General features: G+C 47.5%; 50 protein-coding genes and 2 tRNA genes (1 of these 52 running past the window's edge). 17 read left to right on the top strand and 35 right to left on the bottom strand.

Annotated elements, in window-relative coordinates:
* The 5 genes from EHO60_RS14730 to EHO60_RS14710 form a co-directional block, all read right to left on the bottom strand.
* A protein-coding gene (locus EHO60_RS14730; protein WP_246028332.1) for a DMT family transporter crosses the window boundary here: on the bottom strand, positions 1-252 show its 5' end (the start). 693 nt of this gene lie to the left of the window's left edge; the window shows 252 of its 945 coding nt (coding positions 1-252); it begins with the start codon at positions 250-252; the stop codon falls past the left edge of the window.
* A gap of 55 nt (positions 253-307) precedes the next feature.
* Entirely contained in the window at positions 308-1,816 is a 1,509-nt protein-coding gene (locus tag EHO60_RS14725) for a M14 family zinc carboxypeptidase (protein ID WP_425460306.1), read from the bottom strand.
* Between the two features lie 78 nt (positions 1,817-1,894).
* Positions 1,895-2,341, bottom strand: coding sequence for a DUF2147 domain-containing protein (locus EHO60_RS14720; protein ID WP_135768972.1), 447 nt, complete (start codon positions 2,339-2,341; stop codon positions 1,895-1,897).
* Between the two features lie 59 nt (positions 2,342-2,400).
* On the bottom strand, positions 2,401-2,850 hold the full coding sequence (locus tag EHO60_RS14715) for a DUF2147 domain-containing protein (RefSeq protein WP_135768971.1): 450 nt from the start codon (positions 2,848-2,850) through the stop codon (positions 2,401-2,403).
* A gap of 298 nt (positions 2,851-3,148) precedes the next feature.
* Positions 3,149-4,045, bottom strand: a complete 897-nt coding sequence (locus EHO60_RS14710; RefSeq protein WP_135768970.1) for a methyltransferase domain-containing protein — start codon at positions 4,043-4,045, stop codon at positions 3,149-3,151.
* A gap of 333 nt (positions 4,046-4,378) precedes the next feature.
* Between EHO60_RS14710 and EHO60_RS14705 the strand changes: the two genes are divergently transcribed.
* Positions 4,379-5,161: an SDR family NAD(P)-dependent oxidoreductase gene (locus EHO60_RS14705; protein WP_135768969.1), complete on the top strand. Its 783-nt coding sequence runs from the start codon at positions 4,379-4,381 to the stop codon at positions 5,159-5,161.
* Positions 5,162-5,221: 60 nt separating this feature from the next.
* Positions 5,222-5,770 (top strand): DinB family protein, encoded by a 549-nt coding sequence (locus EHO60_RS14700; protein ID WP_135768968.1) that lies wholly within the window; start codon positions 5,222-5,224, stop codon positions 5,768-5,770.
* Here EHO60_RS14700 and EHO60_RS17335 read toward each other — a convergent pair.
* The gene (locus EHO60_RS17335) at positions 5,767-5,892 is read right to left on the bottom strand and encodes a hypothetical protein (protein WP_281283061.1); all 126 of its coding nucleotides are present in this window, start codon (positions 5,890-5,892) and stop codon (positions 5,767-5,769) included. The two genes, EHO60_RS14700 and EHO60_RS17335, sit on opposite strands and share 4 nt — an antisense overlap.
* A gap of 7 nt (positions 5,893-5,899) precedes the next feature.
* On the opposite strand from EHO60_RS17335, the gene EHO60_RS14695 reads away from it, so the two are divergent.
* The 4 genes from EHO60_RS14695 to EHO60_RS14680 all read left to right on the top strand — a co-directional run bounded on the left by EHO60_RS14695 (position 5,900) and on the right by EHO60_RS14680 (position 10,262).
* Complete coding sequence (locus EHO60_RS14695; RefSeq protein WP_135768989.1) at positions 5,900-6,811, top strand: formylglycine-generating enzyme family protein; 912 nt, start codon at positions 5,900-5,902, stop codon at positions 6,809-6,811.
* 303 nt (positions 6,812-7,114) lie between these two features.
* Positions 7,115-8,950, top strand: a complete 1,836-nt coding sequence (locus EHO60_RS14690) for a SpoIIE family protein phosphatase (protein WP_246028331.1) — start codon at positions 7,115-7,117, stop codon at positions 8,948-8,950.
* A 45-nt stretch (positions 8,951-8,995) separates the two neighbouring features.
* Positions 8,996-9,436, top strand: coding sequence for a MarR family winged helix-turn-helix transcriptional regulator (locus tag EHO60_RS14685; RefSeq protein ID WP_342776003.1), 441 nt, complete (start codon positions 8,996-8,998; stop codon positions 9,434-9,436).
* Between the two features lie 73 nt (positions 9,437-9,509).
* Positions 9,510-10,262 carry an SDR family NAD(P)-dependent oxidoreductase gene (locus EHO60_RS14680; protein ID WP_135768966.1) on the top strand — a complete coding sequence of 251 codons (753 nt, stop codon included), beginning with the start codon at positions 9,510-9,512 and terminating at the stop codon, positions 10,260-10,262.
* Here EHO60_RS14680 and EHO60_RS14675 read toward each other — a convergent pair.
* From EHO60_RS14675 to EHO60_RS14640, 8 genes are all read right to left on the bottom strand, one after another.
* Positions 10,259-11,206: a hypothetical protein gene (locus EHO60_RS14675; protein ID WP_135768965.1), complete on the bottom strand. Its 948-nt coding sequence runs from the start codon at positions 11,204-11,206 to the stop codon at positions 10,259-10,261. The genes EHO60_RS14680 and EHO60_RS14675 overlap by 4 nt on opposite strands.
* Before the next feature lie 91 nt (positions 11,207-11,297).
* Entirely contained in the window at positions 11,298-12,062 is a 765-nt protein-coding gene (locus EHO60_RS14670) for a hypothetical protein (RefSeq protein ID WP_135768964.1), read from the bottom strand.
* A gap of 18 nt (positions 12,063-12,080) precedes the next feature.
* Positions 12,081-13,037, bottom strand: a complete 957-nt coding sequence (locus EHO60_RS14665) for a class I SAM-dependent methyltransferase (RefSeq protein ID WP_135768987.1) — start codon at positions 13,035-13,037, stop codon at positions 12,081-12,083.
* 60 nt (positions 13,038-13,097) lie between these two features.
* Positions 13,098-14,060 carry an alpha/beta fold hydrolase gene (locus tag EHO60_RS14660; protein ID WP_135768963.1) on the bottom strand — a complete coding sequence of 321 codons (963 nt, stop codon included), beginning with the start codon at positions 14,058-14,060 and terminating at the stop codon, positions 13,098-13,100.
* 1 nt (position 14,061) lies between these two features.
* Positions 14,062-14,859 carry an SDR family NAD(P)-dependent oxidoreductase gene (locus EHO60_RS14655; RefSeq protein ID WP_135768962.1) on the bottom strand — a complete coding sequence of 266 codons (798 nt, stop codon included), beginning with the start codon at positions 14,857-14,859 and terminating at the stop codon, positions 14,062-14,064.
* A complete protein-coding gene (locus tag EHO60_RS14650; RefSeq protein WP_135768961.1) occupies positions 14,856-15,707 on the bottom strand; it encodes a metal-dependent hydrolase in 852 nt (283 codons plus the stop codon). Before EHO60_RS14650 ends, EHO60_RS14655 begins: the two co-directional genes overlap by 4 nt.
* A 50-nt stretch (positions 15,708-15,757) precedes the next feature.
* The gene (locus tag EHO60_RS14645; protein WP_135768960.1) at positions 15,758-16,723 is read right to left on the bottom strand and encodes a M24 family metallopeptidase; all 966 of its coding nucleotides are present in this window, start codon (positions 16,721-16,723) and stop codon (positions 15,758-15,760) included.
* Positions 16,724-16,792: 69 nt separating this feature from the next.
* Positions 16,793-17,884, bottom strand: a complete 1,092-nt coding sequence (locus EHO60_RS14640) for a helix-turn-helix domain-containing protein (RefSeq protein ID WP_135768959.1) — start codon at positions 17,882-17,884, stop codon at positions 16,793-16,795.
* Positions 17,885-18,011: 127 nt separating this feature from the next.
* On the opposite strand from EHO60_RS14640, the gene EHO60_RS14635 reads away from it, so the two are divergent.
* Positions 18,012-19,292, top strand: a complete 1,281-nt coding sequence (locus EHO60_RS14635) for a citrate/2-methylcitrate synthase (RefSeq protein WP_135768958.1) — start codon at positions 18,012-18,014, stop codon at positions 19,290-19,292.
* A gap of 58 nt (positions 19,293-19,350) precedes the next feature.
* Here the strand turns inward: EHO60_RS14635 and EHO60_RS14630 are convergent, their stop codons facing one another.
* The 5 genes from EHO60_RS14630 to dusA all read right to left on the bottom strand — a co-directional run bounded on the left by EHO60_RS14630 (position 19,351) and on the right by dusA (position 26,483).
* Positions 19,351-20,337 (bottom strand): cytochrome-c peroxidase, encoded by a 987-nt coding sequence (locus EHO60_RS14630; protein ID WP_135768957.1) that lies wholly within the window; start codon positions 20,335-20,337, stop codon positions 19,351-19,353.
* Positions 20,338-20,480: 143 nt separating this feature from the next.
* Positions 20,481-22,232, bottom strand: a complete 1,752-nt coding sequence (locus EHO60_RS14625) for a 7TM-DISM domain-containing protein (protein ID WP_135768956.1) — start codon at positions 22,230-22,232, stop codon at positions 20,481-20,483.
* Between the two features lie 261 nt (positions 22,233-22,493).
* Complete coding sequence (locus EHO60_RS14620; RefSeq protein ID WP_135768955.1) at positions 22,494-23,450, bottom strand: MBL fold metallo-hydrolase; 957 nt, start codon at positions 23,448-23,450, stop codon at positions 22,494-22,496.
* Between the two features lie 33 nt (positions 23,451-23,483).
* Positions 23,484-25,385 carry a PP2C family protein-serine/threonine phosphatase gene (locus EHO60_RS14615; RefSeq protein WP_135768954.1) on the bottom strand — a complete coding sequence of 634 codons (1,902 nt, stop codon included), beginning with the start codon at positions 25,383-25,385 and terminating at the stop codon, positions 23,484-23,486.
* 69 nt (positions 25,386-25,454) lie between these two features.
* On the bottom strand, positions 25,455-26,483 hold the full coding sequence (gene dusA, locus EHO60_RS14610) for a tRNA dihydrouridine(20/20a) synthase DusA (RefSeq protein ID WP_135768953.1): 1,029 nt from the start codon (positions 26,481-26,483) through the stop codon (positions 25,455-25,457).
* A gap of 146 nt (positions 26,484-26,629) precedes the next feature.
* On the opposite strand from dusA, the gene mnmC reads away from it, so the two are divergent.
* Both mnmC and EHO60_RS14600 read left to right on the top strand, forming a co-directional pair.
* Positions 26,630-28,597 carry a bifunctional tRNA (5-methylaminomethyl-2-thiouridine)(34)-methyltransferase MnmC2/FAD-dependent 5-carboxymethylaminomethyl-2-thiouridine(34) oxidoreductase MnmC1 gene (gene mnmC / locus EHO60_RS14605; RefSeq protein ID WP_135768952.1) on the top strand — a complete coding sequence of 656 codons (1,968 nt, stop codon included), beginning with the start codon at positions 26,630-26,632 and terminating at the stop codon, positions 28,595-28,597.
* A 5-nt stretch (positions 28,598-28,602) separates the two neighbouring features.
* Entirely contained in the window at positions 28,603-30,480 is a 1,878-nt protein-coding gene (locus EHO60_RS14600; protein WP_135768951.1) for a RecQ family ATP-dependent DNA helicase, read from the top strand.
* Here EHO60_RS14600 and dinB read toward each other — a convergent pair.
* The 3 genes from dinB to EHO60_RS14585 all read right to left on the bottom strand — a co-directional run bounded on the left by dinB (position 30,477) and on the right by EHO60_RS14585 (position 32,957).
* The gene (dinB, locus tag EHO60_RS14595) at positions 30,477-31,580 is read right to left on the bottom strand and encodes a DNA polymerase IV (protein WP_167880236.1); all 1,104 of its coding nucleotides are present in this window, start codon (positions 31,578-31,580) and stop codon (positions 30,477-30,479) included. The genes EHO60_RS14600 and dinB overlap by 4 nt on opposite strands.
* A gap of 33 nt (positions 31,581-31,613) precedes the next feature.
* Entirely contained in the window at positions 31,614-32,336 is a 723-nt protein-coding gene (locus EHO60_RS14590; RefSeq protein WP_135768949.1) for a ComF family protein, read from the bottom strand.
* 183 nt (positions 32,337-32,519) lie between these two features.
* Positions 32,520-32,957, bottom strand: a complete 438-nt coding sequence (locus EHO60_RS14585) for a hypothetical protein (RefSeq protein WP_135768986.1) — start codon at positions 32,955-32,957, stop codon at positions 32,520-32,522.
* A 206-nt stretch (positions 32,958-33,163) separates the two neighbouring features.
* Between EHO60_RS14585 and EHO60_RS14580 the strand changes: the two genes are divergently transcribed.
* Positions 33,164-33,784 carry a hypothetical protein gene (locus tag EHO60_RS14580; protein ID WP_135768948.1) on the top strand — a complete coding sequence of 207 codons (621 nt, stop codon included), beginning with the start codon at positions 33,164-33,166 and terminating at the stop codon, positions 33,782-33,784.
* Positions 33,785-34,071: 287 nt separating this feature from the next.
* On the opposite strand, the gene EHO60_RS14575 is transcribed toward EHO60_RS14580, so the two are convergent.
* Positions 34,072-35,088: an NAD(P)-dependent oxidoreductase gene (locus EHO60_RS14575; RefSeq protein WP_135768947.1), complete on the bottom strand. Its 1,017-nt coding sequence runs from the start codon at positions 35,086-35,088 to the stop codon at positions 34,072-34,074.
* A 104-nt stretch (positions 35,089-35,192) separates the two neighbouring features.
* Here EHO60_RS14575 and EHO60_RS14570 point away from each other — a divergent pair, with 104 nt between their 5' ends.
* From EHO60_RS14570 to EHO60_RS14560, 3 genes are all read left to right on the top strand, one after another.
* On the top strand, positions 35,193-36,251 hold the full coding sequence (locus tag EHO60_RS14570) for a lipase secretion chaperone (protein ID WP_135768946.1): 1,059 nt from the start codon (positions 35,193-35,195) through the stop codon (positions 36,249-36,251).
* Between the two features lie 71 nt (positions 36,252-36,322).
* On the top strand, positions 36,323-38,047 hold the full coding sequence (locus tag EHO60_RS14565; RefSeq protein WP_246028330.1) for an apolipoprotein N-acyltransferase: 1,725 nt from the start codon (positions 36,323-36,325) through the stop codon (positions 38,045-38,047).
* An 18-nt stretch (positions 38,048-38,065) separates the two neighbouring features.
* Positions 38,066-38,839 (top strand): ribonuclease H-like domain-containing protein, encoded by a 774-nt coding sequence (locus tag EHO60_RS14560; protein ID WP_135768944.1) that lies wholly within the window; start codon positions 38,066-38,068, stop codon positions 38,837-38,839.
* A 21-nt stretch (positions 38,840-38,860) separates the two neighbouring features.
* Here EHO60_RS14560 and EHO60_RS14555 read toward each other — a convergent pair whose 3' ends face one another.
* Positions 38,861-39,889, bottom strand: coding sequence for an MBL fold metallo-hydrolase (locus tag EHO60_RS14555; RefSeq protein ID WP_135768943.1), 1,029 nt, complete (start codon positions 39,887-39,889; stop codon positions 38,861-38,863).
* A 257-nt stretch (positions 39,890-40,146) separates the two neighbouring features.
* Here EHO60_RS14555 and EHO60_RS14550 point away from each other — a divergent pair, with 257 nt between their 5' ends.
* Positions 40,147-40,917: an LIC10920 family plasminogen-binding lipoprotein gene (locus EHO60_RS14550; RefSeq protein WP_246028329.1), complete on the top strand. Its 771-nt coding sequence runs from the start codon at positions 40,147-40,149 to the stop codon at positions 40,915-40,917.
* A gap of 361 nt (positions 40,918-41,278) precedes the next feature.
* Positions 41,279-41,626, top strand: coding sequence for a hypothetical protein (locus EHO60_RS14545; protein WP_135768942.1), 348 nt, complete (start codon positions 41,279-41,281; stop codon positions 41,624-41,626).
* Positions 41,627-41,712: 86 nt separating this feature from the next.
* Here EHO60_RS14545 and EHO60_RS14540 read toward each other — a convergent pair whose 3' ends face one another.
* The 4 genes from EHO60_RS14540 to EHO60_RS14525 all read right to left on the bottom strand — a co-directional run bounded on the left by EHO60_RS14540 (position 41,713) and on the right by EHO60_RS14525 (position 45,188).
* Positions 41,713-42,672 (bottom strand): polyprenyl synthetase family protein, encoded by a 960-nt coding sequence (locus EHO60_RS14540; protein ID WP_135768984.1) that lies wholly within the window; start codon positions 42,670-42,672, stop codon positions 41,713-41,715.
* Between the two features lie 99 nt (positions 42,673-42,771).
* Positions 42,772-43,671 (bottom strand): transglutaminase-like domain-containing protein, encoded by a 900-nt coding sequence (locus EHO60_RS14535; RefSeq protein ID WP_135768941.1) that lies wholly within the window; start codon positions 43,669-43,671, stop codon positions 42,772-42,774.
* Positions 43,672-43,951: 280 nt separating this feature from the next.
* Entirely contained in the window at positions 43,952-44,776 is an 825-nt protein-coding gene (locus tag EHO60_RS14530; RefSeq protein WP_135768940.1) for a transketolase, read from the bottom strand.
* 25 nt (positions 44,777-44,801) lie between these two features.
* A complete protein-coding gene (locus tag EHO60_RS14525; protein WP_135768983.1) occupies positions 44,802-45,188 on the bottom strand; it encodes a hypothetical protein in 387 nt (128 codons plus the stop codon).
* Between the two features lie 94 nt (positions 45,189-45,282).
* Between EHO60_RS14525 and EHO60_RS14520 the strand changes: the two genes are divergently transcribed.
* Positions 45,283-45,355: transfer RNA gene (locus EHO60_RS14520), tRNA-Thr, on the top strand.
* Positions 45,356-45,387: 32 nt separating this feature from the next.
* Positions 45,388-45,469, top strand: a tRNA-Tyr gene (locus tag EHO60_RS14515).
* Between the two features lie 186 nt (positions 45,470-45,655).
* Here the strand turns inward: EHO60_RS14515 and EHO60_RS14510 are convergent.
* The 7 genes from EHO60_RS14510 to EHO60_RS14480 all read right to left on the bottom strand — a co-directional run bounded on the left by EHO60_RS14510 (position 45,656) and on the right by EHO60_RS14480 (position 57,145).
* Positions 45,656-47,422: an alkyl sulfatase dimerization domain-containing protein gene (locus tag EHO60_RS14510; RefSeq protein WP_135768939.1), complete on the bottom strand. Its 1,767-nt coding sequence runs from the start codon at positions 47,420-47,422 to the stop codon at positions 45,656-45,658.
* 33 nt (positions 47,423-47,455) lie between these two features.
* Positions 47,456-49,069, bottom strand: coding sequence for a hypothetical protein (locus EHO60_RS14505; RefSeq protein ID WP_135768938.1), 1,614 nt, complete (start codon positions 49,067-49,069; stop codon positions 47,456-47,458).
* Positions 49,059-51,740, bottom strand: coding sequence for a transglycosylase domain-containing protein (locus EHO60_RS14500; protein ID WP_135768937.1), 2,682 nt, complete (start codon positions 51,738-51,740; stop codon positions 49,059-49,061). The genes EHO60_RS14505 and EHO60_RS14500 overlap by 11 nt, the downstream gene beginning before the upstream one ends.
* A 57-nt stretch (positions 51,741-51,797) precedes the next feature.
* Positions 51,798-52,655, bottom strand: a complete 858-nt coding sequence (locus EHO60_RS14495; protein WP_135768936.1) for a ChaN family lipoprotein — start codon at positions 52,653-52,655, stop codon at positions 51,798-51,800.
* 121 nt (positions 52,656-52,776) lie between these two features.
* Entirely contained in the window at positions 52,777-53,877 is a 1,101-nt protein-coding gene (locus EHO60_RS14490) for an alpha/beta hydrolase family protein (RefSeq protein WP_135768935.1), read from the bottom strand.
* A 51-nt stretch (positions 53,878-53,928) separates the two neighbouring features.
* Positions 53,929-56,208, bottom strand: a complete 2,280-nt coding sequence (locus EHO60_RS14485) for a neutral/alkaline non-lysosomal ceramidase N-terminal domain-containing protein (RefSeq protein ID WP_246028328.1) — start codon at positions 56,206-56,208, stop codon at positions 53,929-53,931.
* Between the two features lie 244 nt (positions 56,209-56,452).
* Positions 56,453-57,145 (bottom strand): hypothetical protein, encoded by a 693-nt coding sequence (locus tag EHO60_RS14480; protein ID WP_135768934.1) that lies wholly within the window; start codon positions 57,143-57,145, stop codon positions 56,453-56,455.
* Positions 57,146-57,671: the final 526 nt, after the last annotated feature.

The following is a 57,671-nucleotide window of genomic DNA, read 5'->3' as shown; positions in this document are numbered from 1 at the left end:
CATCCAGAGACCCAAAAGAAGGGAAACTCGAATATGGGAGGAGTCCTCTTTTTCGCCGGGACCTTTTTCGCTTAACAAAGCAAAGGCTAAAAACACCAAGGAAGCGATTGCGAAACGGATCCCTAAAAAAAGAGAAGGGGAAACGGAAACGAGGCTCATTTTCGTCGCCGTAAATGTCCCTCCCCAAACGAGGGTGCACAAGACTAGAGCCGCTTCGTTTTTAAACCGAACCATGCGAAATTTAGATCTCATACAGACTCTTAGGCATTGCCGTAAAATTTCCGTTCCGGGCCAATCAATCTTGTCCTCATTCCTTCTTCAATACCAAATCCACGGCTTTCCAGGATTTCCACGTAGGACCTTCCCAATACAACGGGGCATAACCGGTCTTTTCCACCCGAAGTTTGACCTTCCTTAAAAAAGGAAACGACTGGAAATAGATTCCGTCCGCAGGTCTTGCGGTTCTGATTTCTCCGTGATAGTACGTCTGGTTCTCGAAAACTATGTTCGCATCCAAAGGGTGACCGTTCTCATCCGCGATCCGAAAAAAAACCTTATCGCCTTCCAACAATTCCCGGAGGAGAAGTTTCCAAGCGGGACGCATGGATTCCACGATTTTCGGCACGTCGGAGTATGGAGGATTGGAATGGGAAGTTTCGAGAAGATAAGCTAAAGTTCCATATTTAAAGAAAAAATAATCCTGGTCCACTCCGTCGACCCCATAGATATTCTTTCTTGCCCGGAAGGCCTTGTCAGGATTATAACTTCTGATTTCAGCGGCGATTTTATTTCCTAAGCTCCAAGCAAGGTCGGGATCCGGATTGCGGGTATCGTCTATCGTATAAGGCACGAGGATGCAATTCGCGTATGCGTGATAGCTGATGGATCCGACAAACCTTTCCTTTTCCGCCAAGGCCATCATGGCAACGGTCTCCGGCTCGGATCCTGGACGCGGCCCCCGGTAAAAAACACTGGAAGGCAAAGGAGAGGTCTGATTCGACCTGGTCTTCCCCCAAAAAAAAGGATAATTCCTGTTGATATCCACGCCGGGATTATCTTTTTCTAATATGGATCCGTAGCCGGGATAACCGTTCTTCCGCCCCATCGCGATCGTCTCGTTCCAAAAAACGTTGGCTCCGTCCGGATTTACGATGGGAACGATCCAAATCTTCAGTTTGGACAATGCATCCGAATATTCTTTTTTGGAGGATAGGACGCCGTATATTACGTCGTAACAGTGTTCCACGGAGATCACTTCGTTGGAGTGGTGAGCACAATTAAAAAGAACGGAGACTTTTCCCGCGTCCGCAGTCCTATGATCCGTAAGAAGGATCGCGAAGATGTCCGCCCCCCTGCTGGATTTTCCGATGACCTGAAAAGACGCCTGCCTGGGAAAGAGTTTCGAGATCCAGTATAGATATCTGAAATTTAGGGAATTATCCTTGTAGCCTTTCGTTACGTCGCCTAATGCGAATATGGTTTCGTTTACCAACTCCTGATAATTGCCGGAGTAATATTTGAAAGGATACTTGTATACTTGGGAAATTCCCTGTTTCGGAAAACCGTACGACTTTAGGTCGGACCTCGGAACAGCCGCGTAGAAGGAGTCCCTTTCTTCGAACGTAAAGGGCACCCGGTAATCCGTGATTCGAAGGAATTCCTCTCTGGAATTCCGGTCCACTTTCAGGAGGGTCATTTTACCCGGATCGTTCAGAGGCCGGGACGGGATGGTATCACGATAAATACAGGACCAGCTCGCAGGAACACAAAAAAGAACCAGATTGCAAAAAAGAAAAAAGCGAAACCTGAACGACACCAAAAGAAAAGGTATTGTTCCGCCTTCGCTTTGCAAACCAAGAAAATACGGATTCGAGGAAAGAATCCTCCGTAAGCCTTATTTTTTAATCCAGTACTGCGTCCTACCGATCAGGGAAAAACCGACATATCCGCGGACTTCCAGTTTCCTACCGCCTTCCACGGAGCGAAGAAAACATTTGTACCAAACTCCGTCGTTCGGATCGAGGATGCGTCCCCCGGCCCATTTGTCTCCGTCGGGAGAAAGTCCCTTAATGATCACCATTCCGAGAACCGGCTTATCTTTTTCCGGTCCGTCGCATTCGGTGCAACGAGCAGGTTTGCCGTCCTTGTCGTTCGGCTCGGTAAGACTGGACACTTTCCCGTAAACCTTCCCGCCCTGTTCGTAGATGTCCACTACGGATTCTTCCTTACCTTGTTCGTTGATCGTTTTCCACGAGCCTACGATCGGTAAGGGATCGGCAAACGCGGAAACGGCGAAAAGGAGCAGGCCGGATAAAAGCAATCCCTTCAAAATCTGTTTCATTGTGAATTCCCGAAATGTCGCGACTCCGGAGGAACCTCCGGAGAAATCACATCTCTAACTTATTTTTTGAGCCAAGTTTGGGTTCTACCGATCAAAGAAAATCCGATGAATCCCCGCACGTTCAGTTTTTTACCGCCGTCTACGGCCTTTAACTTACATTTGTATATTTTGCCGTTGTTCGGATCCATAATGGTTCCGCCGGTAAACTCTTCTCCGTCCGCGGAAAGGCCTTTGATGATTACCAAACCGACGACAGGCTTGTCCTTGTCGGCGCCTTCGCATTTCGTACAAACTTTCGGTTTTCCGTCCTTATCGTTCGGATCCCGCAGGCTGACAATCTTGCCGTAAACTTTTCCACCTTGTTCGTAAACCTCGACGACCGACTTTTCGGCACCGTCTTCGTCATCAATGGTCTTCCATTTTCCGACTACGGGAGCAGGCTGAGCGAACAGCGAGTCGGAAAGAAGGAATGCGGCCAATACGACGGAAAGAGCGATTAATTTTTTCATGGTCGATGAACTCCTTAACGTGTTTCTGGAAAAAGTAATAATTGGGGCGGAGATCGGACGATCAAGCAAACTATTCGTGAGAGTGAGTTTTTTTCCTCGGAAAACGGACTTCCATGGAGTCGGAACAGACTTTGTTCCTAAGGAATAAATCGAAACAGAGCTACCCAATCCGTTTTCTCTTTTTAAAACGAATGTTTTAAAATAAACACATTTTTTGATGTCCCGGGCGGCCGCCTGTGCGGATCTTTCCCGCGATACAATTTCTCCGCCTAAGCGACTCCGCCTCGAAAATTCGAGGTTATCCTGTGGAACCGCGAGATGCCTTTTCCTTACGAAGAACTGCAAAGAGAGTCAGGGCCACATTCAAATTTTCTCGCGAAACAAAGCGAATGAAACCCGCAAAATAATACAGACATTTTTTAGCAAAGACACGTAAGAGGGACCTGCTCCCCGAAACGGAGGAGATAGGTTTCAGAATCGTGAACGTCACATCGGAAAACCCGCATTGACCCGCGAGAAAAGACAGGGTTTTTTCCTTATAATGATTAATATGGTCCTTCGCTTCCAAGTAATGCGCGTCCGGATCCCTTCCCAAAAACGCCACTTTCAATTTCGCCTTCAGGAGTTGGATCGGAAAGTTCGGAGTTTCCACGAATAGAATTCCTTCGGGCTTCAAAAGAGTATGCAGATACTCCAGCAAACTATGCGGATTCGGAATATGCTCTAAAACATCCCAAAGGGTAATAACATCGAAACTTTCCCTGGGCAAATCGCTATTTTGAACGATCCCGGAATGAACGTCCGATAGCATGTTTTTTTCCCGAGCAAAACGGACGGCATCTTCCGAAATCTCGTAACCTACGGTTTTCCACCCGGGCTTCATTTCGTTGATCGTGCGAATAAAAAAACCGAGTCCGCAACCTACGTCCAAGATCCTTCCTTCCGGACTTTTTAAGAATGTATCGCAAAAACCCTTGTAGATATTCCGGTGAGCGACATCCCACCAGTGCAGATCATAATGTTCCACTCCTTGCGACCAGTAACCGTCGTAGTGCTCATCCTGTACAAAAGTGGAATACACATGACCGCATCCGAGACATTCCACGATCGGAATCGAATTTTCGACAAAAAGGATTTTGCGTTCTTCCCTTCCGCATAAATAGCAGGACTTGCGATGTACCGGCGTCGAGTTCATTAAGATTTGCATATATTTCGCGTTCTAAAATACAAACGAAACTTCCATTCCAATTGTAATAATTTCACTTACAATCCATCCAGATGCTTATTCTACCCGAAGAACGCAAACGAAAAATAAAGGCAATCCGGAAATTGCCGACCGTTCCGAAGAGAAGGAGGGAAATTTAAGACATCCGCGTCAAAAGTTTTTTATCACTAAAGGAATAGGCTTTAGAATAGAGAGAGGTGATAAAATAGAACATTATAAATTCTGCATTTATTAAGAAAAATTCGATTTGACCAATTATGATCATTGATCATTTTATGTTCTTACGACTCACACGGAAGTAGTATGGAATATCGAAACAAAGTGATATTGATTACCGGTGCATCCTCCGGAATCGGCAAAAGCACCGCCAAGGCTCTCGCGCAATTCAATAATACCATTATATTGACTGCCAGGAGGGAAAGCCTCCTCAAGCGGGTCGCGAACGACGTCATAAAATCCGGAAGCGAATGCCTTACCTTCGTCGGAGACGGAAGAGAACCTTCCCACGCCGAAGCGGTCGTGGATGAAATCGTAAAAAGATTCGGAAAAATCGACATCGCGCTATTAAACATCGGGATGGGTCCTCCGTCCAACACACTGGAAGCGTCCGTGCAGACCATCTTGGATTGCATGGACATCAATTACAAATCCCTGATCAATTTCTACGTCCCGTTGATTCGACAAATGAAAAAACAGAAAGAAGTCTGCATGATCTCTCATATGAATTCCTTAGCTACTTATTTCGGAATTCCTATGCAAGGGGATTACACTGCGGCAAAAGGCGCGGCCCGATTATTTTTGGAAACCGTAAGGATGGAACTAAAGCATTTCGGATTCGAACATATCCGAATCCAAACCGTACACCCCGGATTTGTGGATACCGACGCGTCTAAAAACGACGGAATACCGGCGCCGAACCAAATCAGCGAAGAGAAAGCCGCGGCTTATGTTTTAAAAGGATTTCAAAAAGAATGGAAAGAGAATCGTTTTCCGTTCGGAACCTCCCTAGCGACCCGAATCGGAAGAATCGCTCCACTTCGGCTACGTACAAAAATCCTGCTCTCGGAAGCTCCGAAAAATTTTTGATTCGTGCACTTAGAGGTGCGATCCGAAATTCGTACTAAGACTTTCAAGGGAAACCAAAGCATGAAATATAAGTCGAATTTCGCCACTCTTGCAGAATACAATTTATGGATGAACGAGAGTCTCTATACGGCTGCGGAAAAATTAAGCGACGAAATCCGAAAGAAAGACAAGGGCGCTTTCTTTTCTTCGATCCATGGCACCTTCAATCATATACTCTGGGCGGATAAGGCTTGGCTTGCTCGATTTGAAAAGAACGGATTCGGATCGGAGATTCTAGCGCAATCCGTTCGGTTTCTTTCCACTTCAGATGTCGCAGACTATAGATTCGAATCCTATGAATCGTTTTCGGATTTGAAGAAGGAACGATCGGAGTTGGACCACACAATCATCCGTTGGATCAAAGACGGTTTGTCCGAGGAGAAAATCATGCAAAATCTCCAGTATAAAAACACGAAAGGAATTCCTTGTGTGACGCCGGCATACGAAGTTTTAACGCATTTTTTCAACCATCAAACCCACCATAGAGGCCAAATTACGACTTTATTATTCCAGGAAGGAGTGGACCCCGGAATTACGGATCTGATTTATTTTCTGAGAGTTCGCGCTTAAACCGCGAGCGTCTTTTCCCGGTAGGCCTCCAGATTCCTTCCCCACTTCGAAGTCGTTTTTTCTCTTGCAAATAAGCGGTACGCTCGAATGATCACGTACACCGAGCGAATTTCGAGATCCAACGGCGCGATGAGTTCCTTTCGTCCAGTTCATTTCCTTCTAATCTTTCTCTTCCTATGCTTACCCTCCGTAGAGCGAGTCTCCGGAAATCCGGCGACGGGTCCGACTGTTCCCGTGCCCGTTAAACTTCCTTGCCAAGGAAAAAAGATTCAGAATATGCAATGCATTCCGGGAGGAGATTTCATCCGCGGAAGCGAGGAATTCGAACCGGACGAGAAGCCGGAAGGAATCGTCTATATCAGCGATTTCTTTATCGATACCTACGAGGTTACGAACGCAGACTTCAACAAGTGTTTGGAAGCCGGCAAATGCAAGGACTGCCTACAAAAAGGAACCTGCGATTATATCGGACCGAGATACGGAGAACCTTATTTGCGACCGAAACAACCCGTGGTCGGAGTGAGTTGGTACACCGCAAAAGAATATTGCGAATGGCAGGGAAAACGCCTTCCGACTGAAGCGGAATGGGAAAAAGCCGCGCGAGGACCGAACGGGAATTTGTATCCCTGGGGAAACGAGGTCGCGACCTGCAAAAATTCGATCATCATGGAAAGAAACCGCAAAGGCTGTTCCAGAAGGGTATTATATCCCCCGAATCTCATGACCACCAAGGATGTGGGAAGCCGTCCCTCCGGCATTTACGGACTTTATGATATGGCCGGAAATTCGTGGGAATGGGTACAGGATTGGTATGCTCCGGATTATGCTGCTTGCGGAGAAGAATGTAAGGGAGTCGATCCGCAAGGTCCCTGCCAAGGACAGGAGTCCTGCCCAGGGTACGATAAGAAGGTTCTGAAAGGGGGATCCTGGTGGTGGTCGGCCGAGTACGCCAGAGGATCGAAACGAAGGGCACACATACCGCAGAATTTCCCGGAATACCATCATTTCGGCTTCCGTTGCGCGAAAGACGCGTACGATTAAAATCTTGCAAATGCGGCTCCTCCCGTGCGAATAATAATATCGGGAGTCTTTCCCGACAAATGCGTAAAAATGAAAAGCGAAATAGAAAAATTCCCCCTAAAGCCGTATTTCCGAACTCTGTTCGTTCTGATAGGAATATTCGTATTTCAAAATAATCTAAATTCTCAGCCCACTCCGACAACTCTCTGGCCTCAGTCGACTTCCCCCGTGGATCTGCAAAAATGGTCCGTTATTCACTCGACAAAAGATCCTTTGGTCGATCGTACAACATTCGATCAACACTCGAATCCGGAGCCAGTTTCCATGACCCGCATCACCGGTTCCGATCCTTGGGGAAAATATTTTTCGCTCTATTCGCATACCGTGAAGTGTGCCCGTTCGAATGGACGCGAGGATTGCCCGTTAACGACGGCAGTTTATCTGCCGTTCTGCCCCGCCGGATGTTTGCTCCTTCAGGAAGGGAAAATCCCGGAGTCGGATTCCTCTCCCGTAGGAGCACAAAAAAGGGATGCAAAACCGCGGATCGTCCCCTTGGAAAGATTCGGCGAGGAAGAACGTCTATCGTTGGTCCTCTCCCCCTTTGACGGTCCGAGAGGACTCAGAGAGGATCCGATTTTCGGAACGTTCGAAGAGATCCAATCCGTATTCCTACTCAAAGCTACGAGAGTGCTGTTCTTCACCTCTTTAGAACTGTTTTCCTTCGTCTTTTTCATATTCATTTATATCCGGAGAAGGCAGGATAAATTCAATTTGTCCTTCGCCTTGTTAAATCTGTCTCTGGCGCTATGGTACCCTTCCTACGAAGGTTGGGGCGCTTATCTCGTGGATTCTCCCTGGATTTACGTTTTCTTCGGTTATTCCGTCGGGGCCTTTCTTCCCATCCTGTTCCACGAATTTACGAGAGGCGTATTCCAAACTCCCCGGGATAGGATCGGAACGTCGCTGGAGTTTCTCTTTTTTATCCATACGTTATGGCCTTCTTTGGAGTTCGGATTGACGGGAGGCTTGTCCAACTTCGGAAAATACGCCTTTCACAGTTTCATCATCGTATTGGTCGTCTTCTTCGCATATACGATCTATCTCTTCGTGCAATTCCGGAAAACCAGTATCCTGTCGTTCCGATGGGTGGTCTCCGGACTCGTTCTTGTGGCCTCCTCCTCCTTTTACACCGTGCTCTCCTTTGCGGGAATCGGTCGATCGGGTATCTGGGTAAACGAAAGCTTTCTGGGTCTTACATTGTTATTCAGTCTAGCGTTAGCGAAACGTTATGCGGAAGTATTCCGCGCCTTGGAAAATTCCCAGGTGAAGCTGAAATTGTTAAACGAATCTCTTGAGAGTAAAGTCGAGGAAAGGACAAGGATTATAGAATTACAAAAAACGGAGCTGGAACAAAAGGGAAAGATCCTGGCAAAAGACCTTTCCATTGCGGGAAAGATCCAGTCCGCGTTGCTTCCCAGGGAAATGCCGGTGATTCCTCACGCTTCCATGGCCTATCGATATCGCCCCATGATGGAGATCGGAGGAGATCTTTTGGACGTATTGTACGACCCTAAATCGGGAACCTTAGGAATGTTCATAGGAGATGTGACCGGCCACGGAGTTTCCGCAGCTCTCCTTGCCTCTATGGTAAAGATGACTTTAGGAAGTTGGGCCAATTACTTACAGGAACCCTCTGCTCTACTTCTCCATATACGAGAACAACTCGAAGGAAAATTGGACGGACATTTCTTGACCGCAACCTTCGTCATCGTGGATTTGAATACGGGACATTCGCTCATCGCCAACGCCGGCCATCCTGAATGCTTGGTCCTGCGCAAGGACGGAAAAATCGAATTCTACAGACCGAAAGGAATGGCGATCTACGAATCCATTCCTACCCTCTATGAAACGGAAAGCGTCCCCTTGAGACCTGGCGATAAGATCGTGCTATACACCGACGGGATTCCGGATGCCAGAAATGCGGACGGAGTTTTACTCGGCGAGGAAAACCTGGCCGAACTCCTGAAAAGAAACGCCCATCTTTCCCCCGAGCATCTCTGCGACGCGGTTATGAAAGGAGTCCAGTCCTATCAGGGGGAGAATTTTTCCCACCAGTACCAGGACGATATGGCCCTACTAGTCGCCGAATATGAAGGATAAAAAATCCCTTTTTTTACTTGCAGACGGTCCTTGCGATATATTTAGATGTCTAAATATATGGAACCGGATTACGTCATCCATCTCCTTTCCCGAACCAGGGACAGGATCCAAAAATTCCTAGCAAAGGAATTGGAAAGGCAAGGAATCGAGGATCTATCTCCGGCTCACGCAGGAGTGATATACGTTTTGAGCCGGAGAGGAATAACGGCAATGAGCGATTTGGCGTCCGTCTTGGACAGAACGAATGCGACCATAACCGTCCTCTTGGACAAACTGGAGGAATTCGGATACGTAACCAGAACGAAATTCGAAGAGGACGGAAGGGTTACCACGGCGGAACTGACCGGTAAAGGCAAAAAAAGCGTTCGAAAAGTAATATCAGCTTCTCGTAATACTTTAGATAAATTGTACGGAAGCTTGGAAGAATCGGAAAAAAAGGAATTTCTCCGTATCTTAACCAAAATTTACGGAAATTTTCAGGCCTAAGATCAGGAAGAGAATAGAAACGGTAGAAGCGATTAATATTTAGACGTCTAAATAAATACGCAGGAGGAAATCTATGTCGTTCAGAAACAAAACCGTAGTAATCACGGGCTCGGCGAGAGGAATAGGAAAGGAAATCGGAAAGAGATTCGCGAAGGAAGGATGCGTCGTTTTCATTTCCGACCTAAAGGAAGAAGATTGCGAGGGAACCGCGGAGGAAGTTCGACAAGAAACCGGCGGAAATATTTTTTGGCGAACCTGCGACGTCCGTTCCAAGGAGGAAATCGCGGCCCTGGCGGAATTTGCCTTAGAGCGTACGGGAGGATTGCATATTTGGATCAATAATGCCGGCACGGTAGAGGACGACCTTCTCCTACGGATGAGCGAAGAAAAATGGGATCGAGTGCAGGATGTCTGTCTAAAGGGCGCCTTCTTCGGAACCCAAATCGCAGCAAAAGCGATGTTAAAGGCCAAAAAAGGAAGGATCGTCAATATAGGTTCCGTCTCCGGCTTTTATGGGAACGGAGGACAAAGCAACTACTCTTCCGCAAAGGCTGCGTTATTCGCTCTAACGAAATCTTCGGCCAGGGAATTGGCATCCCGAAACATCACAGTCAATTGTGTCGCTTCCGGATTTATCGACAACGGATTTGCGTCCAAGCTGACGGAAGAGGTCCGACGGTCCATTCTGGATTCCATTCCTCTGAAAATCGACCGAAACCCGGAAGAAGCGATCGCCTCCGCCGTGTGTTTTTTAGCATCCGACGAAGCGGACTGGATCACGGGCGCGACGCTACGTGTAGACGGAGGAATGATGATCGGATTTTAAATTTCGGTCAGATCCCTTGCGCCCGAAAGCGGTATCGGCTCGATCAGAATTCGCATGGACAGAAGGCAGTTCGCATAATGATCCAGAAAAAGTTCGGAGGCGATCCGGGCCGCCTCCTTGAGATAGGAGTTGATTCGATCCGAGATCTTGAATTCCAATCCGAAATTCTCGAAACAGGAAAGGATTCTGGAACGCCCTCGACTTCCCCAATCCATCGCATCCGCATTGGATAAAAAATAGGTCATGGAGGAAAAAGTATCGTTTTCCAGATCTTTTTCCAAGTCCTGATAATCGTTCAGAAGTCTCCATGCGATACCGAAGGCTTCGTACATTTTCAATACCGACTCGGCCTGTTCCCGAGTCATGAACGAGCGCGCCAACAGATACGGTTGCAGGCTGCAAGTGGCCATTCGGAGGCGGAACCTGTCCAGATATGCCTCCAGAGTCTCCATGTAAGAATCGTCGCGCACGGAATTGAAGTACCGGTCTACGAAGTCGTCGCGAACCGAAATTCCTCCATGAATCTCTTTCGCGAATAACCTCCCCGCCTGTGAATAACGCTCCCAAGTCTGGGTACGCAATTGTAACAAGGAATGAGTAGTCTTTAAGGATTGGTCCACCAAGTGGTCGTCCAAAGAATATAGGAGAAGAGCCGATGAATGGGATTGTATTAAAAGCTCCAGCAAAGGATCGTCCCAGTCCAGAGACTGGGCATTTTCGTTGATCCAATACAGGATCGTATAGCAAGGACTATAATACTTTTTGAAATAATCGAAACCGCTATCCGTCGTACTATCAGAATACTTGTACAAAAAATGTAACGTCTCAGACCTGATCGCCGGAGGAAGTTCATAGCAAAGATTTAAGACCGCTTCGTTCAGAAGCTTGTGAAATTCCGCCTCCTCTCTTGACTCTTCGAAATTGCCGAAATCAAGTCTTCGCATAGACCACAATATACGACGAAATGCTATAATTTTGACAATTTTTTTCTTGCAAGAATCGTATTTTTTTAAATAATAATATGCGAATCGAGTACTAGAAGTAGAATCCTAGTAGGATCTGTATTTGAGCTCCATATCCGCTCTGCCTACTTTTCCCTTCCTTATCCGGCTCCGTCCATAATTGTTGGAATTGAGTCGGATCCCATATCGCACTCGTATAATATGCTCCCCGATTCACGTGATAATCCTGTTTCAAATACAGTAATATGTTTCCGCCGAAGTGTACAAAAAAGGAGGATCCGAAGAGATATCGAAGTCCCGCTCCCGCAGATAGGAAAGGCCTTTTCTGATTTAGATTCCAATCGTGTTCCTGGACGGAGACATACGGGAACCAGATTTCCCTTTTTCTCTGTTTTTCCGAAAACGATTCTAAACCGGCGCCGAACGCAAAAAAATACGGATTCGAGAACGGGAACCATTCGAATTGTAGACCGGTCTGCCTTTGGATCCTTTCGTGTTGGGTTAACGTAAAGGTTCCGCTGAGATTGGCGGGAACTAGATTCATTTTCAGATCGAATCTTTGGAGGGAACTCTGTTCCTGCATTTGAAGGGAAAGCGCGAATCTTCCGGAGATCTGAACCCCTATGCCTCCCCAAACGAAGCCGTCGGCACCGATTCCTCCGATAAAAAACCGATTCGCCGCCCTTCTTTCCGCTTGAGCCGAATGTATGGGAAGAGAAGCCGGATCCAAAGTGCGAAGGGATTTGGAAGCGTCATCCGCGTCCTGAGACTTTCCGAACAAAGAACCGGATAAGAAAACAGCAACAAGAAACGGAAAAACAATTGCAGGAATCTTCATACTTTCTTCGGAATTCTTTCAGGAATTCTTTTCCATTCTCCAGACCTGCCGAACCTTTTCGTTCCTAAAATCCTCAGGATGAGTTTCTTTGGTCAAGTCCCTCTGATTTTCCCACAAGACCGAATCCGGCTCCATTTTGAATTTTCGGAAGTTCGTGGAAAAATAAAGCGCAGCTCGATCGGAGGTGAAGTCCTTGAAGATCGAATTCAACAAGAAAGAATAATCTTTTTGAACTTCGAAAACGTCCCTCATCTTTTTACTATTGGAGAACGTAGGAGGATCCACTACGATCAGATCGAACTTCTCCCGATTCGGATTCACTCGTTCCCGCTTCAACCATTCGCTTACGTCTTCCCGCAGAAAGGAATGTTTGTCGGAATCTAATCCGTTGAGCCGGAAATTCTCCTCCGACCAATCCAAATAGGTTCTGGAAAGATCGACGCTGGTTACTTTTGCCGCTCCGCCGGATGCGGCATAAACGGAAAAGGATCCCGTATAAGAGTAAAGGTTCAGCACATTCTTTCCCGCGCTCTCCCTCCTCACTAGTTCCCGAGTAAATCGATGGTCCAAAAAAAGACCGGTATCTAAATAATCGCTCAGGTTGACTCGGAAGCGCAGGCCTCCTTCCCGAACGATCGCGGAGGCGGCCCTGTCCTCCAACTTTTCGTATTGGGAGATTCCTTTCTTAGGCTCCCTTTTTTTCCAAAAGAGTTTGTTCTCTCCGACGGAGAGGATTTCTAGAATGATGGACCGGAATTGCGTCCTTTCTTCTTCCCTTTGTTCTTCGGTAAGAGGGTACTCGTTGCTATATTCGGATACGAGGCAAAAATCCTCGTAGAGGTCTACAGAGATCGGAACCTGAGGAATATCCCGATCATAGATCCGGAAGCAGAAGATATTTCTTCTTTTTGCCCATTTTTTCCAATGCTTGGACATCCTTCCCAATCGATTGCGGAACATCTCCGGATGCTTCATCCGGGACAGAATCGAGGAACGGTCGGGAAAAGCCAACCAATCCTCTGAAAATCATTCGGATCAGCCGTGTTCCCAGACGAATTCTTTGACCTTTTCCGTAACGGAATCCGGAAAGATCCTTTGGACCCAATGGTTGGCATCCAAACGGAACTCCCGGTAGGAGTCGCAGACTTCTCTATGAGTTTTATAACACTCGGGGCGGATCGCAAAATCTTTGACCGGAATCAGTACCTGGACCGGAGGACGGATCCGTTTCGGAACGGGAAACCTTTCTCCTCGCAACATTTCTCTGTACAGATTGATCGGCAAAACTGCTGAAGATAGGATCTCTTCTTCGGTTTTGGAACGGAGCGAATCCTCTTTGGGAACCCCGCCCAAATTCATGGCCATCTTCCAGAGAAACTTAGGGAAAAATCTCCAGCACCATTCCGGCAAAAAAGGAATCTGAAAGAAAAGAACGTACCAAGATCTGCGGGCCTGAGACAAAGCCTTAAACATCGAAACCGGATTCAAGGAAAAGAAGAGCCGGAACATGCCTCGTTGGGCCAAAACAGGATGAGGTCCTCCCATGGCCGTATAAGATTTGATCAGATGGGAATATTCCTCACTGCCCACAAACGCCCAGCAGATCAAAGCGCCCCAATCGTGCGCGACCAAGTGAACCGGTTTGCCTCCTCCTAAAAAAAGGATCACTTCCTTGAGGTCCTCGAAGATCCGTCTTACGTTATACTCTTTTTGTTTTTTAGGCTTGGAGGAAAGCCCGGCGCCTCGCAAATCCAATGCGGCAACGTTATATTCTTTGCATAACGCATCCAACTGATAGGACCATGTTCTGTGATCGTCCGGATATCCGTGAACGAACAGGACTGTGGGCCGATTTTTCCGTTCCGCCGAAGTTCCGTTGTACTTTAAAAAAAGCGAAACTTCTCCGTTTACAATCCGAGTCTCCCGAAAGGATCCACTTTCAGGAGCGAGAAAAGAGGAACTTTTTTTTAATCCGGGCTTGGTTCCTGTACGATTCATATTACGATACCTTTTGTCCCAGACGCTCCATGGCTCTCAGGAATCCGGGAGACAAACGAGTTAAAAAACGGATCATCTTGGAGGTAAACCCCGGGAACACATGCAGTTTTTTCTTTTCCATTCCCCGTACGATCGCTCTCACCACCATGGAAGGACTGTCCACGATCGCTTTGGGAACCTCTTTCCGTTCTTGCCCGCCGAACTGTTCGGATTTCAGAATGTTCGTGTCGGCAAAGAAAGGATAGACGTTCGTGGTGTACACTCCCTTTTGACGATAACCTGAATCCAATGCTTCTCCCAAGGCACGGATTCCGAATTTTGAAACGGAATAATAGACCAACTCTCCCGGCGAAGTGATTCCGGCGACGGAAGAAAGATTCACGATATGCCCGTATTTTCTTTCCAACATGGCAGGCAGAAAAAGGCGGGAAAGATAAATGGGCGCGTAGAGATTCACGTCCAGAATCAACTTCCATTTTTCCATGGGAACGTCCAAGAGGCGCCCCATAAACGCTAATCCGGCATTGTTGACGAGTATGTCTATCTTCGGATCGATCTTGGTCGCATCCTTGTAGGCTTTATTGCAACCGGCTTCCGAACTCAAGTCGGCGGCAAGACTTCCCAGAATCCTGCCTTTGGCCGCTTTGCCGCCCAGATAAGTTTCGGGTTTCGTATCGGGCGCCTTCATGTCCGTCAGGATGAGATAGGCTCCCTTTTCCAGAAGTTGCTTCGTCAGTTCTTTACCGAAACCTCCGTTGGCTCCGGTAATCAATATATGTTTTTCGCGCAGATTGCTCATGCAGTTTCCTTGTATCTATGTTCCGGGGCTTCAAAAATCGCTCTGCTCAATTCCAGATTGTTCTCCTGATCCGGATGGAAGCCGGGTTTGAGGTATCGGAAGAAAGCAGCGAGCCAATGAAAGAATACCTTTTCGTCCACGAAAATGAAACGGAACGCGTCTCTTCTCGTTTTCCATTTAAACGTCAATCCATCCTGCCATAAAAGGATTTCGGCTCCGACAAACGTGAGCGGCCAGAATACGATCGTAGCCGCCAAAAAGCCGAAAATCCTCCGAAAATAGCTCCCTCCCACATCCAGTAACACGTCGAACGCCGCAGATTTATGCTCGATTTCCTCCGCAGCATGCCACTCCCATAGGCGTTTCATTTCAGGCTCCGCACGATCCAGTACCTTCGTCTTTAAGCCAATGGTGGCGATCAGGGAAGTATAATGTTCCGCTCCCGCAGTGGCGGAAAGACACATTCTCGCGGAGCCTACCTTCTCCATGAATTTGAAACAAAGTGCGTTGAAAAAATTCACGAATCCTTTGATTTTATAACCCTGATCCTCCAGAATTTTCCAGGTTTTTTTGTGCTCTCCAGCATGCTGGGCCTCCTGTCCGAGGAACGCATTCGCGTTTCTTAACACTCTAGGATCTTTGATTGCCGGCAGAAACTTCTGGATGCTCCGGATAAAGAACCTTTCCCCGTCCGGAAAGAATAAGGTCCATGTATTCATAATATGGGTTTTATAGGCGGAACCGTCTAGCCAATGTTTACTGGTTCCGTCTTTTGAAAATTCGAACCTCGGTTTTCGGACAGGATAAAAATTAAAATCTTTGCTTTGTAATACCGGATTGTGATTCATAAGTTGACCGCCTGTTTCGTTTTTTCCCGCATTTTTCGCTTTCTCCCTTTTTAAGCCGGAACCTTGATTTTTTTTCCGGATTTGGATTTCTGGGATTTCGATTCCTTTTTGCCCGGATGAGTCTTCTTCCAGCCTCGAACATGGGGTAAGTCTTCGTCCAACCAGTAGGCCGTGGAATCCGTAACCACCAGAATTTCCTCCCATTTTACTCCGAAAGATGCGGTAGAGTTTCGCCCGGAATAGATCTTTCCGATATGAGGTTCTACCGCCCAGAGACCGGGCTCCGCTCGGTATTCGGATCGTTCTCCCCAAAGAGGAGAATGTTTGGAATTCCAAGGGAGTCTTGCGGTCGCCATCTGCGGAAGTAGATAAGCGAAAGTTTGGAGAGGAAAACCGTAGAACCTTCCTCCAGGAAGATTGTAAGCGGGAAGTCTCCCCACTTTGTGTCCGAGTACTCCTTCCGGATAGACGGCGTGGCAGTTTACATAACCTGCGTCATGGATCATCTCGTCCACTTCCCGATAAATTTCACCTAATGTTCGTTCGGCGAAAACTCCCCGCAGGATCGATTCACGGTACACTTCCAGAGACGCCATCGCCCTTTCGTGTTCTTCGTTTTTACCGAAACAAAAGGAATATCCGATATCCGCCGACCTGCCTTCGAACGAAGGGGCCACGTCCAAAATCACAGCCATCCCTTCTTCCAATCTTCGCCCGGACGGTTGAAAATCTCCGCCGAAATGAGGAAGGATTCCTTCTCCCTTCCCGAGATGCCGGAAGGAAAGAGGACGTTTGAATCCGCGAAAGGCGGTCCTATCTCCGAACCACGCGAATCCGTAATGGAAAAAAGAGGATCCTCCTTCTTCACGGATCGCAGCATCGATTCTTTTCGCGGCTTCCTTTTCCGTGATCCCGGGACTTAGAGTTTTGCGAACGGATTCCACCGCCCTATAAGCAAGCGCCTGGACTTGACGATAAGCGGCCAGTTCGGACGCGGAATATGTTTCCCGTGACATGGATTCCTCCTCTCATTTTCAGTGGGGAGGTTTTATTCTAACCGGTATGTAAAAAAGAATCGTCCGATCTTATGAATTGAGACCCTTTTTTCTCCATTCTTGCGGGGTCATTCCGGAGATTTTCAAAAACTGGGCATTAAACGTGGATTTAGAATTGAACCCGACTTCATATCCGATGGAAAGGATGGTCCGTTCTTCCTCCTCCACCAAAAGAGTTTTCGCTTCTTCGATCCGAAAACCGTTTACGAACTCGTTGAAATTTTTTCCGAATGTCTCGTTTAAAATCCGGGAAAGCTGGTGCGGAGTGAGAAGCAATCTTTGGGCTAGATCCTGAATCTTTAAAGCCTCTTCCCGATAGGCGTTTTCCTTTTCCATCAACTCCAATAATCTTGCCTTTACGGCATCCAGATCGACGCCTCCTAGCTGGGTTCTCTCATATCTTTTTTGTTGGATCTCGGATTTTAAAGAGACGAAGAAATTGGGGTGTCGGGAAGAAAACAGAAAAATCAATACGATTCCGAGGGTTTGGAAACTGGCTCCGACGGCCAGTAGCTCTTTACTCTTCAAAAAATAACCAAGCCAACAGAGTTCGATGGTCGCAAAAATCACCACTAAAATGCTGTATACAAAGGAGGATAACGGTATCTCTGTTTCCTTGGAAACCTTTAAGAAAAGAATCCAAAGCAATACGGAATACACGGTCTGGTGGATGAATCCTAAAACGGAAACGAAGGTAAGAAAATCCACCTTGCTTCCCTGAATGGCATTGGAGACGGCCTCCCTACGGAATTCCGTCGGAAGGAAAAGAATGGTAAGACATTCTCCAAAAAGTACGATGAAAGCGGGGAGAAAATGAGGTCCGATCGAGATCTCCCGATCAAGCGCAAATTGGACCATATTGCGGGAAACGAAGAGAAGCGCCGGTCCGATGGCCCAAACCGAAGGGAAAAAAAAGATCCAGAGCCAGGTTTTTTCCAGAGACTCCGGAATTAAAGTCAGCCCCAATCGACTTTCCACGGAGGCGAGTAGCAACGCCAAAAAAAACATTCCTCCCGGCAGGAAGGACTCCCGTTTTTTAACCCCTTCCATAAATGCCAGAAGCAAGGAAAGAGCCGTTCCGAATTGGATCCAAAATTGTAAAAAGAAGGACGAACCGATCATCGATAAGCTGCCAGTCGGCTAGGAAACAAGAAACTTCCCTGCGCGTTTTGTCCAGCGAAAGGCAAAATTCACGCAGGGTCTCCGAAGGAAGGTTGACTCGTCCGACGAGTCGGCTTTTCCTATCGGTATGAGCGACTTCGTAGAATTGAAAGTCGGGGACCAAGTCCACCGACTTCCCTTAGTAATCGGTACCGACGGAAAGAAAGGGATAGATATTCGTGAATTGCACGATAAGACCGGACTGACTTCCTTCGACCCCGGATTTTTCAATACGGCCTATGCACAGAGTAAGATTTCCCGTCGGGATCCGGATACGGGAGACCTGCATTATAGGGGATACGATGTCGCCGAACTCGTGCACTACTCCACCTTCGTAGAAACCAGTTACCTCCTGATCTACGGGGAGCTCCCGGATGAAAAACAACTGAAGGAATTTTCCACAAAACTTTCCAAGCACAGTTTGATCCACGAGGACATGATCAATCTCTTCGACGGATTTCCGGGCAAAGGACATCCTTTGGCGATCCTGTCCGTCATGGTATCCTCCCTTTCCAGCTACTACCAAAACGAGTACGAGGAATATCTAGATAAGGGAATCGACCAAGCTGCGAGACTTTTGGCAAAGATCCGTACCATCGCGGCTTTCTCCTATAAGAAGATGATCGGTCAGCCTTTCGTGTATCCGGTGGACAGACACCCGTATTGCACGAATTTTCTGTACATGCTTTTTTCCCTGCCTTCCGTAAAATACCAACCGACGGAAGACCACGACAGGATCCTGAACCAACTCTGGATCCTGTATGCCGATCACGAGCAGAACGTATCCAACACAACCGTGCAACTGATCGGATCCACCCAAGCCAATATATTCGCCTCCGTGTCTTCGGCCATCAACGCTCTCTGGGGATCCAGGGAAGGAGGTCGACAAGTCGCCGCCGTGGAATTGATCGAAGACATCATCAAATCCAAACTGCCTGCGGCGGATTACCTGGAAAAATTCAAGACGGGAAAGGGCCATTTCCATTCCACCGCGTTCGGGCACGACGCATACAAGGCCAAGAGCAAACGGTCCATCGTGGCGCAGAAACTGTTCTCCGATTTTTATAAGCAAAAAAAATTGGATCCCATCGCGGAAGTCGCCCTACAAGTCGACGAATATCTAAGTAAGGATTCCTATTTTCTGGAAAAGAATCTGTATCCGAATTTGGAATTCTATAGCGCAGTGCTATTTCATAGTTTAGGAATTCCGAAAGAACTATTTACCGCGATGCAGGTCATCGGAAAACTTCCGGGTTGGATGGCGCACTGGAGAGAGCAACGACTTGCCGGAAACCATTGGAAAGTACGTCCGCGGCAAATCTATACGGGCCAAACTCCCAGAAAGTACAAACAGATTTTGGAAAGATAAAAAAAACCGGTCCTGTCTCCAGGGCCGGCTTGAATAGGTTTCAATTCTGTAAGTCCGTCTAGTTAGACCGATTTTTATCGGACAAAGCTTTCAGGAAATATACGATCGAGTCGATTTCCTGTGCAGAAAGCTCTTTTCCTAACTGAATGTGTGCCATTTTCTTAACTGCATCCTGCAAAGTCGCCACTTTTCCGTCATGAAAATAGGGGGCAGTCAAGGCAACGTTTCTTAGGGAAGGCACTTTGAATACATACAGATCGGATTGGTTTTTTGTAACCGAAAGCCGGCCCTTGTCCGTAGTGTTTTCATACGGATGGACCTGTCCCAGTTTACGGAAGGAATTTCCTCCCAAAAGCGGACCGTTATGGCATTGGATGCAACCCGTGGCGATGAAGGTTTCCAACCCCTTTTGCTCGTCGGAATTGAGAGCCCGGTAGTTTCCATTCTGGAATTCGTCAAAACGGTCTTTCGTAATCAGAGTTCTTTCGAAGGCGGCAATGGCAGCGGCTAGGTTGTCATAGGTGATTTTCTTTTCCTCTTTCGGAAAGGCCTTTGCGAACAATTCCACGTATTCCGGAATCTCGGAGAGTTTCTTTTCCACAGCAGCTTCCGAAGGCATAGCCATTTCTACGGGATTTAAAATCGGCCCTTTTGCTTGCGCCTTGAGGTCGGTCGCCCTTCCGTCCCAGAATTGAGCCACATGGAATCCTGCATTCAAAGACGTAGGAGAATTTCGATCCCCGTTTTTACCATGAGCGCCAGGGGAAGTAGGCAGATTGTCCACCCCGGCCGCTTTCCCGGTGACATTGTGACAAGAGCTACAGGCCTGGGAATCGTTCCCGGAAAGTCTTTTTTCAAAGTACAGTTTCTCTCCTAAGGCAATCAATTCCGGAGTATCATGAGAAGACCCAGGCATTTTGGCAGGAATTGTACCAAAATTCCGTTTTGCATCTTCGACCAACAATTTTGTCTTTTCCGACGGTCCACAAGAAACGATGGCAGCTAGGAAAAACGCGACCATCGCGATCAATTTATTTCGTTCCATCTTATTATCCCAAGTTTAGAATAATTCTAATATTATAGACTCTCTACAGCATTCGCTTTCCGGCAAGTCTTTTTCACATCGAAAAATCCGGGTCCAAAATCAGGAAGTTCCTATAGACAGAGCCGAAAAAGGAAAAGCGAGTCTTAATCGAGAGCAAATTCGATTTTTTCCAAAGGAACCCGAAGTTCGAACTCCAACCTTCCTTTTTCATTCAAGAGAACATAACGTCCTTGTAATTTTTCGGTTCTCGCGCGTATCTCCGAAATAGCTTGTCCGAAGGGATCTTCTCCCGTGACTTCGAATCCTCCCTGGGAAATCCTGAGCAGGGCCGATTTTTTTTCTTTTCCCCAGAATAGATGAACGGTATCGGCAGATTCCTTTCTCAGGATCTCTCGGACCACCACAGAAAAGATTCGATGAACGTGGAGGCATTGGTCTATGCGCATCTCCTCGGACACATCTCGGATCTCCGAATCGACGGAAGGAAACTCCGAACGGTTTCGGGAAAAGTTCCGGAATTCCTGTTCTATCAAATCAGCCTTACTTCCCTGATAATTCATCAAGAACACGATGTCCCGCACGCTGGTCCTGGCCTCGCTCATTTCGCTTTTCAAACGGCTAAAGGAGCGATCGTTTTTTTCCCGGCTCTCCAACTCGGAAAGAAGGGAATTCCAATCCGAATCCATACTTCGATTAATTTCCAGGACAGCTTCGGCCTTTTCGTCCACGGAATGCTTTAGCTGTTCGTTATATTTTACCTGGAGGTCCGCAAAATCCTTGGAACCTTCCAAGTCCTCCGTAAATCGAGCAGAGATGAGATAGGAATTGAAAACGATAAAGGCCACTAACGCGATCGGAAAGCTATAGGGAAAAAGAACGTAAACTTCAAACAGACCGTAAGATACATCGTTAATCATTGCGGCGGCGAGAATCAGGGAAGAAAGAAAGACTTTCTTGGCTCGCTTTTCCCCAGCCCTCCAAGCGTTTACAATCCCGAAGAACAGGATTGCGCTGTAAATCGGCGGGAAATATATGAAGTACGAATAGAGTACGATCACGTCCACTTCGCTTAAAACCGGTATGCAAGCGATAAAAATCCCGGACGTCGCGATGGAGAATAGCATCCACTTCTGCCCGAATTGCTTCGGGAAGGTCTCCCTTAGCGTGAAGTATAAGATGGGGAAGAAAGAAACCACACAAAAAAATTCCATCCGAACGCGAAGGTCCGGAGAAAGTTCCGAAATTAAGGAATATTGAATATTCGAAGTTATAAAAGAATAAAAGGAAACTAAAAAGCAGAGCGCGGAAAAATACGCCGGAACGAGATCCTTTTTATAAGAGGCAAAAAATACGAAATGATAGAGCGCGATCGCAAAAATGACGCATACCAGAATCGTCTCGCGAAATCCTTCGTGGAGCGACGATCGAAACAGAGTGTTGGCTCCTCCGACTAGAAATTCGTTGCGTATCCCTCCTTTCCGGTAATTTCCCCTGTAATTGGAAATGTTTACGATCAAATCCACTTCCCGCTCCAGAATAGGAATGTTCCGGATCACGGGTTGTGCGATAAAAACCGTGCTGGCGGGATCCGTTCCGTTGATTCCGTTCGCGAAAATCTTCCTGTTTCCCAGATAAACGGAGTACACTCCCTGGAGCCGGGGAATCTTCAGCACGAGGCTGCGCTGGTCTCCGTTCAGTTTTAGATGAAGTCTGTAGGAAGCATGGCCGAGCAAAGGATAGTGCTTCGGATAATCCCGCCAAACGCCGGGTACCGGAACGTATTCGGAGGAGGTCGTCCATCCCGTTTCCGGGGAATACAATTCCCCCCATTTGAATTCCCACTCTCCGTTCAGAGGAATCACGTTCCCCCAAAGGTTGGCATGACTTAGGTCCATTTCTCCTTTTTGAGCCTTTACTTTCGAACTGTCGCTTCTGGAGTCCGCACAAGACAAACAGCAAATGAAGAGCAACAGTAAGGGAAAGATTTTTCGCAAAGGTTCGTTTTTCCGCCAAAAAGAAAATGAACTCACGGACCTAGTCCATGCCGAAAATCGGAGAAGGCAAATTAAAATTTCCTTTTTTAAAATCCAACGGGAATCTTGAAAACGGAAAAAACATGATTTTCGGAATTTGTACCGGATCGCAGAAATAGATCTCTATCTAGGAGGTAATTCCGCTTTTTTTCGGGCTCTTTCTACTTTGAACGCGATTCCTTGGGCGTTGATTTTTGCGTCAAAGGAAAGAAACATCCGTTCCTTGTCTCCGTAAGAAATTCCGCATTGGCGCACTCGGTCTTCCAAAAAGGAAAGTACTCTAGTTTCACAAAATCCGATTAAAGACTCACCTTCTAGATCCGTTTTTCCGGCAGAAATTAGAATATGATTCATAACCGCCAAGCCTTCCTTCATTTGTTCGGCGCCTCCCCGCATGTCCGGCCAAACTCCGAAATGCGTTAGATACGCTTTCTTTGCTTTCGTATTCAGAATCTTGTCTATGGAAGATATTGCCTCCTCCGGATCGAAATCCGTAGGGGTCGTGGACGGATATAACAGAGGCTCCTTTCCGTTCCGGAAAATTCCGTAACCTATCCCGAAGGTATCTCCGGTGAAAATCCCTTCCGTCAAAGAATCGTATATGCAAAAATGATGATTTGCATGCCCTCTTGTATGGATGAATTTTAAAGTGCGACTTCCCCAGGACAATTCCTCTCCGTCGCTCATGGTTCTGACCGATGTTTCCGGTACGGGAACGATTTTACCGTACAACTTATAAAAGGCCTCTTCCCCGTATACTTGGATGGAACTTTTGATCAACCGATCCGGCTGGATGAGATGAGGGGCCGCCTTCGGATGGGCTAGCACCTTCGCGTTCGGACAATGCTTCAGCAATTCTCCCGTTCCTCCCGCGTGGTCCAGGTGAACGTGAGTGATGATGATATAGTCCACAGCTTCTCTTTTCAGACCTTGCCGATCCAAGGCCTCCAAAAGTTTGGGCACTGCGTGCGTCGTATTGTTCTCCACAAAGGCGGCTCGGTCCCCTTCGCGAACCAAATACGCGCAGGCCAAACCCTCTTCGATATATCCGCAATCGATCGCCTGAACCGTTTCGAGCATAATAGATACCGTCCCGTTTTTATGGCACGGAATCTAAATAACGTCTACCGCAAAATAGGTCACGTCGTCAGGCAACCGAATCCCGGCAAACTCGCGGAGAGAGGATAAGATCATTTCATTCAGATTCCGTGGGCTACGATCGAAAGAGTCCCGAAGAAGATCCAGAAGTCTGCCCTCTCCGAACATTTCCCGCCCGGAGTTCAATGCTTCGGTGATGCCATCCGTGTAAAAGAAGAATCTGTCCCCTTTCCGCAATTCCTGTCTCCAGGTTCCTAAGCGAATTTCCTTCCTCCATCCCAAGATCGGTCCTCTTCCCTCTAAAAAGACCGGAACGGAAAGAGGATCGCGCATCAATATCGGAGCGGGATGTCCCGCCAAGGAATAGCTGATTTGTCCGGTCTTCGTATCGAAAAGAGCCGCTACCGCCGTGATGAAATTCTTTTCGACGACCGGCACCATGCGGGAATTCAGAGAAGCCAGAAGTTCCGCAGGCTCCGGGTGTTTCGGTGCCAATTCTAAAAAACTGATCTTCAACATGGACGCGATCAGGGCGGCCGAAATCCCGTGTCCCGCCACGTCGCATAACAAAAATTGCACCTGACCGTCCCCGTAATCATGGAAGTCGAAATAGTCCCCTCCGATCTTTTCCATAGGAACATAGACCGAATTCACGCTCAGTCCTCCGATCTGACCGTCCAATCCGGGAATCAATCTGGACTGTAAACCTCCCGCAACCAGAAATTCCTCGTTCAGAATCTTATACTGCCTTTCGAGTTCCTGGGTTCTGCTTTGAACGAGAGTTTCCAGAGAATCGTTGAGTCTTTTTAGATCGGATCTTGCTCTCGCGTTTTGAACCGAAATCCCCATAATTCCGGAGAACAAAAAGACCAAAAGACCGTATTGGGAAAAGAATTCGTTCTTTCCGGTCAATAGATCGATCGCTATGTCCGTCAGGCCTAGAACGGCAGCGAACAATGCACCTAACAGAACCAAGGTGGCCTCGGCGCTTTTTCGGAACTGGGACGCGAGAACTCCGATCAGGACCGGAATCTTAAGCCCGAGAAGAGCCTCCCATCCGTAAACCAGCAAAATCCGAGTATCCGGATCGAATCCTAACATTTGCAACACGCTTAACAGAAAATCGCCGCCTAATATCAGTTTGGCGGGGATTCCGAGTTTTCTCTCGAACATGGAATATACGAATAGGAAAAGAAACGAGGGAAAGAGGGTTTGGCAGACATAAAATACCCTTTCCACCAATTCGAAGGAAAATCCCATGTAATGGACCTTGTTCAGCAAGGCCCCCCGCCACCCTACGAAGATGATCGCGGATAGAGCTAGGAACAAGCTAGCGTCCGAATATCGATTCAGCAGGTAAGCGATCGCTTGCTGGACGAAGATGCCTAAAAATAGAACTGCGATTACGACCTGAAACAGATCCTCATAGATCAGATCTTCCTTGATGGAATCGTAATCTCCGATCTTAGGAACGCTGCGAAACATTCCGCAAAGCAGTCTAGTCTCCCGGCAAGCGATTCGGACTTCCAAACTGTTTTTGCCCGCTCGGATCAGGTCCGTCGGAATCGGGTACAACCGAGGGCGAAACCAGTCCGGTCGGTACGGATCCAGGCTCCCGGTCTCTCCGATCCATACTCCGTTCCAGTATACTTGGTCTACGGATTGGATTCGGTCTAAGTATACTCCTTGCGTATAGCCTGGAACGACTTCGGGGTATTCGATTTCTATCTTATATGTCCCTTGGATCGGAGTTGCGTATCCTTGGGATACTAGGTTCTCTCCGACTCGAACCGGAAGAACGGCACCCGTCTCCGCCGACTCGAAAGTCCACCCTTCGGAGAGCGTGCGTTTTGCAACGGAAGCCTCCGCGTAAAGGGAGAAGACGAAAAGGAGATAGACCCCGATCACTTTTAACATGGCAATTCGGCTGCGAAGGCTAATCAATATACGACCGATTGCAAGGCTTTTTCCTCTCTAGATCCGGTTCTAGAAAACCGATCCAACCTGGGGGATTTCCTTTTCAAATCTTTGGTCCAAGTATTCGGAAGGAATAAAACCGAGAGCCTCTTGTAAGAGTCGAGGCTCCGGATTACGATGCATCTTTTCCGTAAGTAAGCGCCGGTAAAGCCTGGCGCCCCGCACTTCGTGAAAAGCGCCGAGAAGATGCCTCAGAATACGACTCGGCTTTTCTCCTTCTTCCGTTCGTTTAGCAACGTACTCGGTCATAGCGTCGAATACCTCTCTCCTCGTTTTAGGGGAATCCGTTTCTCCGAAAAAGATCCGATCCGCATTCGCGAATAGGAAGGGGTTTTCGTACGCCGCTCTACCGATCATGACCCCGTCGATTCCGGACAAATGGTCCGAGGCAGAATCCAAGGTCTTGATTCCTCCGTTTAGTTCGATTAACAAATCAGGATAAGATCTTTTTATTTCGTACACGTCCTCGTATCGCAAAGGGGGAACGGTTCGATTCTGCGCCGGACTCAATCCTTCCAATATGGCGATTCTCGCATGAACGGTAATTCTCTTCGCCCCCGCTTCGGAAACGGTACGGACGAAATCAGACAAATCCTCTAAACGATCTTTCCCCGGAATACCGATCCTGCATTTGACAGTGATCGGAATTCGAGTCGCAGAATCCATCGCGGCTACACATTCCGCGACTCTTTCCGGAGTCCCCATCAGGCAGGCTCCGAAATTTCCTTCCTGGACCTTATCGCTAGGACATCCTACATTCAGATTGATTTCGGAGTAACCGTATTCTCCCCCGATCCGCGCGCATTCGGCCAAGTGCTCCGGATGATCCCCTCCTAGTTGTAGAACGACCGGGGTTTCGGTCGGATGGAAGGAAAGATGACGATGCTTGTCTCCTCTTAAGATGGCGCCGGTCGTAACCATTTCGGTGTAGAGAAGAGTCCTCTTCGTAATCAACCGCAGGAAATATCTAAAATGACGATCCGTCCAGTCCATCATCGGAGCTACGGAAATTGCATACGGTTTCGGTTGTTTGCTCATCGAATCAGGACCTCCTTCTAAAATACGATTTTCCGAATTCGATCTGAAAGTCAAGCCCCTAGAAATCGGCTTGGTTTGAACGGAAGCCGGAAGATCTTTGTCCATAAGGCGACAAAAGTCGCCGGTGTCAGAGGGGAAAAACCGGCGTGATCGAATGGAAAGATAACGGAACACCGGTCTCGACCGAGTTTGACGATATCTATTTTTCTCCCCAAAACGGTTTGGAGGAAACCAAGCACGTTTTCTTATCCGGGAACAGGCTTTATGAGCGATGGACGGAAGGTCCTTTTTCGGAGAAAAAAAGTTTCTGTATTTTGGAAATAGGCTTCGGAACCGGTCTGAACTTTCTTGCAACCTGGCAGCTCTGGAAGGAAACGAAAAGAAAAAATCCTTACTCCTTACTTCGGTTCGTAAGCTACGAACTCTTTCCTTTGACCTCCGAAGAGATCGACACCGCTATCTCGAATTTTCCCGAGCTAACGTCTTATCTCGAAATTTTCCTGAAGCAATACTCGGCACTGGTTCCAGGTTGCAATCATTTTCTTTTCGAAACGGAGGGTGTGGCTCTCGATCTCTGGATCGGAGACGCCAGAGAATGCCTTCCCGAAAGTTCGGGTAAGTTCGACGCATTCTTCCTGGACGGTTTTGCTCCTTCCAAAAATCCGGAACTCTGGGGTCCGGAGATTTCGAAACACTTTTCGACCATGGCGCTTCAGGATTCCACCTTTGCCACTTTTACCGTAGCGAGAACGGTCAAGGACTCGATGGAATCCGCAGGATTCGAAATTCGTAAAATACCTGGCTATGGTAAAAAAAGGGAAATGTTGGCGGGTACTTTTTCGAAGGAACCGAAAGAGCCCGAAGGATTTCCGTTTCATCGGAATTATCCGGGAGGAAAGCCTCCGGAAAAAGTGATTATCGTCGGAGCCGGACTTGCCGGAGCGGGAATCGCCCGAGCTTTTGCTTTACGAGGCATACAAGTTTCCGTATGGGACGATGCCCCTCCTTCCCGCGCGTCCTCCATTCCGAAAGCGATCTCCCATCCTCATTTGACCAAGTTTCCCAGTCCGGCGAGCCTCTGGACTCTCCGCGGATTTTCCCATTCTCTTCGAAGATATCCGGATTTATTACCCGAGAAAGCCTATGAGATTGTGGGAACCCTGCAATTTCCGGGAATGGAAATGAGCTGGGACAGGATGATAGAAGGAATCCGGTCCCATAATCTCTCGAAAGAAATCGTCGAGCCGGAGGAAAATACGAATGCAAAAACTCCGGATCTTAGAAAAGAAACGAGAGGAGTTTTTTATCCTAAGGGTTTTTGGACGGAAACTCCCGAATTTGTCTCCAGTCTATTAGAACATCCGAATGTGTTTCGGGTAAATGCCAAGGTTTCTCGCCTGGAACGTTCGGGAAATTCTTGGAGGGTTTTCCGCGAAGACGGAGAAACCGAGGATGTTGATTGCGTGATTTTGGCGAATTCCTCAGGTATACAACCCTTGTTAGAAAATCTTTTGGGAGAATCTCTTTTTCTTTTGTCCAAAGTCCGCGGACAGCTCCTGGAATTATCCTCCGGAATGCCGGACGGCTCGGATCCTATTTTGATAGGAGAACATTATCTTACGCCTTCCAAAAAAGGAGTCCGGGTCTTGGGATCCACTTTCGACGAATTCGATGCGGATCCGGAACCGAGAGAAAAGGACAGGGACAAACTCTTGGATTATGCGGAAAAACTTTTTACGGAAGGCGGCTGGAAAGCGGGAAAATACGAAATCAAACGCCAATTCGTCGGTTTCCGCTCCCAGACCAAGGATAGATTTCCCGTGCTAGGCGAAATTCTGGAACCGAAGGAATTCAGAAGATCGTATACCGGTTCGGCTCTGCCGAAAAACAAAAATAAAACGGTTCTTCCTGTCGAACCGTTACGAGGGTTATTCGTATTCGGAGGTCTCGGGTCGAGGGGAGTACTTTCCTCCTTAATCGGAGGGGAAACCTTGGCCTCGATCGTTTTAGGCGAGCCTCTACCTATAGAAAATAGCTTGTACTCGGCGTTGCATCCTTCCAGATTCTTATATAGGGAGATCCGTAAAAAGGACGTCGGAAAGGAGAAAGCGTAAAAACCATGTCCGATTCTAAAATAACGGTTTCTTCTCCGATTCGGGAGCGGTGGAAAAAAGTCCTAAGTTCTTCATTCGGATTTTCGGAGTTTCGACCGGGGCAATGGGAAGCGATCGAATCCAATCTGAACGGGAACGACGTGCTAGCGGTTCTGCCTACGGGAGCGGGAAAATCTTTGATTTACCAGCTTCCTTCCTTTACGCAAACACAGGGACTGACCTTGGTAATTTCCCCTCTGATCGCGCTAATGAAGGATCAAGTCGATGCCCTAAAAGGGAGAGGCCTGGAAGCAGCTTACTGTAATTCCACCCAGGACGATCTGGAGCAAGTCCGTATACTTTCCGGAGCCGCTACCGGAAAGATTCGAATTTTGTATGTGTCCCCCGAGAGGGCCACATCCAGATCATTTTTGGAACTCCTGCCAAAACTTCCGTTAGAATTAGTAGCAGTCGACGAAGCCCATTGCGTTTCTCAGTGGGGCCACGACTTCCGGCCCGAATACAGAAAATTACACGTTCTTAGATCGACCTACAAAGATCGAATTCCGTGGATCGCCCTGACCGCGACGGCTACGGACAGGGTAAAGAAGGATATTTGTGATAGTCTAGGACTGGAACGACCTGTCCAAGTCCAGGGGACCTATGCCAGACCGAATCTAAGATTCCGCATCCATTACCCGGAATCGGATCGGGAAAAAGAAAAAGAATTAATTCATATTTTAGAAAATACGAATTTTTCAAAAACAAATTCGGAAAAGGCGATCATCTATTGCGCGACCAGATCCAAAGTCGACGAAATCTACGAACTTCTCAAAAAATCCGGTTACAAGGTCGGCAAATATCATGCAGGCAGGACCGACAGTAGCCGCGAAAAGACCCAGAACGGATATGCCTCGGGGAAAACGAACGTCCTCGTCGCGACAAACGCGTTTGGAATGGGACTCGACAGTCCGAACGTTCGCCTAGTTCTGCATTATCAAGTTCCGTCCTCTCTCGAGAGTTATTACCAGGAAGCAGGACGAGCGGGAAGGGACGGAAAAGAATCGGATTGCGTTCTCTTCTTCCATTCTGGAGACATGAGCGTGCAGAATTTTCTGCTTTCCAAAGAGGCGAATTACAAAGGAGGAGAAACCCTTCTTTCTCACGTTAAAGAATATGTGTCCTCCGCCCGATGCAGACAACAGATTCTCTGCGGCTATTTCGGAGAAGAGATCGATCCTTGTGGAGTCTGCGATTCCTGTCTAGACGGAGATGATACCGGAAGGACGAATTTTCTGGAAAGGGAAAAGGCGAAATTCGAAAAGAGAAAGGCTCGGGAGTCTCACGCCTTCGATCAGAATGAAATGCTCGCGGTCGAAGGTTTGTTAAACGAATACCCTGGAAAATTCGGAAAAAAAATCATCGCGGGCGCATTAAGAGGCTCCAAATCCAAAGATGTGCTACGTAGGCGTTTGGATAGATCGAAATTTTACGGAAGCCTAGGGCATGTCGCAGAAGAATCCATTTTCAAACTTTTGGAGGATTGGTTATCCGCCAAAAGAATTCTAGTGAAAGGGGAGAAATATCCTAAACTTTCCCTAGCGATTCACGGAAAACCCCGACAGACTCTCCGAAAAACGGAAGGCTTTTCCGACAAACCCAGAAAGAAGCCGCCGACCGGAGACAGGCTGATCGTTCAAGAACTGAAAAACTTCCGCGATCGAACGGCTCGCCGAAAAAAATGGAAGAAATTCATGGTTTTGCAAAATCCTGTAATCGTCCGAATCGCTACGCAAAAACCGGCTAACCTCGAAGACCTTATGCTGATTAAAGGAATGGGGGAAGCGAAAGTGAAGCAGTACGGTAAGGATATTCTGGAAATTTTGGAAAAATTTGGGGACTAGTCCGTTTCCGGAAATAAGGAACCGGCAAACTCGTCTTCGTTTTGCGACTCCGATTCGGGGTGGGACAGGCTCAGGCCCAATAATCGGATCGGAGAAACTACCGCTCCGTCTCCGATCAAAAACTCCTCCAATAGCTCCTTTCCTAGATCGAAAAATTCCTTGGAGCGGGAAGGAGGAATCGGTAGAGTCCTGCTTCTTGTCTTGAGCGTGAAATCCGAGAATTTAATCTTTAACGTTAATGTTCTAGCCGGAAAGGATTTGGCTGATAAACGTTTTTCTAATTCTTCGGCGATCTCCCGCAATTCGGATAATAGATCTTCCTCACGACTCAAGTCCGATTCGAACGTGGATTCCGCTCCCAAAGATTTACGGATCCTATGGGGTATTACGGGACGAGGATCGATGCCTCTGGAAATCGAATAATACCATCGCCCTGCCTTTCCGAAATTTCGGACGAGAAATTCTGCACTTCGATTCTTTAAATCCGCTCCCGTATAAATTCCCAGAGCATGCATTTTTTTTAATGTAACCTTGCCGATCCCGGGGAAAAGGCCCACATCTAGGGAAGCGATGAAAGTCTCCGTGTCTTCAGGTCGGATTACGGTCAATCCGTCGGGTTTTTTAAGATCGGTCGCCACCTTTGCGGTGAATTTATTTATGCCTACTCCCGCGGAAGCGGTCAGTTCCGTCTCTTGACGGATCCTGGCTCGAATCGACTTGGCGACTTCGGTCGCATAGGGGATTCCCAACTTGTTTTCCGTTACGTCCAGAAACGCCTCGTCCAAAGAAAGCATTTCCACGTAGTCGGTATATTCCAAAAAAATATTCCGAATTACGTTCGAGATTTCGCGATAAGCCGAAAACCTCGGAGTCACGAAAATCGCTTCCGGACAAAGTCTAGACGCCTGGGAACAAGGCATCGCGGATCGCACTCCGAATTTTCGAGCCTCGTAACTCGCAGCACATACGACTCCTCTCGAGTTCGGAGGACCTCCTACCACTAGCGGTTTGCCTCGGTATTGCGGAAAATCCCGTTGCTCTACCGACGCGTAAAAGGCGTCCATATCGATGTGCAAAATTTTCCGAACCACTTGGAGCATCCAATACTAAACGGATAAATAGTTAAGTCAAGATCATTCCATCGTCCTGAGGTACGTTAAAATATATACCTCTTCCGTTCCGTTTTCCAGCAGGATCCTGCTAGCTTCATTTACACTTGCTCCGGTCGTAAAAACGTCGTCCAGTAAGAGCACCTTAGAAGGACAACATCCTTGCCAAGAAGGGCGAATTTCCCAAGCAGATCTTGCATGGAAAAATCGATCCGCATAGCTCTTTCCCGCCTGTCTAGAGTTGCTCCTCTTGAGCAAAGGATCTATCCGAGGAAGTCCGAGGGTTTTTTCCGCTCGAGAAAGCAACTCTCGCATCGGAGAAAAAGGCCGCAAGGGAAACGAGCCGAACCGTCCCGAAGAGGAATTCGGAAGAAGAAAGCAGGCATCGATCCCTCGATTTCCCCAGCTTCTCAACGCTGTCTTAGCTCCGATGGATAGAAACAGGGAAAGAGGATATTCGTGTCTACTTTTGATCTTATTTAAGACTTCGGCCAGGAGGTCCGTTCTTTCCCGAAGATATCGTGCTTCCGTAAAGAAGACGTTCCTCGATGTGCAATAATCGCAAACATCTTCCGTCGTTTTTCCGGAGCAGATCGGACACCCCTTTTTTTTCCAGATTCTAGGCGTTTCCTTGGCGCAAATTCTACATAGGCCGCTCCGAACGGAACGAAAATCCTCCTTGCCGCACATTCCGCAAAGAATTGGGAAAAAGTAATTTAGAGATTTATAAAGAATCTTATCGATCATTTGCCCATCGGGTCCGGACACCGGACGGGCACACGCGTTTTAATCCTCGGACCGAACCCGATCCGACAACTTCTTCATTTTGCCGCGCGTTTCTTTACCCAGAGGCCGTAAAGAATTCCGACAAACAATCCCAGTAAGATGATGATACTAATTTCCGAACCCAACATTCCTCCGGGAAAATCCCTATTCCAATATATAATCCGGTTCTAAGATCCTAGGACAAAAGACGAATATTGTGCCGAGATAATGCCTGGCGAGAGAATGGAAGAGCCATTCTCCAGCCGAATTCTTAACGTCCCAAAAATCGGCTTTTACGAAACCGTTTCTCTCGAAAAACGAATCCAAATTCCAATCCTCTTCCCCCGGAAAAACCTGCACTTTCAGCATAGCATAGAATTCCTCGGACCTGGGATCGAAGCGAAAAACGACGGCTCTTCCTCCCAAAGCGTTTCGGACAGTAAAGGTAGCCCAATCCCCTTTCGGACCCGATTCCTCCGATTTCAATTCGTACAACTCGTATTGATGATCCTTTTCATCCCCGAAAAATTCCCGAAACACGGTTCGGAACGCATCCGAAAATTCCGTTTTAATCCGCATAAAAGGATCTTCTTCCGGGTCCATCATAGGGTAAGATTTCGGAACGAAAAAAATTCATCAAGGTAAAATCGGAAGAACGTCCGCAATAGCTTTTGCCCAGAATTTATGCTTTCGCGTGCAGTGTTTTTAGGATCCGGAGTCCTTCGAATTCGAATCGGAAATCCGGTGGAAAGTCGATACTCTTAATAGGGACAGGTATCTTGAAAAGAGTCCGACGAACAAAAATATTGATGATCCTCTTGCTAGCGATCGCTTTCCCCATATTTTCCCAAAATTCCGAAACTGAAAGCCCTCGGATCTATAACGAAATACTCGTTCAAGATTTCGAAACGGAAGAGTTCGGACCGGAAAACATAAAATCGAAACTCGGGGAGGATTTTCTACCGGAAATACGGATTTCCTCCGTTCTGAGAACACCGGAAAGGAACTCCACCAAGTCCCTCTTCGTGGAAGTGACCGCAGAAAAAAATCAATCTTTCGAGATACGATTCAAAAAACCTTGGAAAACGACCGACTTCGTTAAGGACTTTCGTTTTCATATTTACGCAAACGAAGGAGGAGGCTCTCTCTTTCTTTTGGTTCGGGATTCCACATTAGATATAAAGAAATTATTAATTACTCATTTTTTATTTTCAGGATGGAAGGTGATCGATCTGGACGTCAGTCGAAAGGTTCGGCAAGACGACCTTGTCGCATATATCCGCTCCGAGTTCCAAGTTTTAGGTTTTTTGTATGAAGCTCCTTTTGAACGAAAAAGAGGAAGCAGAGAAATTTTCGTTTTGGACGATATTCTGGCGAATGTGAGACCGAAATACCTTCTTTTCCCGACGGAAAAAACCCTGGTTCGATAGGCATTCTTGCGGCGGTCTTACTAGGGCCGTACTAGTGTTTTGTTTGGCGGCCCCCACCCAGGTTCGGGTGGAGGCGGTGGGCTCGTGGGCCAATCCCGCCTGCCGCTCTATCACGAATTCATTTTTTTCACAAATCTTTTTTTGGGCAGTATTCTTTGTATGACCTCCTGCAAAGATTTGAAAAAAACATTCTTGTAGAAACGACAAAATTCTGATACTTGGTCTGCGTCGCGCCTCGGCCGGGTACCACCGCACCGGCCCCCGCCCAGAGTAGGGCGGGGACTTTCCTAGATCCCGTCTATCCTTACGGGGTAATGGTTTCTTCTTCTTTCGAAATATTCCCAATCGTTCTTCTTCCATGCGTCACGAAGAAGCCCATCTTCCTTTTCCAAAAAAGTTTTCGTTTTCCATTCCCCATCGGAAATCAAAAATTCTTCCATAGGAGGCAAAGGGCCGTCTTTGTAAAGAATGCATAGTTTTTCGGCCAGTCGATACGTGCCTGTGATTCGTCCCTTCTGACTATAACCGGCGATATGCGGAGTGAAAATGCTATTTTTACTAGATACCAATCTTTGCAAAAGTTCTCCGCGTGGAGGCTCCGGATAGAATACATCTATCACTTTCAACAAGTCTTCCCTTTGAAGCGATTCTTCCAGCGTCCCTCTTCCCCAAATTTCACCTCGACTCGTATTTAAAACCAAAGTCTTCGGCGCCAACTTTCTCACGTCTTCCGCTTCGAACATTCCTTTCGTAGGATAAGGTCCGTCTCCAGTCAAGGGCACATGAAAACTGACGATCCCGCGCGAATAGATTTCGCTTAATAAAACCGAGTTGTCTTTCACATACGGATCATGGTAAGCGAATTCTATGCCTTCGGATTTCAGTATGGATGCGAACGCTTTCCCCGTATTTCCGTATCCTACGATTCCTACGGATCTCCTTCGGATCTCATCGATGGGGAGAAAATAGGATAAAGCCGCCCGGCAGTATTCCGCGACCGAACCGGCATTGCAACCGGGAGAATTCAGAAATATCCTACCTTCGTTCTTGAGATCCGAAAAATTTACGTGATCGTTTCCAGAACTGACGGTCGCGAAGATTTTCACACTGGGAAACCTGCGAAACGTTTCCGAATTTACTTCGAGTCGCGTGTTTGCCACCAAAACTTCGGGACCGACAGAAGCGATTTCGTCCAAATCCTCCTTAGAATATGAACGAACCTCAAGATTTCTAAACCGCGAAAAAATCGCATCCGCGCCTGCGGTTCCTTTCGGATAATATAAAATCGGACGGGGCACAGGGATAGTTTCGGGAACCGGAGTCTCTCTTCCATTGTTTTTTCTTTCAAAAACCTCTTGCCAGCATAGGGCTTGCAGATACTTTCATTGCTTCGAACGGGAATCAAAACATGTTAGAACGACTCAAACAAATCCCCCCTAAGATTCGGCTGATCCTAGTCGGCGTTTTTTTAATAATGCTCGTTATTTTTATCGTTTGGGAACCTTCCTCCAAACGAGGAAGCCACGGCTCCAATGCGGAAGACTCCGACGGTTTTACGGTTTCACGCAACGAATCTGGAGAATTGATCCTCAACCCCGAGGTAATGGATACTTCACGCAGCATTTATAAGGACGGTGAATGGCTGTCCTACGACGATATCATGAAATTCGCCGCAAACGGCGAATTGGATTTAGTCTCGGAACTATGGGCATTGCGGAGACGTTGCCCGACAGGTTACACCATCGACCAATGCAACGAAGTAGTAAAGGCATTCCTATTGGACCATTACCCCGGAGTGGCGGGAGAAAAGCTGATGGCCATGTTCCGAAAGTATCTCACATACGAACAGGTGCTTCGATCCTACGAACTACCCCGGGACATCAAACAGGATGAAGCCTACGAACTCATCAAAAAGAAAAGGAGAGAGGTTTTTTCCGACCAGGAAGCCAAACTGATTTTCGGTTTGGAGGAATCGGAAAGACAATACCAATTCGGACTCTCCGATTTTATGAGCGAGACCAAGAATTTGCCGGGAGACAAAAGGTTAAACCGTTATGAAGATTATCGAAAGGCGGTATACGGAAATTACTACGACGCGGTGGTAAAGCGGGAGCCCAAATTCAATAAGTACGAAACGGAACTTTTTCTTCGGGAAAACGATATGAACAAGCTTTCGGCGGTTCAGAAGGATCCGCAACTCCGCTCGATCAGGGAAAAATACTTCGGCAAAGACGGAGCGGATAGGATCGAAAAGGTTTATAAGGATATCGAGGTCCAAAAAAACAAGGAAACCGAAATCGATCGGGAGGAGCAAGCCTGGCTGAGAGCCAATCCGACTGCAAAATCTGCGGATCGCGATAAGGCGATTTCCGCAATCCGAACTAAAATATTGGGCTCGCAGGAAGCGGAAGAATATGGTCGAAGAAAAGCGTACGAAGCGGAACAGAAACGACTGAATTCGAAATGATTTTTCTTCCGAAAAATCCCCTTCGTCCTTTTCTATACTCTCTCGGACTCTCCTTCGGACTCCTTTTCGGGATGGAACCTTTCGCGTTCCTTCCCGCCGGAATCGGAGGAGGCCTCTGCGCTTTCCTTCTTTTTACGGAGCTGAAAGATTGGCCGCTCCGTTTTCAGATCTATTGGTTTCTTTTCCTTTCCCAACTCGTCAACGTTACCGTATTCTTTTGGATTCCTTCCTCGATATCGGCGATTTCGGGAGCCGGCACTTTTATTTCTTGGCTCCTTTTTTTCGTGTACGGAATCTTTTCGCATATCAAATTGCCGATCGCCTTTTACGGCTGGAAAATATGCCTCGAAGTATATTCTAAATATAAAATATACAACGGCGATTCTCTCCTTCTACGTTGGCTACTCTTTCCCGTATGCGTTGTAGCAGCGGATATGATCACTCCCCAATTATTCCCTTGGTATTGGGGAAATCTAGCGGAAGGGAGTCTTGCATTTTCGCAGGCGGCAGCATTCACAGGAATATACGGCACGGGCTTTTTTCTGCTATTCGGGAGTGCCGGTTTAGCGCTGCTCAGAGATACAGGAGAAAAAAACGCCGGAATCGTTGCTGCGTCGGTACTCAGTTTCGTGTGGATCCTGGGCGGATACAGACTCTTAACCGCGACAGAATATAAGATTCCGTCGAGCACTCCGAATACCGAAGACGGATATTTGAAACTGTCCGCTTTGTTGGTCCAACCGAATACCGCTCCCGCCAAGCGGGAATATGCGGAAAACCCAGAATACTTGGGCCAAGCGATGAGCAGGAATCTGGAGATGGCGCTCCGGGGCTCCCTGGAAAATCTCCCTCCTCCGGACATCATCTTTCTACCGGAATCCGCCGTTCCTTTTCACGGGACGGACATGGGCGAAGGGGGAGCACCTAACGAATCGTATTCGTCCACTTTCCACGGATTGACTCTGTATATTACCCGGAAGACGGGAGCCGATTTATTGTACAACGAGTTGAATCAATTCCGGGACGGTCTGAAAAACCAAGTAACATTGCTCTCCTCCGAAACAGGACAAATTACGCGTTATGATAAGCGACGTCTCTTAGCCTTCGGAGAATACCTTCCTTTCGAATCGTCTTTCCCTTTTCTACGATCCCTCTTCAGCGAAACGTCCAGATATATTCCCGGGGAAAAACCCGTACCACTTTTAGGATTCCGATCCTTTCACAGAAGCGTTCGCCCTTCCCCGCCTACTCCGGAAGAAATCGCCCAAATCCAAACACCCGAGCGCTTTCGGAATCCCACCGGATTTCCTTCCAAGGAAGAAGGCGTAACATACCAGATCCTTCCGTTGGTGTGTTACGAGGCGATGTTTCCGTCTTTGGTTCAAAACTCCCTTCGAGAGGCGAAAAAAGGCGTCTTTACGCTTCTGGCAAACCCCACGAACGATGCATGGTTTTCCTCCAAGACGGAGGCTTGGCAACATGCGGGAACGGCAAAATTTCGCGCCATCGAGTTCGGACTCAGCTTGGTCCGCCCGGCGGTCAGCGGAGTCTCTCTTGCGGTCGATCCGTACGGACGAAATCTCGCCATTCCGATCGAATCGGGCGAAATCGGGAATCGAGCGATTCTATTGCCCGTCACCCGTCTTTCGGAGGAAGGCAACACGTTTTATTCACGTTGGGGGAATATCCCGTTTTACTTATACTCCTTTCTTACACTTCTCGCCCTTTCGTTCACGGATTTTTTTCGAAAGAACGGGCAAAAGAGAACGGATACAGGCCCTACTCGGAACGTCTGAAATCATAGAGGAATCCGTTTGTTAAAGCATACTTTTTGCCATCTCCCTGGCATCGATATCCTGGAAGAACGGAAGTATTGGGAGAAAGGGATCCTGGATTGGGATTCCCTTAGGGAAGAGTTTCTGGTTCGTTCCAGGAACCAAGAAGACACATATTCCAGATTGGTATTGGATTCTCTCGAGTTTTCCAAAAAAGAATTCGCGAGAGAGAACTGGGACTATTTTTTCTTCGCCGTACCTAACGAGCAAAAATGGAGACTCTTTCCCTCGGTCCGATCCAGACTTCTCTATATAGACATAGAGACCAGCGGTTTATCCAAAGAGGATTTCATCACCGTAGTCGGAACGTACGACGGCGATCAATTCAAGGACTTTCTGCGCGGACGGGACATGGACGACTTTCCGGAGAAGGTTCTCCCTTCCCATATTTTCGTAAGTTACAACGGAGTAGCGTTCGACGTGCCCTTCTTGGAAAAGGAATTCGGCAAACGATTTAGAAACCGTCATTTCGATCTGATGTATCTTCTTCGCAGTCTCGGATACCGAGGCGGACTGAAAGGCTGCGAAAAGGCGCTCGGAATCACAAGAGACCTTCCCTTCGAAGTCAACGGAGCGGACGCGGTCAGATTATGGTGGCAGTACGTGCAATACGACGACATGGAGGCTTTGGATCTGCTATTAAAATACAACCGCGAGGACGTGACGCATCTTGAACTCCTGTTCATAAAAGCCTACAACATGAAATTGAAACAGACCCCTTTTTACGGAGAAATAGTGCCGGAAAAAGAATGAACCCCTCTATTCGTTCCGGATCTATATATTAGAATCTCCGATCCATTTGTAAGTTTCATACGGAGGTTCCGTCTCGACCACCTCTACCCAGCCTCTTTCAACGAATTTCCTGACCATGGAATGTAAAATCGCCATCGCAGTATTATAATAACCTGAATTAGCGACCTTTTCTCCCATTGCTTCCAGAGTCAGACTGGAAAGATCGTATTCCTTTTCCTTTAATCTGCGTATGATTCCTCTCTCCAAGATTTGCAGAGTTTTGTATAGCAACTTGATCGCTTTCTTAGGATCCTCAGGTTCGGGACCGTGAGCAGGAAGAAGTCGGCGAATGGACATCTTGGAAATCCGATCCAAAGATTTGTAATAGTCCTCTAGATTTCCGTCTATCTCCGCATAGATGGAGGAAATATTCTGTAAGACAAGATCGCCGGTGAAAAAGATATTCTCCTCCAAGATATAGGGCGTCAGGTGCCACAGGTTATGCCCCGGAGTGTGCAGAAATCCGATCTCTTTCCCACCCGCGCGTATGACATCCCCCTCCACCAATTCCACATCGAGTTTTAGAATCGGATCGATTCTGTCCCCCCGCATCAGAGTATTTTTAAGGTTTTCGTTGCCGGCTTCCACTCTTGCGAGTTCCGTCTTTCTATCGTTGGGAGAACGATGGCCCTTATACACGAGCCTTTTGGTGGCCCGGTTGAATACTTCCACATATTCCAGATAATTTCCGATCCCTGCCGCCATACCTTTCATCGCGTACAATTTCGCTTCGGTATAATAGCGGATCGTAAGAATGGCGCTCATGTGATCCAAATGATTGTGCGTATAAAATATATGTTTTATTTTGTTCAGACTTAGCCCGAGTTTTTTCAGCGCCCTTTGCAACATCCCTAGATGCGCAAGATAACCGGAATCGATCAAAGTGGGTTCCCCGTCCGGGAGAATATAGATATTATTGGGAGAGTAGAAGGGCTGTGGAATTTCGGTTTTGAATATTCCGTCTCCGATTTCCACCACGTCCGGAATCGAATCATATTTGTGTATTTTCACGAGAACCGTCCTGATTTTTCTCAAGAAAGCAGATTCCCCTTCCGGAGACAAGCTTCTAAATCGACAGCGCAATGCGCTCGGCACGAACCGTAAAATTCCGACATAATCCACCGGACACCCGATTTCCATTCCGAAAAATCTTTTGCAGAAAAGGAACCGTGCTCCCTTTATTCGGGTCCGATTTAAGAATTTCAGTCGGGATTATTTCCCGGGATTTCATTCTTGACCCACCTTTACCGATGATTGATATTAGAACTATGGGATCCTTTCCGACGATTCTCCGGACCTGCAGACGGTCCGTTTTAACCGCATTCCTATCCGCAGCCCTGATTTTTTTCACCCAAACCTGCGAACACCACCAATCCACAAAAACCGATCTTTCGGTCACTGCCTCGGACGGTTCCGTTACGTTTAGCATCCATGGGAGCTTGGATAAGAGTAAGACTCCGAACTGCGGAACCGGCTCCCCATATTCCGCAAGTTCCTCGACGGGAACCACTACGACAACCACGACAACGACCACTAGTTCTGGCTCCGGAACGAATACCCAATTTACGGTCATCAGCCGACTCTATTATACTACCGGAGACTATATCTATCTGAAGTTTCTGTACGATAGTACCCAAAACCAAGGGCAAATCGATTCGCAGCAGGGCTTTTCCTACTCCGGAAGTTTGACGGCAAAACCTTTGGTCGCGAATTACGGAAAAATCACTTGGGGAGGAAGCGGAGTTCCGATCGATACTTCCGTTTCCGGAAGCCAAGCTCTGTCCTATCTGACCGTTACTCTGGATTTGGTGGGGAACGTGGTCTCAACCGGAAGTGCGGGACTTTCGTTGACTCAATGTTATACGGTGGACTTCATCAACTGTACTTCGGCCACTTCTTCGAGTATGTGTTATACCCAAAACGGACAACAATGCTTTAACACACAATCGGTAGCCGGGGTAAGCGTTTCCATCAAAGGCGACGTAAATTGTACGAGTAATTCCGTCCCAGCCGGAACCTCCACTACTACAACCCAATAAGAAAAAAAGGGCTGCCTTCTCTCTTTCAGGCAGCCCTCTATACTCGCCGGATTCTATTTATTTTGCTACTCTTTTGAATTCTGTCCCGTTCTTCTTCCCCGAAAACCCCTCACTTTCGATCCCCACTCCGTTCCAGTAAGAACCGAAAAGAAGAACTCGGGAAACGTTTAACAGAGATAATATGCTGTAAAAAACGATTTTTTGAAATCCGCGATTTTGTTTATATTAGACTCTTTTTCTCCCTAAATCGGATAAAATTACTTTTTATTTAACCCCGCCATTTCGACTAATTCCATCGTGCAAAATCCCCGAATTTTCGGATGGGACTTGCAACTCCCCCGAAAAATCTTAAACTAAAGGTATGGAAAAAGCGCTGAACAACGACCAGAAGTTTAGGGAAAAAGCGAAAGTAGTACGAGTCGAGCCCAGACACATGCCTTTGCAAAGCCACCCAAGACCGGTTTCGCATAGAAAAGTGCAAACGGAGGACCAGATTCCCAATTTCTGGATCTTCTATACTCTGATGACAATCGGATCCTTATTGCCGGTCATCGGGGTTCTCTTGGCTTTCATCGTATTCTCTTTCGCGAAGACTCGATTCTTTAAGTTTTTGCCTTTGGTGATCAGCCTTGCGGCAAACGCTTATTTTTTCTATCTTCGACAACATTCCGGATCCGTTTTCCACCTTTTGAAAAACGCGGTTCATTGATTCCGGACTAGATCGAAATCTCCGCGATGAACGGAGAAGAGGCGAATGACACTCGCCGAAGGTTCCGTCCTTCGGAAAGAGGATCTTTACACTTCGGTCAATTTTCTGAATTGATCCCGGACAAGTGCTCCTTCCTCGGTTTCCGGAAAACCTTTTAAAAATCGCAAAAGTTCTTCCACATCCGACCGAAACTCTTCACTCAACATTTTTCGAATATTGTACCGATTGAGCAGGGAAAGAATTACGACTTCGTCGTGCTCGGTCCTTTCTTCCTTAGCAAAAAGGGAATGGGTCAGTTTTTTATCGTTCTTATCCGCCTTTTCCAAAAGTCGGAGAACCGGGTACGTATATAATCCGTTTTTAAAATCCTTGAGAGGAACCTTGCCCGTCCGGTCCCCGGCTTGGAAATAATCGATGGCGTCGTCCTGTTTTTGGAACAAGGATCCTAATCGGACTCCGAACTCGTGCAATTTTTTTAGATTCTTTTTGGGAGCCCCCGCTAGAATTCCGGCGGCCTGACAGACTGCTCCGAACAAAGATGCGGTCTTACCGTAGACTACTCGATCGTACACGTCCAAATCAATCTTGGGATTTCTTTCCCATTCCATCTGAACGAGTTCGCTTACCGAAAGATCCTTGATCACTTGTGTGAAAATATCCATTAATTCGGGAGAATTCAATCGGTTAAGATGATAGATCCCGCAGGCAAGAAGGTAATCTCCGGCGAGAATCGCGGTTTTATTTCCGAAACGGGAACCTACGCTGGGCACCCCTCTTCTGGTCTGAGCTTCGTCCACGACGTCATCGTGCAAAAGACTCGCGGCATGAATCAATTCTGCGATGGCCCCTACATCCGCGTATTTTTCCCCCTTGTATCCGAGGATACGACACATGCAATAATGCAGGATCGGACGGATTCTTTTTCCTCCGGAGCGGATGGTATAATCCTTAATCTCGGCGAGTAGACGAAGATCCTCGTCTATGATCTCGTACAGTTTTTTGTCGAACTTTCGGACGAGGAGGTCCTTCAATCCCTTGGCTTTCACGGAGTTTCCTTGTTTCGACACTATTTCCGAAGGAATTTATCGCTCAAGCAGGAAAGGGTAGGAAATACGAGCGGAACGAAAAGAAAGGGGGTGAAAAAATCAGGATTTCCACTTGCTGTCCAGGGCGAGCAGGTGTTTAGACAGTACTTTTTCCATTTCACGATTTTCCTTTTTCCGATAGATATGGATCAAGTTACGAAACATCCTTTTCAGGATCGTCATACTACTGGCGTGGGTAAAGTAACGGTCGTGAGCCTGGAATCCGTTTGCCTTTAAAAAACGGATGCAAGTGGAACGATCCAGCATCACTCCGCCGTGGTAAGGATCGATATAGGTTTCATAGTCGTTGGATTCGAAATGAAGTAGAAAGTGCAGAGGCATATTGACGCCGTAAAGCGGAAGGTTCAATCGATGCGCGACTAAAAGGTAGATCACCGACAAAGAGATGGGAATGCCCCGTTTTGTGACGAATACCCGATGCAAATAGGAATTATCCGGATCCTCGTACTCCTCATGATTGCCGGAAAAACCTTCTTCCTGGGAAAGCACACGGGTTAAAAAATGAACCTTCACGTCGTCCGAAGCCAGATCTTCGTTTAGATCCACGAGTTCCTCCACTCGCAAAGCGATCCGATCCAGATAGGTCCGGAATTCAGGATAAGAAAGTTCCGGTTCCGTGACAGAGGAAAGCAGAAACGCACCTTCCTCCAAATCCTCGTAATGATTCGAGTTCCCTTTTTCAGCCAATGCCGCATAACGCACACTGATCCGCTCCGAATGAATGATGGGTGCGACTCCTCTCGCAAAAACGCGAAGAGTAGGATCCTTCAATTCGTCCGCCACTTCCCGGACGCGAACCTGCCAAGGAATCATACCGGCGATCTCCGCAATGATCCCGGATTTATCCTCGCTGGAGGAAAATTCCAATTGGTAAAATTTATCCTCTATCTTATCGGGTGGGAAGGGAACTGTTCCGAAAGGGAAGTCGGAGGATTGCATAAGTACAATAACGTGATACCGGGAAGAGCTTAGTCAATTCGGAAGTTTTTCGAACAGTTAAAAAAGGATGTGATTCATAAATTAACTATGTCGTTCGTTTATGTTCTCTTTCCGACGAAGGAGTAGGCCGAAACGAAGTCAAGTGCCCGCAAAGATAAAAAACGAAATTGAAACGTTTTTTTCGGGATTCGAGGCGTATTTCCGAACAAAGATAGAAAACTCCGAATCGATGAAATGTTCTTCTTTTTTTCGAACTTCGGAAATACGCAGAAGGAAACTCTTATACTTCGAGAGCTTCCAATTCCTCCAGAGCTTTCTTTTCCTGTTCCGCGTTCGGCGGAGTTCCGTGCCAACCGGGATTGTTCTCCATAAAAGAAACGCCTTTTCCCAAAACCGTATCGAACAGGATGATCGTCGGGGATCCTTTATGAGCCTTAGCTCGCTCGAAAGCGGATAGGATCGCAGAAATATCATGACCGTCCGCTTGTAAAACGTTCCAACCGAAGGAGGCGAATTTTTTATCCAGGGGCTCCAGGTTCATCACGTCCTTTGTGAAGCCGTCGATCTGGATTCCGTTTTTATCCATAAACGCGATTAGGTTATCCGTTTTATAGTGAGCCGCGGATTGCGCCGCTTCCCAAGTCATTCCTTCGCCGCATTCTCCGTCCGAAATGCAAACATAAACCTTATAATCTTTTTTTGCCAAACGCGCCCCAAGAGCGATTCCGACGGAAACCGACAAGCCTTGCCCGAGTGAACCGGAAGAGCTTTCCACTCCCTTTAGGTATCTGGTGGAAGGATGTCCCTGTAATTTGGAATTGATGTTTCGAAAGGTAAGAAGTTCCGACTCGGGAAAAAAACCCGACTGCGCCATCGCGGCATAGCGGACGGCGCAAACATGTCCGTTGGAAAGGATCAGACGATCCCTATCTTCCCAATCCGGATCCGTAGGTTTATGATTTAGAATTTTTTTATAAAGAACGGCGTAAATGTCTGCGAGTCCTAAGGGACCGCCCGGGTGGCCCGATTTTGCCGCGGTCACCATTTTGATCACGTTTTTACGAATGTTATTCGCGAATTCTTTGAGTTCCTTAATCTCGCTCATTTCGACCTTCTAAAATTGCCCCGACTTAATTCCCGGAACGGAATAGAAATAATCCGGAGAGATATACGAGGGTATATAATGGTAGAAAAACAAAGTTGAGTTTTCGATGGAATCCTTTTTTTCCCGCAAAGCCGGACCAGCCAGTCAGGAGCATCAAGACCAAAGCCAGAGCGGCAAAAGCGCGGTGTGTGTCGATGATCGTTCTGTCGAAGACCGGCACGAAGCCAGCGGAGTCCAAGCCCCCGAACAAATATTTTAAGGACAGAAGATAGATCGCAGCGCAAAGATTAAAGAGGATACCGATCGTATTAAAAATTCTGTGAAGACGATTGTTCCGAAAGCGGAACCAAAATCCGACATAGAACGCGAGAATGGAAATCGTCATCCCTAGATTTACGAGGAAAAGAGGCATGCAATACAAATCCCCCATTCTAGCGCCAGGAGAAAATCCTTTTTAATCGGTTGACCCCGGAAATCCGCTCGAAATACTGGTTACGAGTCCAAACGCTGCCTTAGCTCAATTGGTAGAGCAGCTGACTTGTAATCAGCAGGTTGGGGGTTCGATTCCTCTAGGCAGCTGATCGGGCGGATTCACCCTTTCCAAAAATCTCGGGTAGGTACTCAAGCGGTCAACGAGGGCAGACTGTAAATCTGCTGGCCAAGCCTTCGAAGGTTCGAATCCTTCCCTGCCCAATAATCTTCCCCCTAATACGACAAAGCGAAGGATTCGAATGGAGTCAACCGTCCGCGATCCATAGAGAGCGGTGCGAGACACGATGTCGAGCAAGTACGACGGGGAGCCTACGCGAGCGAGGCAGGAATGCCGAGCGACGGGGAGGCGAATCCTTCCCTGCTTCAATCATCTTCCCCTTACCGAATTTATTTCCCAACCGAATACGGAAGCTTGGGCTCTTGTTGCAGGGAGAAATTTCCGAGAAATTTAACGAACTCTAAAAGACTTCCTTTTCTGTATTCGAAACTTCGCAACGCGGTAGCCGGATTCGTGAGACGAACCAACATCTCTTTCCAAACCTGGGAATTCGCATATACGAGTATATTCGGATTTTCGGAAATACGCTCTTCTATTTCGGCCACGCCTCTCCGCAAGTGGACCGTAAACTCCTCGCCGGTGTCCGTAAATTTGATCGAGACTTTTCCTTGTAGATCGGCGCTTTTAACCGGATCTAAACGTGCGGAAAGATTCGAAAAGAACACGGAAAGAGGATAACGTTTCAACAATTCCGGACTGGGTTTTACCTGTAGCTTCGCCACGAAATCGTCACGGATTTCGAGCGCTTCCGTTAAGTAATAATGACGCGCGTTCGCATTTTCGTTTCCTTCTCCCAAGGATCGTAAGGATCGAATCCGAATCTCTTTCCCGTCTCGATTTTCCGGATCGATTCGCAGAATATATCCGCTTAATTGAAGTGCCGCTTGATACTCGCCTTTTTCCAATTTTCTCCTAGCGATCGTGACCAAGATATCCTTTCCCCCGGCGAGTTCCGAAAAAAGCGCCGCTTGCTCCTTTCTTGTCAGCGGTTCCAGTTCCGAAGAATCGCCGGAAAACCAACCTAGATTTCCCGCGAACATGGATCTCACCGACCAGGATACTTTTCCGTATACCTCCTGCAGATAAGGGGAAGAGGCCAGGTGTTTCGGCAACTTTACGAATTCCACAAGATCGTCGGGATGCAGACCTAAGTTGATCCCGCGCAAAGATTGGTCATGAACGTATTGGATCGCATCCCGATAGTCCGTTAGAATTCCATAAATCTCCTTGGCTCCGCTTAAGGGTCTACCGTGGCTCGGGACCACGAACTCGGGTTTCAGAGATCTCGCTAGGTCGATGGACCGATACCAGTTTTTTAAACTCCTAAACCAGGTCCCGCGGATCGTATAAAGATTCGGAAAGGACTTATAAAAATTATCTCCCATCAAAAGCGTCTTTTGCTCCGGAAGCCATACGTAGATTTGGTCGTCCGTTTCTCCGGGAGCGTGAATCAATTCCATTTCGATTCCGGCCGCCTTTACGGAAAGTCTATCCTCGAACGTTTTCGTAGGCGGAAGGAAATCTATTTTCGTGGAAGCCGTATACCCTTGGTAAGGACCGATCCCTACGTTTTCCACTTCCTCTTTACGCAAATAATTTCCGAACATACGGGCGCTTCTACTTCCCACTGCTATCGCGGTTTCGCTCGCGAGTCTTTCCACATTCGCTTTTAGATCTTTATGTGCGTATATTATAGGTGAGGATCCTCTCGCAAAAACAGGACCGCCGAAAATATGATCCGGATGACTATGAGTATAGATGATCGCTTTTACGGGCAAGTCGGAGATCTTACGGAATTCAGTAAAAACCTGCTCCGCGGATTTGAGGTCGTCCATCGTATCCACTACGATGACACCGTCCTTTCCAGTTATGAATATCGAATTTGCGATTCCGTATCCTACAGCGGAATAGATGCCGGGTGAGATCTGATAAATTCTCTTTTCAAACTCCCGATCGAATTCCTTCAAGCCACCGACCGTTTCTTTCTTCGATTCCTCCGAAGTACGGCATGTGAAAAAGGAACCCGTCTGGAAAAATAAAAAGCAGAAAGCGAGAAATCTGTATTTGAGCACGAACGCCTCCTTTGTTTTTCGCATATCCGCGATGGCGGTCTTCTTTTTACGAAAAATCTATCCCTTTTCCCAGAGGACGTTCGAAGGCTTTATGGAAACATTATAATATTCTTTTCCTTTTCTGATTTCGATGTAAGTCCGATTCAAGACTTTTCTGAAAACCACGAAATCAAGATTCCAAGGTCCTAAAATGCCGACCGGTCCGAATATAGGCTGGGAATCGGTCACAGTCACGGACGGATCGATTCCTTGGGGCGGCGGAATTTCCTTCCACATCCATTTTGCGTTCACGGGCAGATAAGCCGAATCCGCAAAAGCATAACTGGCATCGTCTTCCTCCTCGTTCACTGCGGAAAGGATCTGTTCCAAAGTACCGGGAAGTGTCTCCTTGCAAAACTGAGGTTGGATATTGGGGGAACCGAAAAAAGGTCTTCGAATCACTTTACAGATATATTTCGTTTTTTCCGGTAAGACCAAATTCGCATCTCGATCGCGTACGTCCCAAAAAGGGAATCGAGTCTTATCCTCCGGAGGAAAAAGCTTTGCCAGGATCCCAGCGGATTCGGTTTCCTCCTCGACCACGTCGTCGTCTTTATCCGAACTTCCCGCGCTCGATCGGGATAAAAAATTCTCCGCGGCTTCCCTTCCTCCGCCCTGAGTTACAAAGGAAAAAATCGGATCCGGATTTTCTCGCATCAGAATTCGGATAGCCGGAAGGTAAGGCATTGCCCAGTCCCAATCATTCGTTTGGCAGACTTTGCGGAAAAGAACCTCCGTTTCTTCGTCTCCGTTGTATGTTTCCGAAGGAAAAGAACAGGCCTCTTTCCTTCTATCCATCAGCAAAAGATTCTTAGCGGCCTCGAAACGCCCTCTCTTGGCATTGGAATACGTGGAACTCATCAAAAAATAACGCGCACTAGCCTCGAAACGGCCCCTATTTCGAAGAAACTTCGCATATAAGTAGAGGATATCCGACTTGGAATCCGCGCTCAGAGATTTGGACTTTCCCGCCAAAAAAATCCTACGATACGGAGTTCCCCGTCCTGATTGGAGAGAGGACCCGACCCAGAGAGGCAAAGCGATATCCTTGGACAGAAGTTCCTTTTCCGTCAAATAAGCGAAGATATGGTCCCAACCTTCATAGTCTTTCGTTTTCATCTTTACCGAATAACAGAGTCTGATTAAGGCCAGATTTTCCTTTTTAGATAAGGAACGATACGGTTCGGAAATCTCGGGAGAAATCGCCTCCGAAGAAACATTAGGTTCCGTCTTGGTTTCCGGAACGGAAAATGCCGAAGTGTTCTTGGAGCATGCCTGCGTCACCGCGATAAGAGAATATGGGCTGATTCCCAGTCCCTGGGAGAGGTTCTTTACGAAAGAGGACCATTCCCCTTTTTTGTTCCTGGTCGTCCCCGCCCGGATCTGGTACTGTAAGGCGGGAACGTATTTGTTGAATTTCTCGTACAGAAAATAGAGTCTCGTGGAGGCAGTCCTTCTCACGTCGGAACTAGACCCAGTCCTGGAGACTTCCTCGTACAAAGGTATCGCGAAAACGGGAGATTGTTTCTCCAAAGAGTACGCATCCTCGTAATTTACCGCCGAGAGAAAAGTTGGAATGAATACGGAGAAGAATACCGGAAAAATAGTACATTTGGAAAACCTAAAATACATTTTTCAGGATCTCCTTCTTCGCGTCGGCCTTATGAATCAATGGGCAGATTTCCGTGGGTACATGAGAAGGATGAAACAATTCTCCCGTTTTTTTAGGGCAATCGGGACCGGGCAATTTTCCAGACTCGGAACAAATCGACAAGGAAACGGCTCTTTGGGAAAAAGAATATTTTCTTCTTTCGCCCCGGTCCGCCGACTCGGCAGTGTCGAATACCTTCGCGATCGTTCCCCAGAGAGGAGCGGCAACCGTTCCGCCTAACGCGGAAGAGCCCATACCGTAACTAGGAGAGTCGTAACCGATCCAAACGGCCATAGAAAGTCCCGGACGTACTCCGACGAACCAAGCATCGCGATATTCGTTCGTGGTTCCGGTTTTACCGGCCACTTCTCCCCTATATCCCGTATTTCGAACGCCGGCATGATTTGCGCTTCCGTGTAACAGATCGACCATGATCTCTGCGGCGGGAGGCGAAATCGTCCTGCGTTCTTTCGGCCAGCGCAAATTGAATTCGTCCTGCTCTCTTCTTTGATAAACGACATTTCCGGAACGGTCGGTGATTTTTTCTATTAGATGCGGTCGGACGATGTTTCCGTCGTTCGCAAAGGAGGAATACGCCGAGGCCATTTCCAGCGGAGAAAGTTCGAGCGAACCCAAAGCCAGCGATAAGTCCCTTCTAAACCGGTTTTTCAACACCTTCTCTTCCGGAAAAAAGAATCTTCCGAAGGTTTCCGAGATTTCGGAAAGACCCAATTTTTCGGCGATCTGTACGGCGGCGGTATTTTTCGATTTCGCCAAGGCCACGCGAACGGAAATATCTCCGTCGTATTGGCTACCGATATTCTCCGGCATCCAATTGGATGTAGCATTCCGATAGATCAGAGGCGCATCCAAAATATGGGTAGCTGGTGTCACGAATCCTTTGTCGATCGCTTCGGCGTACAATATCGGTTTTATCGTTGAACCTGTCTGACGGAACATACCTGTCGCTCTCGGAAACTGGTTGTCCGACTTGAACTCCGTTCCTCCGTGCAACAGAAGTACGTCCCCTGTTTGCGGATCTACCGCAACGACGGCGGCTTGCAATCCGCTATCTCCTCCGGCACGGAATCGATCCGTGTCCAGAAACAATTCGAGAGCGGGAGAAAGATCCGCCGCGAGATTTCGGAACGGAACGGCTTCGCTATCTTTTCCTTGTCCGGTCAGCCTTTGCTTTCTCACAGCGCCGGACCGGACAAGGGAATCCACATGAGATTTTACGATTCTCTGTAATTCGGTTTGCACCGGCTGGGAGATGGTCGTGTGAACGGAAAAACCGCCCGTCTCATAGATATTCGCGTCCGGGTACAAGCCTTGCAGAAATTTACGTACATGCTCAGTGACATAGGGAGAATCGTCCTTTCGATTTCCGTAAACCGTTTCTCCGGGAGAACGAGTGTGAAAGGAAACATATAGATCCCGCATGATCGGACGAAGGTCCTCTCTCAAAGCGCCGTCGTTTTCCAAGGATTTCAAAATCGCTTCCACTCTACCTAAAGACAGATCCGGATTTTTCAAAGGAGAATACCGGTTCGGTGCGGAGGCCAAAGAAGCGAGAATGATCATCTCGGAGAGATTCAAATCCTTCGGTTTTTTTCCGAAGTAAAATTGGGAAGCGCTATCAAAACCGAAGGCCCCGTGTCCCAGATACACGTTGTTCATATAATGCAAAAGGATTCTCTGTTTGTCCAACTGCGATTCGAGAGCGTACGCGAGCTGCGCTTCCTTTAATTTTCTTCCCAAGCTCTTTTCGCGATCGTTCAATAAGATCCGCGAGAGCTGTTGAGTAATGGTGGACGCACCCTGCTTGAATCTGAGACTTGTTACGTTCACAAAAAAGGCTCGAAGAACCGAGGAGTAATGGATTCCGCCGTGAGAATAAAAATTGCGATCCTCCACAAGCAGCACCATCCGCTTCAGGTTTTCCGGATACGCATCCCATTCCAGATTGCTGGTCTTCTTGCCGAAAATTTCGGATACTTTCTTTCCGTCCCTGTCGTAAATCACCGTCGGCTGGTGGATGTAAAATACGCTCAAAAGTTCTTCGACTTCCGATTCCCTCTGGACGACCCCTATCCAAAAGAATATTAGAAAAGCAAGAAATACCGGAATCGGAAAGACTAAAAGCCAGAAATTCGCGCGAAAACGGGGAAGTCGGAATTTTCTTCCTCGATCCAAAAGTCTTTCCGCCAAAGTTCGAACAGGATGTCCGCTCCGGGACGCTTCCCCTTCCCGCATTCTGATTTTTTGGAACCAAGGTCGATCTTCCGGCAAATCGGTCTTCGGAGATTTCCAGGAATCGATTTTCTTACGGAATCTATCCGCAAAGGAAAACGGTTCCTTCTCTATCATCGGAGCCGCATCGGTCGACGTCTTCTTTACGACAAAAGGTTCCGGATCGGGTTCACGAACGGAGGGTTTGTGCTCGGGAGAAAATTCGGATTGGTGTCTTGCCACCTGACCTTCGGAGACCGGCCTGTGAGCTAAGCGAACGAGGGACTTGTGCCCGCAGCGATAACAGGTCAGCCGAAAAACCATCTCGGTCGGAACGCTCTCCGGTAGACGGGATAACGTACCGCAAGCGGGGCACTCGAATTTAGATTCGAAAAGAGTACGAATTCCTGTCTCCAGCATCAGTAGTACTTTCGGAGAAAATGCGTCCGCCTACAAGCACGAAATTCATGGTTGGGATTAGGGAGCAACCTTTCGCGGAGTCAATACCAGGACCTCGGCCTGTAGAAAGTCCTCCTCTCCCGGTCCAACGCTTTGGTTTACGGGAAAAACGCTGATTACCAATACCTTCAAACCCATCTGCCTGAGCCGAAACGGAACGCCCATCCCTTGATCGCTGTGAAACCTGCCGTTGATATGAAATATTTTTCTTCCCATAGCATAAAAGGCTTCCGCGATCGCGTCCGCCATACTTGCATCCCATAGATATTGGGCATCCATAAAGTTGCCGAGATTCGCGGTAGAACCGTGATGCCCCAAGGCGGCTTTCAATTTGGACTCGTACTGTTCCTGTCGATGGAGTCCGATCAGATATTTAGGAGGCAAAAAAGGACTGTGCAATCGAAACAAAGAAGAAAGCCCTTTCTGCGAAACCAGATTCGCGTATCTCCTAGGCACATTCGACGCGATCACCGGCAATTTCCTGCTCTTCGCATATTCCACTAAAGGGTGGTAATCCGACAGATAATTCGGCCAAAATACCGTTCCGTTCAGATAACCTTTTTCCGTCAGGTCCCCTTTTAGAAATTCGTTCAATATTCTCTGCTGGTCCCGTTCCAACATTTCGAGAGAAAGCGCGAAAGAAAATTTTTCCGATAACTTCTTTAAGGTCTCCAATTGCCAAACATGACCGGCCGTATCATCATGCTCTTCGCCGATCAATACCGCATCCGCATCGCGTACCTTGGACTCCAAGATTTCCTGAGAAATCTCCTTTTTCAAAACCGAGTCGAAGATCCGAACCTGAGAAGTTTCGTTTGTTTGAGCGCCTAGAGCGAGCGGAAAGAAAAAAAGAATCAAGGCTTTGCGAAATGACATACCGTAACCGAAAATCTGATTCCGAAAGGATCTCCCCTCTTTACGGGTTTTTGCAATGAAATCTCCGATTCCGAATCGGAAAAAATCCCCTAGACGGAATCATTCGGATTGCAAAAGGGATCTATCTCGGATTTAAAGGGTTGCTCCATTGCTGGGAATAATAGCTCTCCGCTTGAAGGGGACTAGGTGCGCGGGTAAAATCCATTTTTTTCACCTGGGACCCGTCCGGATAATTCCCCATGGAGAAACTCCCGTTGCCGGTTCCTAATGCAGTCGCAGAACCTGCTCCGTTAAATGCATAATCCGTGAGCGCGTCCAATTGCCTCCATACCCCGTAAAAATCCAAACCGTTCAACGCTCCGATTCCGATGATGGTGTCTTTGATCGGAACGTAATGGTCCGCCTTTAAAGTGTATCCTCCGAACGAATCTGTATAGATGATCTGGTAGGACCGTTCCGTCGAAGGAATGGAAGTAACGTTATTAAAAATATCGATCGCCATACGATGATCGTTAGTGTCGTCTTCCTGATGGACCTGGACGATCAATTTGGTCGCAGTGGTAAAATCCGTGAGATTCGAATTCGTGGTGTTAAACGAATACCAAGGAGCCGCGAGATACATGAAAGACCCGGAACTACCCCAAGATTGTTCGAAAAGCCCCTTATGGGCCATATAAGGAGTGGCTCCTCCCCCGTACGAATGCCCCATGAATCCTACTTTTCTCGTATCGATCCGGTTCGGGTATGTGTCCACCGCGTATTTCAGCCCTGCCCACATGATATCGTAATTCTGCTGAGGCGGTCTAGTGTCGGAAAAATAAATGGGGAATACTACGACATATCCTTTGGAAACGTAAAAGTCGATCAAAGGGTAGTACGGCTCCGCGGAAGGGGAGCTGAATCCGTGAAATAGAAACAAGACGGGAGCGGGATTGGTCTGATCGGAAGGATAGTAAACACAGACCCTTCGATCCGCAATCGGGTTCTGCAATGCGTTTACCGAAACTTGGTGAGTTCCTCTAGCTCCGTATCCTGCGGAAATGGCGGGGACAGGGCCTTGAGGATTGATTCCGGTAATCGCGCAGTTATTGATCAGATACGGATAAGAAAGGACCAAAAGAACGTCCTGTAACAATTCCGTATTACTCAGCTTATCGTCCTTTTTAACACAATGTAAAAAGAAAACTCCCACAAAAAGGGAGCATAAAAACCTAAGGGCCATATGCTCACCTTTCGCGGCGTTAACGCAAAATCTATCCTAAATTTTCCCGGATCATTGCACTTGGAATTCCCGGGAAGTTCCAGTGAATTTCTGGTACGTCCAAAATATTCCCCAAAATTGCTTTGCGAGCCCGTTATAAACGATTCTGTATGTGCCCGATGCGGCGTTTCGAATCAACCATGTAATCGTAACTTCCGAAGTGGGGGACAAATCACCTCCCGTTCTGAGCCAATCCAAAGAAGTGTAGGGGTCTCCGTCGTCCGCGACTCTGGTCCATCGGCCCGAAGGATCCTTTTGCTGGACTTCCAAATACGTGTATTTATCCGGATCGTAATAGGAGCCGAGGGTCCCGTCCAATTTCTTATCCTGCACCACACGCGGGTGAGCGCCCTGAAAACGGACGGAAACCTTATCCTTAGCTCTATTATAATTCGCTAAAGCATCCGTGAGTACGGACCCGAAATTGCCTCCGTCATTCACGACTCCGTTCTGAGACAACCAGGTTTGGATAAACTGTTGGTTGGAAAGATCGGGCGGGTTGGGTCCAGGATCTCCTACCGTACCCGAAACCAGATTTTTAGTGATCCGATCGAACTCCTGCTGTAAAGCCGCGGAGGCCCAAGGTCCGTAGACGGTAAACCCTCCCTCGAAATGCTGAGCGGAATACTCCTCACGAGTAACGAGATATTGCGCATATGTATTGGCCATACTGGCGACCAGAATCGTGGAAACGCCGACGGAAGCCAGAGTCGCGCTCACTCGATCCCGCAATCTTCTTCCCACCATAGTACTCAATTCGAAGGGGGCGGCCAAGATTCCCACTCCTCCTACGGTGACTACCTGCAAAGGTAACACTACAGGAACAAAAGGAACTTGGGGGTTCGGGAACCAAAACCGGTCCACCTCTCCGACCGGGAGAAGAGTGAATTTCTCCTGATCGCAATCCTGGTATTGATTCGATCCGAGTACTGTCTGTGCCAAAGGCCAAAGAACTCCTAAAAATGACGCAGTTCCGCTGAGATTCGTTAAGTTATAATTTTGTCGAACCCATTGCCCGTTCTGAAAAACGTAATTGTTACGTATATCTCCCTGTTTTGCAAAAGCCACGGGAGCCCCTTCCACATCTCCTGCCAAAAATCCCCCGCCGACAGTCGCAACGCAAGTCGTCGCGCTCGCGGCTTGATCCCAAGGCATGGAATATTGGCCGATATAGGAGGCATTCACAGGTATTTTATCATTCCATAAAACATGGGAATGCCTATATATTATATTTCCGGAAATCGTTGAGCCTCCCGTTCCGTACAATTCCAACGCCTTATCCGCCTGCAAGCGACCGTGAACGATCGGATTTTCCATCGCGTCGAGAGTAGGATCCAGATCGTTAGGACGAAGAAACGGCTTCGTTATATCACTAGGATCCGGAGTATTCGGACTAATGTCGCCTACGGTTCCTTGTGCGAATGCTGCGACGAAATTTCCCCCTTTCAGACGCTCTATTTCGTATGCCGCAAAACCTTTATTGTCGCCATGAACTCTGGAATTCGTGATACCGAGAGAAGTTCCGTGGACGCCGAACCAGTTCAATAATCCGATTTCGGAACCGTCTATGCCGTCGAATCGGAGTAAGGTCATGGTATCATCCACGTTTTTGGAGAATTTAGCTTTGTCGAAGTTCCAATCGTATGCTCCCGAGGAACGATTCGTGATCGTATTGGCCAGAGTTCCGGACGAAACCCTGATCCTTGCGGGCTTCTCGTTATTGTACGCATTCTTAATCGATTCCGTAATTCCATTCACTACAATCGCGTAATGCACCTTATCAAAACCCATCACCCCGTTAAACGCATTGAATAATGTATACCAGGAAATATTCGAGGGAGCGGAATGGTCGTGAGTGGCGGAAATCAAAACGTTCTCCGTCTGAAACAAGGATCCGTATCCGTCCGCCTGCAGCTTTTTAATCACTCCTATTTTCACGCTCTGGTACATATGGAGCATATCCGCCGTTACGATCGCCACTCTGCCCCCACCTGCTTTTTCGATGACGAACGCCCTTGAATAGAGACGCATCGCCAAACCGTGCATCTCCGAGCCGGGATTATTGTAGCCCGTACTGGATTGGACAAAAGGTCCGGTGATATCGGATTTTGCCGCTCCTACTAGAAAAATATCCGGAGCATACGTAGCGGAAGTTAAAGACATTCTTTGGTTAGGCACCGATGTAGAGTCCAACTTAGGTGAGCCGCCGATGGCGGAAAGAACGGAAGCCTGATCGCTTTTGCCCCTATCATTACACCCCGCCAAAAGAGCGAGAGCGGAAAGAAGCATCATTATTCGTTCAAATTTATTTTTTCTCATGACATCCCTCGGAAACGGAACCGGGCTTATTCGATTTTCGACTCCGAGTCAATTGTTTTTCGAAAAAAGTCCGTAAAAGCGATTTTGCATAGAATGATCCGCGTACGACATTTCGGTTTCCGGATTTCCTTTGATTCCAAACCGTTTTACGATAGATAATATAATTAGAATGTAAGAAGAAAATGTGCAAAATAAGGGAACTGTGTGGACCCTCTTCTCATGAAGAAACTACCGGCATCCTTTTATCGCATACTTTGTTCCAATTTTTTCTCAGAGTCTTCGCCAACTCTATGGAGAGATCTTCCAAATCCTTTCTGAGACTTTCTTCTCTCGATTTTTTCTGCCACCGGATTACGTTCTCCGAAGTTTTATAAACGTTTTTAGCACCGTGAATCGCGTCCACTCTGAGCTCAACAGTTACGGTCGAAACGTATTTCGCATATACATATGGCGCAGTCAAGAAACGAAGAACTCTTACGACCAAAACCTCCGCGCCCAGGGCAGGATTGGAAAAAATACCTGCTACGCCTAACCCAAGTAGAACGCTCCCTCCTATGCCCGCGTACAAAGACGAAGGGCGAACTCTTCCAAAGTCCTTAATACGAAATGTTAATACTAAGTCGGAAGATTCGTCTCCGAAGAGGATTCCTTCCTTTTTTGCGTGTTCCACAAAAGAAGTCTCGAAGTAACTTTCGTATTCGTAAAGAGAGGAGCGAATTAGCGCCTCTGAACCGACGGGATCCGCGCCTTCCGGGATCGTCTTTATCAGGGATAGCCGGTCTATTTCGATCGTGATTTTCGGTCGATTCAAGGAAGTCGTACAAAGCGGCGTATTCGGAAGCGGCCCCCCTGTTGAAACACATCCGAATACCAAAAGGGAGACGCCCGATAGGAAAACCGAAAATCTCATTTTCCCGAGCATTTGGAAAGATTTCTGGCTAAGTGAAATTCCGCCCTTTAAATATGATTCAAATTCGAAAAATTTATAGGGACTAACCCGAAGGTTCGCCCGCAACAGGATCTCTCGCGCGCCCTGCCTTGGATTCGGCCAGCTGCTTAGGACTCGACGATCGATCATAAGCTTATTTTATGAATCAATGCTTTTCTCCATTGAAACTTCTTAAGAAAAAACCCGATAGTCGCCGAATTTTGACTGAAAGCAAATTTCAGAATGCCTTGTCACCTTGGTACATAACGAAATATATGTTCATGAACCGAAATACCTCTAAGGTTAGGAAATTTTCATCGACACAAAGCAGGTCTTGCAAAAGGATCTTAAAATAAAAATTGACCATGATTGAACCCCATCACTAGGGCATACAGCTATTCAATTAATATTAAATAAATTTTGAGAATTATTTGCTAAAAATCGATCAAATTCCACACTTCTCAAAACATCGAAGATGAGAGAATGCAACAAACTTATTTCCCAATAT

It is taken from the genome of Leptospira fletcheri, from assembly GCF_004769195.1.
GTDB lineage: Bacteria > Spirochaetota > Leptospiria > Leptospirales > Leptospiraceae > Leptospira_B > Leptospira_B fletcheri.
Note: the sequence above shows the minus strand (reverse complement) of the source record. Positions and strands in the feature narration are given on the sequence as shown.

Coding starts and splice junctions, on each gene's coding strand:
- EHO60_RS14720 (WP_135768972.1), bottom strand. CDS start 2,341: ATGAAACAGATTTTGAAGGGATTGCTTTTATCCGGCCTGCTCCTTTTC.
- EHO60_RS14715 (WP_135768971.1), bottom strand. CDS start 2,850: ATGAAAAAATTAATCGCTCTTTCCGTCGTATTGGCCGCATTCCTTCTT.
- EHO60_RS14710 (WP_135768970.1), bottom strand. CDS start 4,045: ATGAACTCGACGCCGGTACATCGCAAGTCCTGCTATTTATGCGGAAGG.
- EHO60_RS14705 (WP_135768969.1), top strand. CDS start 4,379: ATGGAATATCGAAACAAAGTGATATTGATTACCGGTGCATCCTCCGGA.
- EHO60_RS14700 (WP_135768968.1), top strand. CDS start 5,222: ATGAAATATAAGTCGAATTTCGCCACTCTTGCAGAATACAATTTATGG.
- EHO60_RS14695 (WP_135768989.1), top strand. CDS start 5,900: ATGAGTTCCTTTCGTCCAGTTCATTTCCTTCTAATCTTTCTCTTCCTA.
- EHO60_RS14690 (WP_246028331.1), top strand. CDS start 7,115: ATGACCCGCATCACCGGTTCCGATCCTTGGGGAAAATATTTTTCGCTC.
- EHO60_RS14685 (WP_342776003.1), top strand. CDS start 8,996: ATGTCTAAATATATGGAACCGGATTACGTCATCCATCTCCTTTCCCGA.
- EHO60_RS14680 (WP_135768966.1), top strand. CDS start 9,510: ATGTCGTTCAGAAACAAAACCGTAGTAATCACGGGCTCGGCGAGAGGA.
- EHO60_RS14675 (WP_135768965.1), bottom strand. CDS start 11,206: ATGCGAAGACTTGATTTCGGCAATTTCGAAGAGTCAAGAGAGGAGGCG.
- EHO60_RS14670 (WP_135768964.1), bottom strand. CDS start 12,062: ATGAAGATTCCTGCAATTGTTTTTCCGTTTCTTGTTGCTGTTTTCTTA.
- EHO60_RS14665 (WP_135768987.1), bottom strand. CDS start 13,037: ATGAAGCATCCGGAGATGTTCCGCAATCGATTGGGAAGGATGTCCAAG.
- EHO60_RS14660 (WP_135768963.1), bottom strand. CDS start 14,060: ATGAATCGTACAGGAACCAAGCCCGGATTAAAAAAAAGTTCCTCTTTT.
- EHO60_RS14655 (WP_135768962.1), bottom strand. CDS start 14,859: ATGAGCAATCTGCGCGAAAAACATATATTGATTACCGGAGCCAACGGA.
- EHO60_RS14650 (WP_135768961.1), bottom strand. CDS start 15,707: ATGAATCACAATCCGGTATTACAAAGCAAAGATTTTAATTTTTATCCT.
- EHO60_RS14645 (WP_135768960.1), bottom strand. CDS start 16,723: ATGTCACGGGAAACATATTCCGCGTCCGAACTGGCCGCTTATCGTCAA.
- EHO60_RS14640 (WP_135768959.1), bottom strand. CDS start 17,884: ATGATCGGTTCGTCCTTCTTTTTACAATTTTGGATCCAATTCGGAACG.
- EHO60_RS14635 (WP_135768958.1), top strand. CDS start 18,012: ATGAGCGACTTCGTAGAATTGAAAGTCGGGGACCAAGTCCACCGACTT.
- EHO60_RS14630 (WP_135768957.1), bottom strand. CDS start 20,337: ATGGAACGAAATAAATTGATCGCGATGGTCGCGTTTTTCCTAGCTGCC.
- EHO60_RS14625 (WP_135768956.1), bottom strand. CDS start 22,232: ATGGACCTAAGTCATGCCAACCTTTGGGGGAACGTGATTCCTCTGAAC.
- EHO60_RS14620 (WP_135768955.1), bottom strand. CDS start 23,450: ATGCTCGAAACGGTTCAGGCGATCGATTGCGGATATATCGAAGAGGGT.
- EHO60_RS14615 (WP_135768954.1), bottom strand. CDS start 25,385: ATGTTAAAAGTGATCGGGGTCTATCTCCTTTTCGTCTTCTCCCTTTAC.
- dusA (WP_135768953.1), bottom strand. CDS start 26,483: ATGAGCAAACAACCGAAACCGTATGCAATTTCCGTAGCTCCGATGATG.
- EHO60_RS14600 (WP_135768951.1), top strand. CDS start 28,603: ATGTCCGATTCTAAAATAACGGTTTCTTCTCCGATTCGGGAGCGGTGG.
- dinB (WP_167880236.1), bottom strand. CDS start 31,580: ATGCTCCAAGTGGTTCGGAAAATTTTGCACATCGATATGGACGCCTTT.
- EHO60_RS14590 (WP_135768949.1), bottom strand. CDS start 32,336: ATGATCGATAAGATTCTTTATAAATCTCTAAATTACTTTTTCCCAATT.
- EHO60_RS14585 (WP_135768986.1), bottom strand. CDS start 32,957: ATGGACCCGGAAGAAGATCCTTTTATGCGGATTAAAACGGAATTTTCG.
- EHO60_RS14580 (WP_135768948.1), top strand. CDS start 33,164: ATGATCCTCTTGCTAGCGATCGCTTTCCCCATATTTTCCCAAAATTCC.
- EHO60_RS14570 (WP_135768946.1), top strand. CDS start 35,193: ATGTTAGAACGACTCAAACAAATCCCCCCTAAGATTCGGCTGATCCTA.
- EHO60_RS14565 (WP_246028330.1), top strand. CDS start 36,323: ATGGAACCTTTCGCGTTCCTTCCCGCCGGAATCGGAGGAGGCCTCTGC.
- EHO60_RS14550 (WP_246028329.1), top strand. CDS start 40,147: ATGGGATCCTTTCCGACGATTCTCCGGACCTGCAGACGGTCCGTTTTA.
- EHO60_RS14545 (WP_135768942.1), top strand. CDS start 41,279: ATGGAAAAAGCGCTGAACAACGACCAGAAGTTTAGGGAAAAAGCGAAA.
- EHO60_RS14535 (WP_135768941.1), bottom strand. CDS start 43,671: ATGCAATCCTCCGACTTCCCTTTCGGAACAGTTCCCTTCCCACCCGAT.
- EHO60_RS14530 (WP_135768940.1), bottom strand. CDS start 44,776: ATGAGCGAGATTAAGGAACTCAAAGAATTCGCGAATAACATTCGTAAA.
- EHO60_RS14525 (WP_135768983.1), bottom strand. CDS start 45,188: ATGCCTCTTTTCCTCGTAAATCTAGGGATGACGATTTCCATTCTCGCG.
- EHO60_RS14510 (WP_135768939.1), bottom strand. CDS start 47,422: ATGCGAAAAACAAAGGAGGCGTTCGTGCTCAAATACAGATTTCTCGCT.
- EHO60_RS14505 (WP_135768938.1), bottom strand. CDS start 49,069: ATGTATTTTAGGTTTTCCAAATGTACTATTTTTCCGGTATTCTTCTCC.
- EHO60_RS14500 (WP_135768937.1), bottom strand. CDS start 51,740: ATGCTGGAGACAGGAATTCGTACTCTTTTCGAATCTAAATTCGAGTGC.
- EHO60_RS14495 (WP_135768936.1), bottom strand. CDS start 52,655: ATGTCATTTCGCAAAGCCTTGATTCTTTTTTTCTTTCCGCTCGCTCTA.
- EHO60_RS14490 (WP_135768935.1), bottom strand. CDS start 53,877: ATGGCCCTTAGGTTTTTATGCTCCCTTTTTGTGGGAGTTTTCTTTTTA.
- EHO60_RS14485 (WP_246028328.1), bottom strand. CDS start 56,208: ATGATGCTTCTTTCCGCTCTCGCTCTTTTGGCGGGGTGTAATGATAGG.
- EHO60_RS14480 (WP_135768934.1), bottom strand. CDS start 57,145: ATGAGATTTTCGGTTTTCCTATCGGGCGTCTCCCTTTTGGTATTCGGA.